General features: G+C 28.0%; 46 protein-coding genes (1 of these 46 running past the window's edge). 25 read left to right on the top strand and 21 right to left on the bottom strand.

Annotated features, from left to right (window positions below; genetic code table 11):
- Window positions 1-378 precede the first annotated feature (378 nt).
- Window positions 379-1,992, top strand: a complete 1,614-nt coding sequence (locus KJR01_RS04205) for a SulP family inorganic anion transporter (protein WP_214117407.1) — start codon at window positions 379-381, stop codon at window positions 1,990-1,992.
- 114 nt (window positions 1,993-2,106) lie between these two features.
- On the opposite strand, the gene flhB is transcribed toward KJR01_RS04205, so the two are convergent.
- The 12 genes from flhB to KJR01_RS04145 all read right to left on the bottom strand — a co-directional run bounded on the left by flhB (window position 2,107) and on the right by KJR01_RS04145 (window position 17,557).
- Window positions 2,107-3,162, bottom strand: coding sequence for a flagellar biosynthesis protein FlhB (flhB, locus tag KJR01_RS04200; RefSeq protein WP_214117411.1), 1,056 nt, complete (start codon window positions 3,160-3,162; stop codon window positions 2,107-2,109).
- A complete protein-coding gene (nadC, locus tag KJR01_RS04195) occupies window positions 3,162-3,992 on the bottom strand; it encodes a carboxylating nicotinate-nucleotide diphosphorylase (RefSeq protein ID WP_214117406.1) in 831 nt (276 codons plus the stop codon). Before nadC ends, flhB begins: the two co-directional genes overlap by 1 nt.
- Window positions 3,982-5,106, bottom strand: a complete 1,125-nt coding sequence (dapE, locus tag KJR01_RS04190) for a succinyl-diaminopimelate desuccinylase (RefSeq protein ID WP_214117405.1) — start codon at window positions 5,104-5,106, stop codon at window positions 3,982-3,984. Before dapE ends, nadC begins: the two co-directional genes overlap by 11 nt.
- Window positions 5,099-6,901 (bottom strand): EAL domain-containing protein, encoded by a 1,803-nt coding sequence (locus KJR01_RS04185; protein ID WP_214117404.1) that lies wholly within the window; start codon window positions 6,899-6,901, stop codon window positions 5,099-5,101. Before KJR01_RS04185 ends, dapE begins: the two co-directional genes overlap by 8 nt.
- An 8-nt stretch (window positions 6,902-6,909) precedes the next feature.
- Window positions 6,910-9,096 carry an endonuclease MutS2 gene (locus tag KJR01_RS04180; protein WP_214117403.1) on the bottom strand — a complete coding sequence of 729 codons (2,187 nt, stop codon included), beginning with the start codon at window positions 9,094-9,096 and terminating at the stop codon, window positions 6,910-6,912.
- Complete coding sequence (locus KJR01_RS04175) at window positions 9,080-10,015, bottom strand: tRNA dihydrouridine synthase (RefSeq protein WP_214117402.1); 936 nt, start codon at window positions 10,013-10,015, stop codon at window positions 9,080-9,082. Before KJR01_RS04175 ends, KJR01_RS04180 begins: the two co-directional genes overlap by 17 nt.
- Window positions 9,993-11,003, bottom strand: coding sequence for a hypothetical protein (locus KJR01_RS04170; protein ID WP_214117401.1), 1,011 nt, complete (start codon window positions 11,001-11,003; stop codon window positions 9,993-9,995). Before KJR01_RS04170 ends, KJR01_RS04175 begins: the two co-directional genes overlap by 23 nt.
- A 9-nt stretch (window positions 11,004-11,012) precedes the next feature.
- A complete protein-coding gene (locus tag KJR01_RS04165; protein WP_214117400.1) occupies window positions 11,013-11,465 on the bottom strand; it encodes a 23S rRNA (pseudouridine(1915)-N(3))-methyltransferase RlmH in 453 nt (150 codons plus the stop codon).
- The gene (gene accD, locus KJR01_RS04160) at window positions 11,462-12,295 is read right to left on the bottom strand and encodes an acetyl-CoA carboxylase, carboxyltransferase subunit beta (protein ID WP_214117399.1); all 834 of its coding nucleotides are present in this window, start codon (window positions 12,293-12,295) and stop codon (window positions 11,462-11,464) included. Before accD ends, KJR01_RS04165 begins: the two co-directional genes overlap by 4 nt.
- Window positions 12,296-12,304: 9 nt before the next feature.
- A complete protein-coding gene (gene bamA / locus KJR01_RS04155; RefSeq protein WP_214117398.1) occupies window positions 12,305-14,572 on the bottom strand; it encodes an outer membrane protein assembly factor BamA in 2,268 nt (755 codons plus the stop codon).
- A 96-nt stretch (window positions 14,573-14,668) separates the two neighbouring features.
- Window positions 14,669-16,030 carry an NADP-specific glutamate dehydrogenase gene (gene gdhA / locus KJR01_RS04150; protein WP_214117397.1) on the bottom strand — a complete coding sequence of 454 codons (1,362 nt, stop codon included), beginning with the start codon at window positions 16,028-16,030 and terminating at the stop codon, window positions 14,669-14,671.
- A gap of 147 nt (window positions 16,031-16,177) precedes the next feature.
- Window positions 16,178-17,557: a TrkA C-terminal domain-containing protein gene (locus KJR01_RS04145; protein WP_214117396.1), complete on the bottom strand. Its 1,380-nt coding sequence runs from the start codon at window positions 17,555-17,557 to the stop codon at window positions 16,178-16,180.
- Between the two features lie 30 nt (window positions 17,558-17,587).
- On the opposite strand from KJR01_RS04145, the gene KJR01_RS04140 reads away from it, so the two are divergent.
- Window positions 17,588-18,787 carry a tRNA guanosine(34) transglycosylase Tgt gene (locus KJR01_RS04140; RefSeq protein ID WP_214117395.1) on the top strand — a complete coding sequence of 400 codons (1,200 nt, stop codon included), beginning with the start codon at window positions 17,588-17,590 and terminating at the stop codon, window positions 18,785-18,787.
- A gap of 24 nt (window positions 18,788-18,811) precedes the next feature.
- Here the strand turns inward: KJR01_RS04140 and KJR01_RS04135 are convergent, their stop codons facing one another.
- Genes KJR01_RS04135 through sstT form a run of 3 tightly spaced genes read right to left on the bottom strand, consistent with a single transcriptional unit; the run spans window position 18,812 to window position 23,749 of the window.
- Window positions 18,812-20,824 carry an ATP-dependent helicase gene (locus tag KJR01_RS04135; RefSeq protein WP_214117394.1) on the bottom strand — a complete coding sequence of 671 codons (2,013 nt, stop codon included), beginning with the start codon at window positions 20,822-20,824 and terminating at the stop codon, window positions 18,812-18,814.
- Window positions 20,821-22,518: a M3 family oligoendopeptidase gene (locus tag KJR01_RS04130; RefSeq protein WP_214117393.1), complete on the bottom strand. Its 1,698-nt coding sequence runs from the start codon at window positions 22,516-22,518 to the stop codon at window positions 20,821-20,823. Before KJR01_RS04130 ends, KJR01_RS04135 begins: the two co-directional genes overlap by 4 nt.
- A gap of 1 nt (window position 22,519) precedes the next feature.
- On the bottom strand, window positions 22,520-23,749 hold the full coding sequence (gene sstT / locus KJR01_RS04125) for a serine/threonine transporter SstT (protein ID WP_214117392.1): 1,230 nt from the start codon (window positions 23,747-23,749) through the stop codon (window positions 22,520-22,522).
- Between the two features lie 100 nt (window positions 23,750-23,849).
- Between sstT and metK the strand changes: the two genes are divergently transcribed.
- On the top strand, window positions 23,850-25,049 hold the full coding sequence (metK, locus tag KJR01_RS04120) for a methionine adenosyltransferase (protein ID WP_214117391.1): 1,200 nt from the start codon (window positions 23,850-23,852) through the stop codon (window positions 25,047-25,049).
- Window positions 25,046-25,924 carry a lactate/malate family dehydrogenase gene (locus tag KJR01_RS04115; RefSeq protein ID WP_214117390.1) on the top strand — a complete coding sequence of 293 codons (879 nt, stop codon included), beginning with the start codon at window positions 25,046-25,048 and terminating at the stop codon, window positions 25,922-25,924. Before metK ends, KJR01_RS04115 begins: the two co-directional genes overlap by 4 nt.
- Window positions 25,925-25,935: 11 nt before the next feature.
- Here KJR01_RS04115 and KJR01_RS04110 read toward each other — a convergent pair whose 3' ends face one another.
- The 6 genes from KJR01_RS04110 to KJR01_RS04085 form a co-directional block, all read right to left on the bottom strand.
- Window positions 25,936-27,393 (bottom strand): Ppx/GppA phosphatase family protein, encoded by a 1,458-nt coding sequence (locus tag KJR01_RS04110; protein WP_214117389.1) that lies wholly within the window; start codon window positions 27,391-27,393, stop codon window positions 25,936-25,938.
- Window positions 27,394-27,403: 10 nt separating this feature from the next.
- On the bottom strand, window positions 27,404-28,597 hold the full coding sequence (locus tag KJR01_RS10445; protein WP_214117388.1) for a sensor histidine kinase: 1,194 nt from the start codon (window positions 28,595-28,597) through the stop codon (window positions 27,404-27,406).
- A gap of 38 nt (window positions 28,598-28,635) precedes the next feature.
- Entirely contained in the window at window positions 28,636-29,307 is a 672-nt protein-coding gene (gene hsrA, locus KJR01_RS04100) for a response regulator transcription factor (RefSeq protein WP_214117387.1), read from the bottom strand.
- A 74-nt stretch (window positions 29,308-29,381) separates the two neighbouring features.
- Window positions 29,382-29,699 carry a dihydroneopterin aldolase gene (locus KJR01_RS04095; protein WP_214117386.1) on the bottom strand — a complete coding sequence of 106 codons (318 nt, stop codon included), beginning with the start codon at window positions 29,697-29,699 and terminating at the stop codon, window positions 29,382-29,384.
- The gene (plsY, locus tag KJR01_RS04090) at window positions 29,684-30,328 is read right to left on the bottom strand and encodes a glycerol-3-phosphate 1-O-acyltransferase PlsY (RefSeq protein WP_214117385.1); all 645 of its coding nucleotides are present in this window, start codon (window positions 30,326-30,328) and stop codon (window positions 29,684-29,686) included. The genes KJR01_RS04095 and plsY overlap by 16 nt, the downstream gene beginning before the upstream one ends.
- Window positions 30,329-30,331: 3 nt before the next feature.
- Window positions 30,332-31,450 (bottom strand): PilZ domain-containing protein, encoded by a 1,119-nt coding sequence (locus KJR01_RS04085; RefSeq protein ID WP_214117384.1) that lies wholly within the window; start codon window positions 31,448-31,450, stop codon window positions 30,332-30,334.
- A 182-nt stretch (window positions 31,451-31,632) separates the two neighbouring features.
- Between KJR01_RS04085 and rplU the strand changes: the two genes are divergently transcribed.
- The 21 genes in view from rplU to KJR01_RS03980 are tightly spaced (at most 60 nt apart) and all read left to right on the top strand, a layout consistent with a single transcriptional unit that may run on beyond the window.
- Window positions 31,633-31,941 (top strand): 50S ribosomal protein L21, encoded by a 309-nt coding sequence (gene rplU / locus KJR01_RS04080; protein ID WP_214117383.1) that lies wholly within the window; start codon window positions 31,633-31,635, stop codon window positions 31,939-31,941.
- Between the two features lie 11 nt (window positions 31,942-31,952).
- Window positions 31,953-32,210, top strand: a complete 258-nt coding sequence (gene rpmA / locus KJR01_RS04075) for a 50S ribosomal protein L27 (RefSeq protein WP_214117382.1) — start codon at window positions 31,953-31,955, stop codon at window positions 32,208-32,210.
- A gap of 24 nt (window positions 32,211-32,234) precedes the next feature.
- Window positions 32,235-33,227 (top strand): GTPase ObgE, encoded by a 993-nt coding sequence (gene obgE / locus KJR01_RS04070; RefSeq protein WP_214117381.1) that lies wholly within the window; start codon window positions 32,235-32,237, stop codon window positions 33,225-33,227.
- Between the two features lie 24 nt (window positions 33,228-33,251).
- Complete coding sequence (gene fmt, locus KJR01_RS04065) at window positions 33,252-34,160, top strand: methionyl-tRNA formyltransferase (protein ID WP_214117380.1); 909 nt, start codon at window positions 33,252-33,254, stop codon at window positions 34,158-34,160.
- A complete protein-coding gene (locus KJR01_RS04060; protein ID WP_214117379.1) occupies window positions 34,153-34,890 on the top strand; it encodes a biotin--[acetyl-CoA-carboxylase] ligase in 738 nt (245 codons plus the stop codon). The genes fmt and KJR01_RS04060 overlap by 8 nt, the downstream gene beginning before the upstream one ends.
- Window positions 34,887-35,657 carry a ParA family protein gene (locus tag KJR01_RS04055; RefSeq protein WP_214117378.1) on the top strand — a complete coding sequence of 257 codons (771 nt, stop codon included), beginning with the start codon at window positions 34,887-34,889 and terminating at the stop codon, window positions 35,655-35,657. Before KJR01_RS04060 ends, KJR01_RS04055 begins: the two co-directional genes overlap by 4 nt.
- Window positions 35,658-35,660: 3 nt before the next feature.
- Complete coding sequence (locus KJR01_RS04050) at window positions 35,661-36,542, top strand: ParB/RepB/Spo0J family partition protein (protein WP_214117377.1); 882 nt, start codon at window positions 35,661-35,663, stop codon at window positions 36,540-36,542.
- Between the two features lie 60 nt (window positions 36,543-36,602).
- On the top strand, window positions 36,603-37,028 hold the full coding sequence (locus KJR01_RS04045) for a F0F1 ATP synthase subunit B family protein (protein ID WP_214117376.1): 426 nt from the start codon (window positions 36,603-36,605) through the stop codon (window positions 37,026-37,028).
- Between the two features lie 9 nt (window positions 37,029-37,037).
- On the top strand, window positions 37,038-37,526 hold the full coding sequence (locus KJR01_RS04040) for a F0F1 ATP synthase subunit B family protein (RefSeq protein ID WP_214117375.1): 489 nt from the start codon (window positions 37,038-37,040) through the stop codon (window positions 37,524-37,526).
- On the top strand, window positions 37,526-38,032 hold the full coding sequence (locus KJR01_RS04035) for a F0F1 ATP synthase subunit delta (protein WP_214117374.1): 507 nt from the start codon (window positions 37,526-37,528) through the stop codon (window positions 38,030-38,032). The genes KJR01_RS04040 and KJR01_RS04035 overlap by 1 nt, the downstream gene beginning before the upstream one ends.
- Before the next feature lie 11 nt (window positions 38,033-38,043).
- Window positions 38,044-39,549, top strand: a complete 1,506-nt coding sequence (atpA, locus tag KJR01_RS04030; RefSeq protein ID WP_214117373.1) for a F0F1 ATP synthase subunit alpha — start codon at window positions 38,044-38,046, stop codon at window positions 39,547-39,549.
- Window positions 39,550-39,557: 8 nt separating this feature from the next.
- Window positions 39,558-40,436 (top strand): ATP synthase F1 subunit gamma, encoded by an 879-nt coding sequence (atpG, locus tag KJR01_RS04025; protein WP_214117372.1) that lies wholly within the window; start codon window positions 39,558-39,560, stop codon window positions 40,434-40,436.
- An 8-nt stretch (window positions 40,437-40,444) separates the two neighbouring features.
- Window positions 40,445-41,842 (top strand): F0F1 ATP synthase subunit beta, encoded by a 1,398-nt coding sequence (gene atpD, locus KJR01_RS04020; RefSeq protein ID WP_214117371.1) that lies wholly within the window; start codon window positions 40,445-40,447, stop codon window positions 41,840-41,842.
- A gap of 1 nt (window position 41,843) precedes the next feature.
- Window positions 41,844-42,221, top strand: a complete 378-nt coding sequence (atpC, locus tag KJR01_RS04015; protein ID WP_214117370.1) for an ATP synthase F1 subunit epsilon — start codon at window positions 41,844-41,846, stop codon at window positions 42,219-42,221.
- Window positions 42,218-42,745: a MotA/TolQ/ExbB proton channel family protein gene (locus KJR01_RS04010; RefSeq protein ID WP_214117369.1), complete on the top strand. Its 528-nt coding sequence runs from the start codon at window positions 42,218-42,220 to the stop codon at window positions 42,743-42,745. The genes atpC and KJR01_RS04010 overlap by 4 nt, the downstream gene beginning before the upstream one ends.
- Window positions 42,735-43,127 (top strand): biopolymer transporter ExbD, encoded by a 393-nt coding sequence (locus KJR01_RS04005; RefSeq protein ID WP_214117368.1) that lies wholly within the window; start codon window positions 42,735-42,737, stop codon window positions 43,125-43,127. The genes KJR01_RS04010 and KJR01_RS04005 overlap by 11 nt, the downstream gene beginning before the upstream one ends.
- Window positions 43,124-43,951 carry a hypothetical protein gene (locus tag KJR01_RS04000; RefSeq protein ID WP_214117367.1) on the top strand — a complete coding sequence of 276 codons (828 nt, stop codon included), beginning with the start codon at window positions 43,124-43,126 and terminating at the stop codon, window positions 43,949-43,951. Before KJR01_RS04005 ends, KJR01_RS04000 begins: the two co-directional genes overlap by 4 nt.
- Entirely contained in the window at window positions 43,948-45,117 is a 1,170-nt protein-coding gene (locus tag KJR01_RS03995) for a PD40 domain-containing protein (protein ID WP_214117366.1), read from the top strand. The genes KJR01_RS04000 and KJR01_RS03995 overlap by 4 nt, the downstream gene beginning before the upstream one ends.
- Window positions 45,118-45,177: 60 nt before the next feature.
- Window positions 45,178-45,666 (top strand): OmpA family protein, encoded by a 489-nt coding sequence (locus KJR01_RS03990; protein ID WP_214117365.1) that lies wholly within the window; start codon window positions 45,178-45,180, stop codon window positions 45,664-45,666.
- Window positions 45,667-45,669: 3 nt separating this feature from the next.
- Window positions 45,670-46,512: a tetratricopeptide repeat protein gene (locus KJR01_RS03985; protein WP_214117364.1), complete on the top strand. Its 843-nt coding sequence runs from the start codon at window positions 45,670-45,672 to the stop codon at window positions 46,510-46,512.
- Window positions 46,513-46,527: 15 nt separating this feature from the next.
- Window positions 46,528-46,879, top strand: partial view of an FKBP-type peptidyl-prolyl cis-trans isomerase gene (locus tag KJR01_RS03980; RefSeq protein WP_214117363.1) — the 5' portion only. The gene runs 242 nt beyond the window's last position; only the first 352 of its 594 coding nucleotides appear in the window; it begins with the start codon at window positions 46,528-46,530; its stop codon lies beyond the right edge, outside the window.

The following is a 46,879-nucleotide window of genomic DNA, read 5'->3' as shown; positions in this document are numbered from 1 at the left end:
GTTTTTACTATTAAATAAAATATTAGTTGTATTTTTAAGAGTTAATATAATTAATGTTTTTATAAAGTATTTATAAGTTTTAAATTCTTTTAATAAAAATAGCTTTTTATGTTTAGTGATTATGTTTAAGATTGTTTTATTATGGTGTGTTTTTAATTGTTTTTTAGTAGTTAGTGAAGGTTGTTTTAGAATGAGATTTTAATTGCTTTTTAGTTTTTAATTTAAAGTATTGTTTGTGTTATTGAGTGGGGTTGGGGGGGGGTTATAGTATTTATACATAGTATTAATAGAATAATTAGAAATTACGATTTAGTATTAAAAGCTAGTTTTAAAACAATCATTGATATGATTAACAAAATATACCTAAGGAATGTTTTGATGAAAAGCTATTTTCAAGATTTAAGACTAGAATTTACCGAATATAACAAGATGAAATTATTACAAGATTTAATGGCTGGTGCTACGGTTGCTGCTGTTGCTCTGCCTTTAGCGCTTGCATTTGGTGTTAGTAGTGGGGCAAGTGCAGCTTCAGGACTCATTACTGCTATTTTAGCTGGGTTTGTAATATCGTTATTTGGTGGAGCTTATTATCAAATATCAGGTCCAACCGGTGCAATGGCTGCTATTTTAATTGCCATAACTACTCAATATGGACTAACAGGTGTTTTTGTGGCTACTTTGATGGCTGGATTATTATTAATTTTTGCAGGATTATTTCATTTTGGTAGAGTGATTGCATTTATTCCTATGCCTGTAATTACAGGTTTTACTTCAGGAATTGCTGTTATTATTGCTTTAGGTCAAATTGATAATTTATTAGGTGTTAAAGCTAGTGGAATTACAACATTGGAAAAAACAATAAACTATTTTAAAATGGATTTAGATATTAATTATATTTCAGTTTTTATATGTATTTTCGTAGTAGTTTTTATGTTAGCTTATCCTAAAAAATATCAAAAATACGCTCCTGCTTCATTAATTGCACTGATAGTCGCTACATTAATAAGTATAATTTTTTCATTAGATATTCAAAGAATAGGGGTAATTCCTACTAACATAATCTTAGATGATAGGTTTGCTTTTAGTGATTTTGATATTTTACACTTAAAAGAGTTGATAACTCCTGCAATAAGTATTGCTTTATTGGGTATGATAGAGAGCTTGTTATGTGGTGCAAGTGGTGGTAGAATGGTTGGTGTTAGACTTAAATGCGATAGAGAATTAATAGCTCAAGGCTTAGGCAATATTTTAGTTCCTTTTTGCGGTGGAGTTCCTGCGACAGCTGCTATTGCTAGAACTAGCGTGGCTATTAAGTCTGGTGCTGTTACTAGGCTTACTGGTATATTTCATTCTATAATTTTATTGGTATCTATGCTTGTTTTAGCACCGATTATGAGTTTAATTCCACTTAGTGCGTTAGCTGGAATTTTATTTGTAACTGCATTTAGAATGAATGAGTGGCATACTATTAAATATTTTTTTAAAAATAGATTTAAAGGTGCTTTAGTTCAGTTTTTTGCAACTATGTTAGCAACTATTATTTTTGATTTAACAATTGCAATTTTAATAGGCGTGATTTTATCTTTAATGCTTTTAATGGTTCAGATTTCAAACTTAAAAATTAAATTTGATTATTTTGATAGTGAGAAATTTACTGATTTAAATTCTCCTTTACCACAACATATAAAACAAGCTGAAGTAATTTATATAATGGGAGCTATTATATTTTCTAATACGGATAAAATTTTAGAATTAACTAGCAGAATAAATTATAAAACAGCGATTATATTTTCTATGCGTGGGACAACTTATATGGATATTTCAGGAGCAAGTGCCTTTCTTGAAGTAATAGAAGCTATTAAAAAGCGAAAAATTCCCGTATTTATTGCAGGAGTTTCTCCTGATATTAAAGAAATTATGAAAAGAAGCGGTATTGTTGAAGCTATTGGAGTAGATAATTTTTATTGGAGCGTTGAAATGACTATTAAATAGCTATTAAAACTATTTAAAAGTATTTTTCAAAATTATATTTGGCGATATTGTTTTTTTGATTTTATAAAGATTTTTGGTGCTTATATTTTGTATTGTGTTTAAAAAGAATTTAAATTATCTTCTACTCATTCTAGCAATTACGCCTAAGACTTCAGCCGTTGCTTTATATAATTCTACAGGGATTTCATCTCCTACTTCACAAATCTTATAAAGTGATCTTGCTAATTCTCTTTGCTCATATATTGGAATATCGTGTTTTTGTGCTATTTCACGGATTTTAAAGGCGATATTATCAACTCCTTTTGCTAATACCACAGGGGCTTTATGCTTTGTCCTATCATAAGCAATTGCGATTGAATAATGAGTTGGGTTGGTAATTACCACATCAGCATTAGGGACATCTTGCATCATACGATTTCTTGCTGCTTGCATTTGAATTTGTCTGATTTTTGCCTTTACTTGCGGGTCTCCTTCCATTTGCTTGTATTCATCTTTAATCTCTTGCTTACTCATTCTAAGTCCTTTAAAATACTGAAAACGAACTATAAAAATATCAAGTATTCCAAATACTAAAAATGAGCAAATAACGGCTGCAAAAAGGATTATGATTTTATCTCTTAACCACTCCATTTGTTTAATGAGTGGCAAAATTGCTAAATGGCTAAGTCCTGGCAAAAAGCTATATATAAAATACCCAACAATGCCGAAAATAACGCTAACTTTTAGAATGATTTTTACTAATTCTATTAGCTTTTTCATTGAAATTATATTTTTAATGCCCTTGATTGGATTGATTTTGCCAAAATTAGGCATTATGGGTTTGAGTGTAAAATTAAAGCCTATTTGCATAACATTTGCAATAATTCCAGCAATAGCAATTGCAATAGCAAGTGGTAATACCATTAATGTAAGCTCTAAAAGGGTTTTAATACCTATTTTATAAAGCAATTTATTATCAATTTCGCTACCTATTAAACTCTGATAATAAATGTATAAAGCCGTAATTCTTTCGTGCAGAAAATAAACCCAAAATAAAGCAAAGCCAAAACCAACGCAAAGAGTTATAAGTGCTGCTACGTCTTGACTTTTAGCGACATTTCCTTCTTTTCTGGCGTCTTCTATCTTTTTATCTGTGGGTTCTTCTGTCTTTTCTGCATCATCAGCCATAATTATTCACCAAGTCTTATAGAAAAATCAACCCAAGTAGCCTTATAAATATTTGAGCCTGAACTTACTACATCAACTCCGCTTTTAGCATATTCAACTATGGTGTTTTCGTTAATATCCCCACTAGCTTCTAAGATAACTTTAATGCCTAAACTATCTCTTAATTTTACTATATTAGCACACTCACTAGGGCTCATATTATCAAGTAAAATCGCATTTACATTAGCTTCTAAAGCAGCCTTTACTTGTTCAATTGTATCGCACTCAATTTCAATTGGAGTGTAATATGGGATTTTGCTTTTTAGCTCTTTTATAAAAGATTTTAAATCCTTTACTCCAAGCAAATGAGTATCTTTTAGCATTATACAATCATCTAAACCTAAACGATGATTTTGCCCACCACCACAACGAATTGCGTATTTTTCAAACACTCTTAATCCAGGTCTTGTCTTTCTAGTATCAAGCAAAGCTACATCATAATCTTTTATTAAAGCTTTCATTGAAGCAACTTTTGTAGCAATCCCTGATGCGTGTTGAATAAAATTAAGTATGGTTCGCTCACTTATTAATAAAGTAGTTTTTAAGGTTTTAAATTTTGCTAAAATATCGCCTTTTTTAAAGCTCTGTCCATCTTTTATAAATAATTCATATTTAATATTTTGCATTTTACAAATCTCTTTAAAATAAGGCTCTCCCGCAAAAACTCCATCACTTTTAGCCTTAAGATTTGCTTTTATTATTTCATTATTTTCAAGTTGTGAGAATAAATCTCCCCTACCTAAATCATCATTTAATTCTTTTTTAATAAGTTCAATTTCGCTATTAATTAACATTATTTGCCTCCATTAAGTTTAAAAACTCTAAAAATGTATTGCTTAAAGCTACAACTTCACTAAAAGGCACACTTTCATTTGCTGCGTGGATTTTATCATTTACCACGCCTAATTCACAGACTAAAACGCCGTATTTTGCAAATAATCTAGCATCACTAGTGCCGCCTTTTGCGTTTAAGCTAGTATTGAAAATACCTTGATTTTCTAAGGCTTTTTTAAGAGTTTTTACAAGTATTGAATTAGCGTCTGTATAAAACGGCTCTGAACTTTGTTTGATTTCTAATTCATAATCTAAATTCTTTAAATTTTCTCTTAAAAAATCTTCTAAATCTTGCTTACTTGTAAGTGGAGAATTTCTAACATTTAGCATAATTTTAAACTCACTAGGAGTTACATTTGATGCACCAATTCCTGCACTTAAATTAGTAATTACTATTTTACTTGGTTCAAAAAACTCATTGCCTTTATCTAAATCAAATCCTGAAATTTTAGCTAAAAATGAAGCCCCTAAATGAACGGGATTTTTGCATTTTGATGGATAGGCTGCATGACCTTGAGTTCCTAATATTTTTATGTTTGCGTGAATGCTACCCCTACGACCAACTTTTATGCTATCACCGAAGTTTTTTTCGCAAGTTGGCTCGGCAACTATGCACATATTAGGCAAATCATTTCTTTTGTCTAATTCTTCTAAAACCTTGATAACTCCATCTTTACCATCGCCTTCTTCATCGCTTGTTAAAACAATGCTGATTTTTCTTATATTTTTAATATTGTTTTTGCTAAATTCTTTAATTGCATATAAAAATGCTGCAACGCCACTTTTCATATCTTGAGTGCCACGCGCTATTATTAAATCATCTTTTATAGTTGGTAAAAATGGCTCACTTTCCCAGCCATTTCCACTAGGAACTACATCAATATGTCCGCAAAAACAAATATGCAAACCAACTTTGTTAAATTCTTTGCTTAAGATTTGATTTGTAGTATTATTTATAGCTAGGATTTCATTATCAAAATTAGATAAAAACTCACTTGTAATTTTATAACAATTCTTAGCATCAGGAGTAACACTAGCTTCTTTTAAAAGGTCTATAAATAATTTTTTAAGCATTTTTTTCCTTTAAATGATAAAAGTCTAAATCAATTTCTTCTTGAGTAAAAGTTGGACTTGGTTTGCCTAAATAAAATCCTTGAAACTCATCTACACCAACTTCGATACATTTTTTAAATATTTCTTCTGTACTTACAAATTCTGCAACGGTCTTAATACCTAGAGATTTTGAGAATAAAACTATAGTTTTGACTATTTTTTCACTTTTTTCATCTTTTGTAATTTTTTCTATAATACTTCCATCTATTTTAATATAATCAGGCATTAATTCTAATAAATATGAAAAATTACTAAATCCACTACCAAAATCATCTATTGCTATTTTGCAGCCTAATTCTTTTATTCTTTTTAAAAAGTCTTTTATTTTTTCATTTTGTGAAATATTTTCATCTTCTAATACTTCAATAATTAAGCGATTAGCAACCCCTGTTCTTCTTAAAAGATTTATGAATTTATTATTTTTAGCACTATCAATCATATCCCTTCCGCCAAGATTTACGCATAAAACAATGTCTTGGTTTTCAACTAAAGTTTGAACAACTTTTTCTATTATGAAATTTTCAATGATTTCGTATTGCTTCATTTTAATTGAAACTGCTAAAAAAGCACCTGGAGTGATTACATCGGTTCCTTCAGGAGTTTTTTTGACAATTCTTACTAAAGATTCAAATTTAGTAATGTTTTTATCTTTATCAAAAATAGGTTGGAAAAAAGGTAAGATTTCATCTTTTGCTATTGCACTTTGAATTGATTTTGCTGTGCTTAGTTGATGGAAATATTCTTTTTCTTCATCTATAAATTTAGAATAACAAACGAAATTCTTATTATCTCTTTTTGCTCTTTTTAGTGCAATAAATGCTTTTTTAAGTGTATTTTCATTTTCTAAACAAAGTCCCATTGTAAGTGTTAAAACTATGCTAGCTATTTGGTGATTATATTCTATTGTTAAATCTTTATTTTTAAGCTCTTGCATAAGCTCTGTTACTAATTCTTCATACCTTTGTTCATCTTCAATATTATCTTCTAAAAGCGCAAACAAATCTCCATCAAGCTTATAGACTTCCAAGTGGTTTTCATCAGCAAAATCGCTCATAATTAAGGCAATATGTTTTAATAAATCATCAGCAGTATTAGCGTCAAAATAATCATTAATTTTTTTAAACTCATCAATATCAACTAATAATAATTTTGGATTTTTCATAAGAACGATTGATTTTTCCAAGCTTCTTTTATTTTTTAGTTGAGTTAGTGGGTCTATACTTGCTTCAATTTCAAGTTTTTCTATTCTTTTAGTGTATGTGCTAATACTTCTTTGATATTGTGTTGAGATATGATTTTTTTGTTTATATAAGTTATAAATTAAAATAAAAAAACAAATATTTAAAAGCACAGGTATGTAAAATTGGTAAAATCTAGAATTTGTAAGATAAAATTGGTTATTAAAGCCATAATAAATTCCATTAATTAATTCGTAATATCTTATGTCAAATTGATTTTTATCTACTTTTATAGCTTCGTAAAAACTATTATTTTTTACTAATTCTTTAATTTCTAATTCACTTAATTTAGGACTATTATCATTTTTTGAGATAATTTTATTGTCTTGAACGATAAATTCGCTTAATATTTTAGAAGATTTAAATTCTTCTTTATTTACTAATGAATGTAAGTAGCTTTCTGTAAATAATCTAACATAATTTCTAGAATCCATAAAAAGATAAAAATTAAGTAGAACAAAAACACCAATTAATAAATATAAAATATTTTTTATTTTTTTAAAATCCTTGTTTTCCATTTTTCAACCTACAATCTTATAATTTTAGCCCCAAATCCACCAGCATTTGCAGGTGCATCACAAAAGCTTTTTATACTCCTATTAGTTTTTAAATATTCTTTTACAGCATAAGCTAAGCGACCTGTTCCAATGCCGTGATATACGATAATCTCATCAAATCCAATTATTAGTGCGTCTGAAATAAATTTATCTAATAATTCAATAGCTTCTTCGCTTCTTAATCCATGCAAATCTAATTTAGTGCTAGCATTACTTACACTTTTTTCATAAGTTACTTTGCTAGAATTTGATTTAGGAGTTTCGCCACTTCTTTTTAACATTGAAATATCAAGTTTTAATTGTAGCATATCAGTTTGCACGGTTGCTATATTTTTATTTAAAGCTATGATTTTGCCTTTAATTTTTTCGTATTTTACAAAATCTCCTATTTTAAATTCTTCTCTTTTAATGCTTTCTGGTTTTATTTGCTGCTTTAATACATTTGCTGCATTAATTTGTCTTTGTTTATCTTTTAAATCAGAAAAATCAAGAGTTTTTTTAGCTGCATTTATTGCTTTAAAATATTCATTTTCTAGTTCATTTTTGCGTTTTTTGTATTCTTCAATTAATTTATTTTCTTTATCTTTTAGGCTTTCTAAGAGATTGTTTAATTTATTTTCTTTTTTTTCGTTGTTTGCAATTAGCATTTTAAGTTTTGCATCAAGCTCTAAGTTTTTATTTAGCATTTCATTTATATTTTGCTCAGCTTCGCTAGAGCTTTTTCTAGCAAGTTCAACCAAACTAGCACTTATTCCATATCTTAAAGCTGTTTCGTATGCGTATGATTTGCCTACAATACCCGCTAAAAACTCATATTTAGGACGCTCATTTTTAATATCATATAAAGCTGCTAATAATTCTACTTTATCTTCTTTAGCAAGTAGCATTGCTAAGCGTTTGTGATGGGTTGTGATTATTAGTTTTCCGTGTTTTTTCAGCTCACAAATTAGGGTAAAAAATAATGAGCTCGCTTCTTCAAAATCAGTCCCTAGCTCAATCTCATCAACCCCTAATAAGAAATTTTTCTTACCATTCATTTTAGCAAATGCTAACATTCTTCCTGCAAAAGTAGAAATATCATTTTTAGCCATTTGCGGGTCTTCAATAATGCTTATATATTCTTTAAAAGTGCTTATGTGAGATTTGTTTGCATTAATTCTCATAGGAACTAGATATTTTGTCATAAAACTAGCAGCTAAAATGCTTTTAAGTAGCATTGATTTTCCACCCGCATTTACACCTGTTATTAATAAAACTTGCTCTTTAAACTCTACGCTAACAGGTTTTGGATTATTTAAAGCGGGGTGGCAAAACTCACTTAAGATAATTTTATCATCATTACTTGGAGTTATGAAGTTTAAATCCTTCTTTTTAGCAAAATTAACCCTTGCAATATAGCTATCTATTAAATCAAATTCTTTATTTATAAACTTTAAAAACAATAAATGCTTAGATAAAATTTCACTAAATTGTTTTGCGTATTCAAATCTTTTAGCATCGGCTTCATTTTCTAATCTTTTTATGCCTTGTTTGTAGTTTAAAATACTGCTAGGTTCTACATAAAATCCACCACCACTACTTCTTGCAACAATACTAGCATCAAGCACTTTAGCAAATCCGCCCCTAACCAATAAGCATTCAGTATTTGATATAAAATGTATTTGAGTATCTATTAAATAGCTTTCAAGTGATTTTGAGTTTAACAGGCTTCTTAGATTTTGATTTATGCTTTGGTTTAATTCTTTGATTTTGATTTTTATACTTTGTAAAAGCTCGTCTTTTTCTTCATCAAATACATCGTCTTTAAAATATTTTAATATATTTTCAATTTCATTAGGAATTATGATTTTTTCAAGGTATTTTTTAAAAGAATTTGAAAACGGAATTTGAAATAAGTATTTAAAATAATTTAAAATCTTTACAAATTCTTCTATCTCATCAAGGTGTAAAATGCCTTTTTTACTAAGATGATTTAATGCTTTGCTTAAATCTTTTACACTTTTTAATTCTTTTAATTCATATTCGCATAATTCATTAATTCTTGCTAGGTGTAAATTAGTATCCCCTTCAATAAATAAAGGTTTATTTCTAGCAAATAAAGCAAATAATTCATCTAAATATTCAACTAAATCAAGGTTTTTAATAATTTGTAGCATCAAAAAACTCTTTTATCGTATTTAGCATAATTTTAGGCTCATTAATTTTATTTACTTCATTTCTAAATTCACTCGCATTTGCTAAGCCTTTTGAATATTCGTGCAAGTGTTTTCTAAACAATGAACAAGCATAATCTTTGTATAAATCACACATAAATTCAAAATGCGTAAGTATGATTTCGCTTTTATTAATTTCATTAAATTTACCCTTAATTTGAGAAAAAATCCAAGGATTTCCAACAGCATTTCTTCCTATCATAAGCCCATCAGCATTGGTTTGCTCTAATACCATTTGATGATTTTCATAAGATATATCGCCGTTTGCAATTATTTTGGTTTTTGCTAAAGATTTTGCTAGTTTTATAGCGTTATAATCTACCTTAGCACTATACATTCCTGCTCTAGTTCTTCCGTGAATACTTATAAAATCTAGTTCTAATTCGTTTAAAGCATTTATTATTTTTTCTATTTCGCACTCATTAAAACCAAGTCTTATTTTAACACTTGTTGTGCCTACTTTATTATTGGTTTTTATAATATCTAGGAGTGATTTTAGATTATCTAAGTCTTTAAGTAGTGCTGAACCTGCATTTTGCTTAATAACTTTATTTACAGGACAGCCACAATTAAAATCAATCCCGTGAATGTTTTCTTCTTTATTTATAATCTCAACTGCTTTTTTTATAATTTCTTTATTTGAGCCTGCAATTTGAGCTATGAAAGGTCTTTCGCTTTTATCTTTTTCTAGCATAGTTAAAGATTTTTCACTCTCATAAACAAGAGCGTTTGAACTAATCATTTCGCTAATTGTTACATCACAATCAAATCTTTTAACAAGTCTTCTAAAGGCAAGATCACTAAGACCTGCCATTGGTGCTAGAAATAAGGGCTTAGAATTAGCAAATAAGTTTATCAACATCGTAAGTTTTACCTTGTTCTTTTAAAAATACAATTAATTTAAAATCTTCTAAATCAGCTTCGCTACCATAAATTTCTTCTATTAATTCATCAAATAATGCAAGTTTTGCAAGTATATATAAATACGCTCTAAATGCGTTATCTTTTTCATTTTTTAGTTTTAAAAAGATTGCTTTTAGGCTATTTGGCTCAATTTTTGCAAATAATTCTTTTGCAAAATCTAAATATTCTCCTTCTTCAAAAATATCATTAAAAATTAAAACTTCTAATTCAGCATTGCTAAGACTTAAATCATCATTAGCAAATCTATTTAAAAGGATTTTAATATCTTCTTTGCTTTTTTGAATTTTTAGTGTTTTAATATTTGCATAAATGCCGTTTAAAATTAGATTATTGTAAGCACTTAGGCTGATTTCATCTTGAATTTCTTCTTGATTTTTTAGTAAGTTATAAGCGTAATTTAAATCATTTTTAGCTTTATTTGCTTCGTTTTTTAAATAAATTGTATTGTCTTTAGATAGTTTAAATGGTTTTAAATCACAGATTTCTCCATTTTCAACCATTGCTTTTATAGCTATTGCATTATTTAATTTATCAGCACTTGTTCCTGCTTGATTGTAATAAAGTGATTTTACTAATTCACTAGCGTCTTGAAATTCTTTTGTTTTAAACTTGTAAATATTTTTTTTATCTAAAACTAAATCTTCTAAAAACATTTCAAATTTTTTACCATCTTTAATAAGTCTTTTTGTTGAAAAATGAAAAGAAATAAATGAAAAATAAAAATAAAGTAATGCAAATATAACATATATAACAAGTGGCATACAAACCCAAGTAAAGCTATCAAATTCAAATGTTTTTTGAAAATTGAAAATTCCTAAATTAATTACTCTTGTAGAGTTAAATAAATCATTAAAAAATATAACAATAATAAGTCCAATTAACATTAAATATAAAATAGAATAAATTAAAAAATTTCTAATTTTCATAACAATCCTTTACTTATGATAAGGGTGATTTGAATTTATACAAAAACCCCTATAAATTTGTTCTAACAATACAATCCTTGCAATTTCGTGTGAAAATGTAAGTTTTGAAAAACTCAATACATAATCACATTCATTTAAAAACTCATCATTAAATCCAAAAGCTCCACCTACAAAAAAATTAATCTCATTTTTATCTTGCAATAACTTAGCAAACTCAATACTATCAATGCTCTTGCCCCTTTCACTTAAAGCTATACTAAAAGTTTTTTTATAAGGCATATAAGCTTTTGCATATTCTATTCTAGCTTCATTTGAGCCCAAATCTTGTGCTTTTGCGATTTGTTTTGAAAATACATTATTTAGATTAAGTTTTGAAAATTGATTTATTAATTTTATAAATCTATTTTCAAATTCGCTTAATTTTTCTAATTTTTTTTGAATAAAATAAATATTTATATTCATTTAAAATATCGTAAAAAATCACTTAAAAATTCACGCTGATTAGCTCTTGGAACAATAGAATCAATAAGTCCATGCTCTAATAAAAACTCAGCACTTTGAAATCCTTCAGGTAAATCAGCTCCTATAGTTTGCTTAATAACTCTAGCACCAGCAAAGCCAATTTGTGCCATAGGTTCAGCAATTACAATATCTCCAAGCCAAGCAAAAGACGCTGATACTCCACCAAAAGTAGGGTTAGTTAAAATTGATATGTAAGGAAGTCTTTCTCTAGCAAGTAATTTTAATGCAGCTGATGTTTTAGCCATTTGCATAAGTGAATATGTGCTCTCTTGCATTCTAGCACCACCACTTGCGCTAATTATTATAAGTCCTTCTTTTTTTTGCATAGCGCGTTGAACTGCACGAACGATTTTTTCGCCTTCAACACTTCCTAGCGAACCACCCATAAAAGAAAAGTCAAACACACATAATTGAACGCCAATTCCACCGATTTTGCATTCTCCTGAAATTACCGCACTTGTTCTGCCTGTTTTTTCTTCGCTTTCGTTTAAGCGTTTTTTATAGCTTTTTGAATCTACGAATTTTAATGGGTCATTAGCTCTTAAAGTTTTATCATATTCAATAAAACTTCCTTCATCAACTAGCATTTCTATTCTTTCATTAGGGCTTATTTTCATATGTAAGCCACACTTAGGGCATACATTAAAGCAACTTGCAACTTCTTTATAATACATTAAAGCATGACAATTATCACATTTTACCCAGTGATTTGGTGCTTCATTTGGCTTTGATTGTGTTCTTCTAATTTTAAAAATATCTGCAAAACTCATTCTTATCTCCTAAAATTGACTTCCTATGCTAAATTCAAATGTATTTGTTTTATCCCCTGATTTTTTATCAATAGGTTTTGAGAATACAAACACTAATGGTCCCATTGGTGTGCTCCAATCAAGACTAATTCCTGCACTTTGTCTTTTAATCTCATTTAATTTTTTTTCGCCTATCATACCATAATCATAAAAAATTGAACCACGAAGTTTTAATTTATTAATTAATGGGAAATTGATTTCTACACTAGAATTAAGTGAAATCGCTCCACCTTTATCGTAAGGATAAGCAATTACTCCGTTTCCTAATTTATCTACTTTAGTGTGAGTATTTGTATCATAATATCCAATACCCCTTGGAGTTATGCTATCACTTTCATATCCTCTAACACTTCTTAAACCACCAAGATATAATCTTGAGTTAATTGGTGTATCTTTATAATTAAATAATTTATTAAATGATGTTCTAAATCTAAAAATTAAATCAGTGTCAAAATCTTCTTTTAAACCTTTATAATATTTAAAATCAAAGGCAAATTTTTTATATTTTTGGTCTCCCCCAAGCCCTGCATAAGTAAATGCTGCTCTACTATAAATACCACTTCTTGGTAAGTAAAAATCATCAGTATTATCAAAATATAAATATGGAGTTATAGCTGATTTTCTTGATTTGCCTAATTTTTCACCACTTGCAATCATTTCAATAGTTGCTTTTCTTAAATCACTTTGCTCGTAATTATAAATAGCTCCAATTCCCCAAAATCTAGCTAATTCTCTACCAATGCTAAGTTCTAAACCATTATTGTATTCTTCATAAGTATCCCAATCTCTTTTGTAGCTATATATATCAAAGCCTGTTGAGTATTTAGAATCAAATATCCTAGGATTATTTAAAAAGATTTTACCAGTTACATCTTTATCTGATTTTTCTAAATTAATCCCACCATACATTCCGCTACCTAAGATATTCCTATCGCTAACAGATGCGTTAATTAAGAATCCATCAGATGTGCTATAACCAACACCACCAGTAATTGAGCCTGTTGATTTTTCTTTTACATCTACTAATAAATCAATATCTCCCGTAAAGCTTGGTTTTGGAGTGATATTTACTTCTTCAAAATAACCGGTTTTTCTAAGTGCTATAATGCTATCATTTAAATCTGTTTTGTTAAATTGCATTCCTTCGGTTAAGAATAATTCTCTTCTTACTACTTTATCTAAAGATTTATCATTGCCTTTAATTATTACTTTACCAATATTGTATTTATTGCCTAGATTAACTCTAAAATAAATTTTTACAACTCCATCAGCATCATTTTTAGCAATATCAGGATAAACCTCTGCTAAAGCATATCCTTTATCTTGGAATTTGGTTTTAATTAATTCTATATCAGAACGAATTTTTTCTGAATTAATATATTTTCCTTTTTTACTTCTTAAATCACTTAAGTTAAATTTCACTTCATTTTCTAGTGGGTTTTCTATTGTGATTTCTTCTATTTTATAGCGTTTGCCTTCGCTTATATAATAGGTTAATTCTGCTTTGTAAGTTTGCATATTAGCTTCTAAATAAGGATTTGATACATTAGCATCAAGATAGCCTTTTTTCATATATTCATCTTTAATTCTAGCAGGGTCGTTTGGTAGTTCGGTTGAGTATAATTTACCATCATTAAATCCCCAAAACCAACCTAATAGTTCTTTTTCTTTATTTGCTATTACAGGGTCAAAATCACTATAGTCTAATTTTTTAGCACCTATTAAATTAACTTTTTTAATTGTTATGATTTCGCCTCTATTTATGTTGAAATTTAATACAACAGCATTATTCTCAAGCTCTTGAGTATCAACTTCAACTACACTATCATAAAATCCACGAGATTGGTAGTATAGAATTATTTTTTCTTTTGCTTCTTCTATTTTTCTATCATTATAAGCTTCGCCTTTTTTAATACTTAAAAACGATTCTATTTGCTTTTTATCATTACTTGAAGTTCCTTTGATATTTACTTTTGCAATGAATTGTTTTTCTACAACATTAAATATTAGCTTTCCATTATTTTCATCAACATAAATATCATCAAAATATCCATAAGAAAAAAGGTTTTTAACCGCATCATTTATCTTATATATATTAACTTCATCATTAATTTTTAAATCCACAGCCTTTAAGGCTTGTTCTTTTGACAAGTGATATAAGCCTTTAAATTCAATATCACTTATTGTATTTGCATAAATCAAAGAACTAATAGCACTTACATATATAATTTTTTTCATATTTAACCTGATTTTTTGATTTTGAAGAAAGAATAATAATAAAAGAAAGTTAATATTAAGTTTGTAAAAAAAGCCCTAAAAATAGGGCTTTTCGGCTTAAATATAGCCTTGGTCTATCATAGCATCTGCAACTTTTTTAAAGCCTGCAATATTTGCTCCTGCTAATAAATTGTGTTCAAATCCAAATTCTTTAGCAGTATTTGCAGTTCTAGCGTAAATATCTTTCATAATCTTATGTAATTTTTCATCAACTTCGTTAAATGTCCAAGAAGTCATATTTGCATTTTGTTGCATTTCAAGCGCACTTGTAGCTACACCACCAGCATTTGCTGCTTTTGCTGGTGCATAATATATTTTGTTTTCTAAAATAAATTTTTGTGCATCAAGTGTGCAAGGCATATTAGCACCTTCAGCGATTAATTTACAGCCATTTTTATATAAGTTTTTCGCATCTATTAAGCTAAGTTCGTTTTGTGTTGCACAAGGGAAAGCATAATCACAAGGAATACTCCAAATTCCGTTTGTTCCTTTTTCATAATTTACTTTAGATACAAAAACTGCACCTTTTTTGCGGTTAGCATAATCACTTACACGAAGTCTTAAGTTTTCTTTAATTTCTTTTAAAAGGTCTAAGTCAATTCCATCTTTATCATAAACATAGCCATCGCTATCGCTTACTGCAACAACTTTTGCTCCGTATTCATAAAGTTTTTCAATAGTATAAATAGCCACATTTCCACTACCTGAAACTACGCAAGTTTTTCCTTCAAAGCCTTCGCCTTTTTCTTTTAGTAATTCTTTTGAGAAATAAACCGTTCCATATCCTGTAGCTTCTTTTCTAACCAATGAACCACCCCAGCTAATTTTTTTACCTGTTAAAGTTCCATCAAATTTAGAAGTAATTTTTTTATAAGCTCCAAACATATATCCAAGCTCTCTAGCACCAACACCAATATCTCCAGCAGGAACATCGGTTGAATAGCCTATGTGTTTGCTAAGTTCGCTCATAAATGCTTGGCAAAATCTCATTATTTCAGCATCGCTTTTGCCTTTAGGGTCAAAATTAGCCCCACCTTTACCGCCACCTATATAAAGTCCTGTTAAAGAGTTTTTAAAGATTTGCTCAAATGCTAAGAATTTTAAAATGTCAAGATTTACCGTAGGGTGAAATCTTAAACCACCTTTATAAGGTCCAAGAGCACTAGAAAATTGAACTCTGTAGCCAAAATGTGTTTGAGCTTTACCGCTATCATCAATATATACAACTCTAAAAATAATTGTTCTTTCTGGCATTACTAGTCTTTGTAATACTGCGTGTTGTTCGTATTGCTTGTTGCTTTCTAGTAATGGTGTAACTGATTTTAAAACTTCAGTTGCACATTGTAAGAATATAGGTTGTCTAGATGAATAAGTTTTGATTAATTCAAGTGTTTCATTTACATAAGATTTTGCACTCATTTTTTCTCCTTTAAAAAAATAAAAAAATATTATACAAAAAAAATTAAATTTATGATAAAAATTTTTGAAGAAAAATATATGAAAAAAATTAATAAAAATTTGTGATTAATTTTTAGGAATTTAAAATGATTTAAATTCCTAGAAGTTTTAAACTATTGGTATGAATAATTGATAATTATCATCTAGTATTTCGTAAAGTTTTGAAAAATCATTAGATAAATATTTTAAAGTATTCGTTTTGATTATATGCTTTTCAAATCCTAAACAATGTATTATGTATGGATTAAATTTTAGCTCTAATAATGGGTTTTTGCTTTTGTATTCTACTAATTCTAAATTCTTATTAAAAAATTGTGATTGCATATTTATATGCTCTATTAAATCATCACTTACAGGATTTGCATTATCAAAATACATCATTTTTGCATTTAAATTAAGTATTAAAGAAATATCTAATAAAGTAGATGTTAAATTCTCCACTCTAAGAGAGCCTGAACCTATGCAAGCTATAGTATTTAGCTTTGCAAAATCTATTGTTCCTATTTTTAAAACAGGCATAGAACTATCATAAAAAGTTGCTATATTTTTTTTAAAAATTTCTTTACTTGTAATAAATAGTCCAGAATACATATTACAAAACTCTAAAACTACATTATTTACCGATATATCTTCATATTTAATATGGACTATTATTGTCTTTCTTTTTAATTTCTTTAATTTTTCTAGGTCTTTATTTATTGTAGGATTTACTACATAAAAAATTAGTCTTGAACTATTAGATTTAGCGTGTAATAAAAGTGCTGTATTGATTAAATTGTCTATATTTTCATCAATTTTCATATCAATTACAACACAAATACTATCTCCATAAGGGCTAGGAAATTGTCCTACCTGACCTTTAATCCTTGAAAACATTAGATTTAAAATATTTGGATCACCTACTAAAACTAGCTCATCATTTGCTAGAATTTGAGTGTCAGGTTTTGGTAAAATTATTTCATTATCTCTATAAATTAATGCGATTTTATAAAATTCTTGCGCAATTGCATTTATATGTTTGTTTGCATAAATTGAGCCAACAGGAACAAATACTTGCATAATCTCGCCAATTCCAAGCCCAATATCTCTTGCTATCATTGGCATATTTGGCAAAATATCTATCAAATGATTTGTAGTCATTTCTTCTTGATTAATAAGGGTGCAAAAGCTATCATTTTCGTATTCTTTATTGTTTGATAATACTACAATTCTTACTCTTTTATCAATAAATCTTATAGCATCATAAGCAAGCCTTGTATCTAAATCATTATCAAATAATAAATATACAAGTTCAAGATTATTATTTACATAATTTTTAAGTCTTGCAGCATTTGTAGGGTCAATTTTAATATGAGTAAAACTATGCTTAAAATTAATATCATCTTGGCAAACGATTATATATTCTTTTGTGCTATCCTTAAACTTTGCAAGTTCTTTTAAGAAGTGATTTGCAACACAAACCTTAGCTAAAACTAATATTTTTTTCATAACAACTCCATTTTATAAAGGAAAATTATAATGAAATTTGATTTATATTCAACAGATAATAATGCTAGGCTTGGTAAAGTAAGCACAGCTCACGGGGAATTTAATACTCCTTGTTTTATGCCAGTAGGAACTCAAGGCTGCGTAAAAGCCCTAGATGCAACTGATATGCAAGGACTAGGAGCAAAAATAATTCTAGCAAATACTTATCATACTTATTTAAGACCAGGTGCTGATTTGATAGCTAGACACGGCGGGCTACATAATTTTACTAAATTTAATGGAAGCTTTCTAACTGATAGTGGTGGATTTCAAGCTTTTTCACTAAGTAAAAATACAAAACATAGCGATGATGGAATTACCTTTAAAAGCCACATTGATGGGAGCTTACATCATTTTACACCTGCAAGTGTTTTAAAAACGGAGTATTTATTAAATAGTGATATTTGTATGGTTTTAGATGATTTATGTGCTTTACCTGCTAGTGAAGAAAGAATTAAAGCAAGTCTTAAACGCACTATTTATTGGGCTAAACTCTCGCTTGAGATGAAAAAAGAATTTCAAAATACAGATGAAATTACCTTGCTTCAAAAATATTCAAAAGAGCTTTATAAAAGCGAGTTTAAAAAGCTTTATACAAATGAATTAAAAAGAGAGCAAAATATCTTTGCTATCGTTCAAGGTGGGACTAATCATACGCTAAGAAGTGAGTGTTTAAAAGGTATTTTAGATGCTGAAAATGAATATTATTTTGATGGACTTGCAATTGGTGGGTTAAGCGTTGGAGAGCCAAATGAATTAATGTATGAAACGGTAGAAAAACTAGCCCCACAAATGCCGCAAAATCGTCCAAGATATTTAATGGGAGTTGGAACTCCGCTTGATTTGGTAGAAAATGTTGCTCGTGGGGTTGATATGTTTGATTGCGTTATGCCTACTAGAAATGCTAGAAATGGCACATTATTTACAAGTTTTGGCAAAATAAATATAAAGGCTAGTTTTATGAAAGATGATAATGAGCCAATTGATAAAAACTGCTCTTGTTATACTTGTAGAAACTATAGTCGTGCTTATGTTCATCATTTGTTTAAAGCTGGAGAGATTACATTTTTTCGCTTAGCAAGTCTTCATAATTTGCATTATTATTTAAATTTAATGAGTGAGATTAGAGAAAATATAGCTAATAAAACTTTTGCTAATTTTTATAAGAATTTTAAAGAGATTTATAAATAATATTAGTTTAAATACTAATATTATTTAAGCTAAACTTAGAAAGTCTTTATTGAGCTTTCTAATTTTTCCTTGAAAATTTACGCTAATTAAATTACCTTCAATGGCAATTATTTTTCCACTACCAAATAATTTATGATTTACTGCATTTCCTACTTTAAATTCATTAGTAGAATTATTTATAGTAGTATTGCTAGTATTTTTATACATAATTTCATTTACAAAAATACTTGGATTTGTATAATCATATTGTAAATAGAATTTATGTTTTGCTCTTGTCATCGCTACATAAGCTAATCTTCGCTCTTCTTCAATATCAAAAATACCCATAAAAGTGCAAGGCATTTTGCCACCATCACAATCAATTAAAAATACATATTCAAATTCTAATCCTTTACTAGCGTGAATAGTCATAAGATTAATTGCGTTATTATTTTCTTTTATTATTTGTTCTTGTAAGATGATTTTATTTAAAAAATTAGTAAGCTTAGCAATATCAGCATTAAAGCCGCATTCTCTTTTGATAATATCAAAAAATACCGAGCAGTTTTCAGCTCTTGATTTTGGATTATCAAATAAATTATGAACTTCAAGAGAAGCTAATTTATTTAAAAATAAAGCGAATTTATCTTGAGTTGTAGTATAAAGCTCTATAAATTCTTTAATTTCAATATTTTTAAAACTATCTAAATTATCTTTTAAACTTTCAAATAAAGATGGTTTTTTAGATAAATTCTCTAATTTTTCTAAGGCTTTTTCACCAAATTTTCTTTTAGGCATATTGATGATTTTTTTAAAGGCCAAGTTATCATTAAAATCCACATAAAGTCTTAGATAATTTATGAGTAATTTAATTTCCGCTCTTTCAAAAAACGGAACAGAACCAATAACTTTATAAGGTATATTCTCACTAATTAATCTAGGCTCAATGAAATTTCCGCTCATATTCATTCTATATAAAACACAGATTTCATTGTGTTTGACACCTTTTTCTATAAGACTTTTAATCTCGTAAATTACTTCATAATAATTTTCTAATTTAGTAATATCTATATCAAATTCATTATTTGTAAATAGCTCTTTTCCATATCTTGTTTTATTGTTTGCTATTAAGCTATTTGCGTGATTTAATATGGTTTTTGTGCTTCTATAATTTTCTTCTAATTTAATGATTTTTGCGTCTTGAAAATCATCAGAAAATCCTAATATATTTTGTATTCTTGCGTGGCGAAATGAGTAAATACTTTGATCATCATCTCCAACTACAACGATATTTTGATGAGCTTTACATAATAATTTTAATAATTTTAATTGAGCTAAATTAGTATCTTGATACTCATCTACCATTATGTATGAATATTGATTGCTAATTTTTGTAGCTGTTGTTGGATTGTTTTTTAAAATATCGTGTGGCAGAATTATTAAATCATCAAAATCTATTAAATTATTGTATTCTAAAGCTTTTTCATAATCTAAATATATTTCGTGATTTTCATTTTCTAATTCAAATTCTAAGGTATTTTTAACCCTATCTATATAAGCCATAGCTTCGTTGGTTTTATTTCTTAAAAACTCTTTTTCATCTTTTAAGATTTCTTTATCTTTTTTATCCTTACTTAAAAAATTTATATCAGTTTTTCTAATTTTTTCTAAAACAAATTCTTTAATCATAGCCTTTTTATCATCAGTATCAATTAGTCTATAATTTTTCCTTCTTCTTCCATCTAATAATTCTATATATTCACTTAAAAACTCCATTCCAAAGCTATGAAATGTGCTTAAAATTGGTAAATTATTACTATAGCCTATTTCATTTAGCATTTTTATAGCTCTTTCTTTCATTGAAGCTGCGGCTTTATTTGTAAATGTAAGGCTTAAAATTGATTCAGGGCTAATTCCAACTTCACTTATTAAATAGACTAATCTGCTAATCATTGTTTGGGTTTTGCCAGTTCCAGCACCAGCTAAGATTAACAAACTTCCATCTACAAATGTAGCGGCTTGTTTTTGAGCAGGATTTAGTCTATCTAAATAATTCATTCGCAAAATTCCTTAACCATTTTAGCAATTTCATTAATTCCTAATTGCCAAAACTCATCACTATTTAAATCAAGTCCAAAAAGTCCTACCAATTCAGCCGGAGAGCGACTTCCGCCACTTGCTAAAAATTCTGTATAAAGCTCTACGAAATTAGCACATTTTCCACTCTTATAAAGCCCAAATAATGCTAAAACTAATAATTGTGCGTAAGAATACGCGTAGCAGTAAAACGGCGAATGGATAAAATGTGGGATATAGCTAAACCAATATTTGTATTTTTTGCGTAATTTTACGCTACTACCAAACATTTTTTGCCCTTCAGCTAACCATAAGTCGCAAAACTCATCAACACTTAATTCACCTTCGTGATTATGTAGAGCGATTTCGTAATTTGTAAAATTAATTTGTCTAAAAAATGTTGCGAATATATCTTCAATTTTACTTGCTAAAAGTGCTTTTTTATCTTTAGGGCTAAGTGTATCTTTAATAGCGTCATAAACTAGCATTTCAGCAAAAACACTAGCAGTTTCAGCTGTAGTTAGCGGAGTATTTGCATTAAAATACCCTAGATTTTCTCCTGCTAGACTTTGATGGATTAAATGCCCTAATTCGTGTGCTAAAGTGAATAAATCTCTTCTATTATTTGTATGATTTAGCATTACAAAAGGTTGAGGATTTATGCCATAGCTAAATGCTCCACTACGCTTATTTTTAGCTGGATATACATCAAGAGCTTTATTATCAAGTGCTTTTTGCATAAGTTCAGCAAATTTTGGGCTAAATTTATTAAAAGTATCTTTTACAACTTTACAAGATTTCTCAAAATCCCAATCATTGCTAATATCATCATAAAGTGGAGCGTATCTATCATAGTCTTTTAATTCTTTAAGACCTAGAATTTCACGCTTTTTATTGTAATAATTTTCTACTAAATGATAATTATTTTCGGCTGCTTTTATTAGGCTTTTTACACTTTCATCTTCAATTTGATTACTCAAATTCCTTGCTTGCATAGGATTTTCATAGCCCCTTAGCTCACATTCACTTAAGTGATTATTCTTAATCATATTAAAAATAAAGCATAGAGTTTTTATATTTTTCTTAAGTCCTTTTGTAAGTGCATCGGCTGCTCTTTTTCTTAAAGCTCTATCAGGGCTATAAAGCTTGCTTAATAGTTCTTCTTCGCTGATTTTTTTTAAATCAAGTTTAAAGGTAATATTACTTAAGTATTCATCAAATAATCTTGAAAATGCTTCTTTACCATTTATATTCATTTTCATAAATACTTGCTCGTTGCTTTTGCTTAATTGATATTTTTTAGCTTTTAGCCAATTATTTAGCATATATGAATATTTTTTACAATTATTTGCAATTTCTTGTGCGTTTTCTAATTCGCAAAACTCAATTTCAAAAAACACCAATTTACTTTCAATATTAGTGCAAATTGTGCTTATTTCTTGTAAAAACGCTCCATTTGCACTATCTTTTGCAAAATGTAAATACGCATAAGCTCCGGCACGGCTTAACTCATTATAAATGCTTTCTAATTTTAAAATTATATTTTCAAATTCTTTTTCATTTTTTAAATTATTTTCGTATTTTAAAGCAAAATCGTTTGCTTGATTTTCTAAATCTTTTAAAATTTTATATAATTCTTCTTTGTTTTTATAAATTATGCTTAAATCCCATTCCATTTTATACCCTACTTAAATCTATTTTAGTATCAGAACAAATTGCAGAAAATAGCACATCAGTAGAGCTATTTAAAGCGGTTTCAACACTATCTTGAATAACTCCAATTATAAAGCCAACCCCAACTACTTGCATAGCAATATCATCATTTATTCCAAATAATGAACACGCTAAAGGAACAAGTAAAAGTGAGCCACCAGCAACCCCACTAGCTCCACAAGCAGCAAATGCAGCTAAAAAGCTAAGTAGTATAGCGTTTGTAAAAGTAATATTAAGTCCTAATGTATGAACTGCAGCAAGTGCTAAAACAGAAATAGTAACAGCAGCTCCAGCCATATTAATTGTAGCACCTAGTGGAATTGATACTCCATATAATTCTTTATCAACATTAATTTTTGAACATAGTGCCATATTTACAGGAATATTTGCAGCTGAACTTCTTGTAAAAAACGCATAAATTGCAGAGTGTTTTATACAAACCCAAACTAATGGATAAGGATTTTTCTTAGTAACTACAAATACTATTAATGGATTGATTACAAATGTTACAAATAGCATAGTCCCAACTAATACTAATAGTAATAAAACATAATCAGCTAAAGTTTCTACACCAGTTTTAGCAACACTTGTGCTTACTAGACCAAAAATACCAATAGGAGCTAGACGAACTATGAAAGCAACAATTTTAATAGTACCTTCATTAATATCTATAAATACTTTTTTTACTTCTTTTGAGCAAGTTTTAAGTGCAATTCCAGCAGCTATAGCCCAAGTCAAAATTCCAATATAATTTCCATTAGCTAATGCACTTACTGGATTTTCTATCATTTTAAATAATAAATCTTTAAATACCATAGCAACACTACTTGGCGGGGTTAAATCAATATTATTTGGTATTTCTAATATAAGTTTTGTAGGAAATAAAAAGCTAGCAACAACACCACAAACAGAAGCTAAGAAAGTTCCTATTAAATATAAAATTATTACTTGTTTTATTTTTTTAGTTCCATTTCCATATTCTCTAGTAGAGATTGCACTAAGAACTAAAATAAATACTAATATCGGAGCAATTGCTTTTAGAGCACCTATAAAAAAATCTCCTAATAAAGAAGTATAATCAGTAAAACTAGGAATACAAATTCCAACAAAAACACCTACAACAATACCAATCATAATTTTTATAATTAAATTAGTACTTTTATATCTTTTAATCATTGAACTTAAGACGCTCATAATATCTCCTTAAAAAGGCAAAAATATAGCAAATCTCTCTTACAAAACATTAACTATAAAGGCTAAAATTAGGCAAAATTTAATTATTAAAGGATAATAAATGTATTTATTTACAAGTGAAGTAGTAAGTGCAGGACACCCTGATAAATGTGCTGATATCATTGCTGATAGCATTGTTGATTTGCATATAAATTATGATAAAAATGCTCGCGTTGCTAGTGAGGTTTTTGTCGCTGGAAAGAATGTAATAATTGGTGGAGAGATTAAATCTAATTTAAAGGTTAGTGAAAGTGAATATGAAGAAGTAGTTAAAAACGCTTTAATTAAAATAGGTTATAAAGAAAATTCTCATTTTAGCAAGGCTGAATGCTTACACCCAAGTGATGTTAAAGTGCAAGTGTTATTAAACGAGCAAAGTAATGATATTAATCAAGGCGTTGATAAAAGTGATGGAGAAATGGGAGCGGGTGATCAAGGTATGATGTTTGGCTTTGCAAGTAGCGAAGCACCTGAATTTATGCCTGCTGCGATTTTTTATGCGAGAATGATTTGTAATAAAGTATATGAATATGCTCTAAATAATCCACATGAATTTGGAGTAGATATTAAAACTCAAGTTACAATTGACTATGAGAGCAAGGAAAATTATGAAAATTGTAAGCCTAAAAAAATCCATACAATAGTAGTTTCAGCTCCTAGCGTAAGTAGTCTAAGTCTTGATGAAGTTCGCTCAAAAATTATGAATTTAATTTGTAATTCAGGCTTACCAAAAGAGCTATTTAATAAAGATGATTGCATTATTTATATTAATCCAACAGGAAGATATGTAAATCACTCAAGCCTTCACGATAGTGGCTTAACGGGAAGGAAATTAATAGTAGATAGTTTTGGTGGATATAGCCCAATAGGAGGAGGTGCACAAAGCTCAAAAGATTACACAAAAGTTGATAGAAGTGGGCTTTATGCAGCTAGATATGTAGCAAAAAATATAGTTGCAAGTGGCTTAGCTAAAAAATGTATAGTGCAAATTAGCTATGCAATAGGAATTGCAAAACCAATTAGCGTAAATGTTGATTGTATGGGGACAAATGCAAGTGTTGATGATAATATTTTAAGTGCATTTGTTGAAAGAAATTTCGCATTAACTCCTAGATGGATTAAAGAAAAATTTAGATTAGATGAGCCTAGTAAAGCTGGATTTTCTTATGCTGATGTTGCGACTTACGGGCAAGTTGGAGTTGCAAGTTATCCTTGGGAGCAGCTTGATAGCGTTGAATTATTTAAGAGTTTATTAAAATGAAAATAGGAATTATTGGACTTGGAGCCGTTGGTTCGGCTGCAAGTTTTATGTTAAGTAGTCAAAATATAGCAAACGAGCTTTATTTATACGATATTAAAGATGGCTTAGCAAACGCAAGTAAGATTGATTTAGAAGATAGTCTTGAAAATACCAATTCAAATTCTAAAATTTTTGCTGTTAGCAAGGTAGAAGAATTAGTAAAATGTGACCTTATTGTCTTAGCATATACAACTTGTATCGAGCCTGATAGAACGCTTGAACTTAAGGCTAATTATGAACCTTTAAAAGAAATTATTAATGCCTTAAATGGCTTTAATGGTATATATTTAATAGCTACAAATCCAAATGATAGCATTGTTTATTACGCTCAAAAATTAAGCGGCTTAGATACCTTTAAAGTAATTGGCACAGGCACAACGCTTGATAGTGCAAGGCTTAAGATTGAAATTGCTAATAAATTAGGAATTTCTTATAAAAATATAAATGCTTTTATGCTAGCAGAGCATGGAGATACGCAGTTTTTTTATAAGAGCAATGCCTTTGTGGGCGGTAAAAATATTAATGAGTTTAACCTTAATTTAGATGAGATTGAAAACAGAGTTCGCTTTAAGGGTGGAGAGATTTTTAAAGTAAAAGGTAAAACAGAATTTGGAATAGGAAGTGTAATTGCAAGAATTATTAAAGCTATTAAAGATGATGAGAATTTAATCACACCTATTAGTTTTACTCAAGATAATTTAGCTTATTCAAGATTGGTTGTAGTAGGTAAGGGTGGTATTAAAAAAGTTCTTGAATTAGACTTAAATAAAGATGAAAAAGAAAAACTTGAAATCTCAAAAAATTATATTTTAAAGACTATTAATTCTATTAAATAATTAGTGAAGAGTTAAATCTCTTCATTATTTATATATACATTAAAACTTTTTGGCTTGCTAATCTTTTTAATAGCTTCTTGCATAATGAAATTATTTGTATTTTTTGTTATATATAAAGTTTTATTTTTATAAGAAAAATCACAAATTTCGTTTTCTTTAGCCTTATTTAAAGAATTACAAAATGCTAGAATAAAATTAAGCCAAGATATAGTATTTTCATCTGGCAATAATTTTTTTAATTTTAAATTCTCATAATTTATTTTTTTGCCGTGTTGTTCTATTATAGTTGCTATTAGTGCTTTATCTTCGTGTTTTATACAAAAATTTAGACCACTTAAAACACAATAAGCACTATGTTTATGGTTTGAATAATAACTAAGCAATAAACCTGTTTCAATGAGTTTTGCTGCATATGTTAAGTGTTTTAGATATTTTTTATCAACATAATGAATTTCATTTAAAGTATTAAATAATCTTGTAACATTACTAACTAGTGAGCCTGATTTGTATTTAATTAGTCTATCTTCAAGACTTTTTAAGCTCGGATTAAAATTGGCTGGAAACCCTTTGTGGTGTTTAAATAAGTCTTTTAAAAATATTCCTTCTCTAACTCCAGCACCACTTGTAATTATTTGCTTAATTTTTAATTTTTTAATTATTTTATAAAAGACTAAAGCACCCATTTTAATGGTATCGTGTCTTTCTTTTTTAATTCCTAGCGAGCTAAGTTCTGAATTTTTGCAATTGATAATTTTTTCTATAAATTCACTTTCTTCATCTACTTGATAAGAAAAGGCATGAACCTGACTTAAAGGATAATTATTTTTTTCCATAATAGCATTGCTAATAGCTCTTAATGAGCCACCTATTGTAATTAAGATAGAAGCTTTAAAATCATCAGGGATTTGCTCTAAATAATTATCTATATATTTTTCTAATTTATTAAATTTGTCTTTAAATAAGTCTTTTAATCTCACCGTTCCAAGGTCAAGCGAGAAAGTTTTAACTACTTTTGTATTTTCACACAAACACAATTCAGCACTACCACCACCAATATCTAAACAAATTGATTTTTCATCTAATTTAGGTAGTAAATTAATAGCTCCAAAACCACTTAAATATGCTTCTTCCATTCCACTTAAAGTTTTGATATTGAGTTTTAAATCTTTTTTTAATAGGTTAATTAAATCAGCTTTATTTTTTGCATCTCTTAGAGCTGATGTTCCTATGCAAAATATTTTATTACACTTAAAATTAAGCGCTTGAGTTTTAAAATATTTTATTATTTCGTAAGCTTTTTTGATTTGTTTTTCTACCAATACATTATCTTGTTCATAAGCACCTTGTGCCAAACGAAATTTAACTTTTTGTTCGTTTAATATATAAAAACCATATCTTGAAGTTTTTTCATATATTGCCATCCTAATTCCGTTTGAGCCTAAATCAATAATTGCAGTTTTTTTTGCCATATTTCTTCTCTTAATTTTTTTTGATTTTCATAGAAAAAATAGCCCTTGTTCCTTGCATATCTTTTCTATTTTCTAATGATACTTCAGCTTTTAGTGCGGTTGCAGCTGATTTTGATAAATAAAGTCCTAATCCAACGCCTTCTTTATCTCCAAATCTTTTAAATGGTGCAAAATAATCTTTATCTTCACTAATTCCACAACCCATATCATCTACATATAGATAAAAAGTCATATTATTGATGAAAGTTGTAATTGTTATTGTTGTATTTGGTTGAGAAAATTTAAATGCGTTTTGAATAAAATTTTGTAAAATTTGTGAGAATAAGGTTTTTTGTATTTTTATTTTTAATTCATTTGGGTTTAGATTAAGTTCTATTTTTTGTCCTGTTTTTGAGCCTAATAGGCTGAAATTTTTGCTTTCTTGTCTAATAAAATCAATTAAGTCTATTTCATTTGGCTCTTCAAATTGCGCACCTTCTAATCTGCCAATTTTAAGAATTTCATTTATGATTTTATTGATATTATCTATGCTATCATTAGAGTTTTTAATGGTTTGAATATAATATTCACTATCTCTTGATTTAATTAGCGTTACATCGTTTTTAGCTTTTATAACTGCTAAAGGAGTTTTTAATTCGTGAGCAATTCCTATAAATAGTTCTTTTTGAGACATATTATAGTTTTGAATTCTAGTAATTAAGTGATTAATACTACTTATGATTTCTTTAAACTCTAATGGATAGTTTTTATAATCTAATCTATTTGTAAAGTTATCATCAAACCTACTAACTTTAACGCTTAATTCTTTTAGGTGCATTGATAATATTCTTGATAAGAATAATGAATAAAAAATAATCAAGCTAATAGCAATAATAATTATTAAAAATAAAGATATAAAAATAGTATCAAGAATTTTAATTGATTGACTTATATCTTTTTTTAATATTATATAATCCCCAAATTCATTGTAAGGATATGTTAAAATCAAGACTTTTTTATCATTTTCATTGATTATTTGAAAGTTTGGTTTCATAGTTTTTTTATCTAAATGAATTATTTTATAGTCTTTAAAAATAATAAAGTTTGAACTATTATTCACTTCAATAATACTAATAGCATTTTTGATTAAATTATCAAATTCATTTTGCATTATATTAATTTTTAGAATTTGATACGACAGAACTGAAAAAATAACAACTAGCACCGTAATAGTAGATGCTAGTTGCAAGAAAAATTTATTTCTTATGCTTTTTTGGGAAAGCAAAATCTATAGCCTCTTCTTCTTATTGTTTCAATAGTTGAGATACCTAAAGGCTTATCCATTTTTTGCCTAATTTGATTGATTGCAACTTCAATTACATTAGGAGTTACAAGTTCAGGTTCTTCCCAAATTGCATCTAATAATTGTTCTTTTGATACTATTTGATCAGAGTGTCTTGCAAGATGGGTTAATACTTCAAAAGGTTTACCTTTTAATTCAATTTCTTTACCTTTATAAGTAATTTTTTCTTCATCTGGGTCTATTTCTAAATTATCAATTTTAATTGTATTTGACCCACCAAATCTAAGTCTTGCTTCAATTCTAGCTAATAATACATTAAAATCAAAAGGTTTTTTAATGTAATCATCAGCACCTGCTTTTAAAGCGCTTATTTCACTTTCTTTATCATCTTTTGCAGATAAAATTATGATTGAAGTTCTTGAAGATTTATGTTTTACAACATGTATTAAGTCAGTGCCATCACCATCAGGAAGCATCCAATCTGTCAATACTAAATCGTAGTTTCTAATACCGATATAATATTCAGCATCTTTACAATTTTCGCACGCATCTATTTGATAGCCATATTCAGTTAAACCTTCGGCTAGTGTCTTGTTTAAAGATATTTCATCTTCCACTACTAAAATACGCATTTTTTTTCCTTAAAGTAAAATTAAGGTTATGCTAACACAATTTAAGCAAATATTCAAGTTTTTTTAAAGTTATTTTAATATTTTTTTTTGTATTTAGCACTAAGTTTTGTATTTTTCATAATCTCTAATTTAATAATCTCAATTTTTATTTTTTTTAGTTGTGGAAATTTGATTTTTATTTTTTTTGCTAGTTTTTTATTAGCTTTTTCTAAGGTAAAGAATTTTTTTGATTTTAAATATTTTTTTGATAATTTAGTTACTTTAGCATAGTCTAAAAAACTATCAGCTTTTGCATTTATTTTTAGGCTTATTGTTTGCTTTTCTAATCTTTCAAATTCCAATAAGCCTATTATGCATTTAAATTTTGTTTTTATTTTTATATGACTTTGCATTCGTCTTTAAAAATCAATCTAATAATATTTGGTATATGTTTATAGAACACAAAAAATAATATTAAATATATTGGTGCGTGAGAATTAATACTAATATTAGGGTATAAAAATTCTGCACTAATTACTCCAATACTAAATCCTATTAATGATGCTAAGCTAGATATTTTAAATACTTTTCCGATTATTAGCCAAAAAATAAGACCTATAATTACAGAATAAGGAACTAATAGTATTAAAGCTCCAGCCCCACTAGCTACGCCTTTACCGCCATTAAAGCTTAAAAATATGCTATAGCAATGTCCTATAACACTAAGAACTGCCATAGCCCAAATTGTTGCTTCATTTATATCTAAAAACATAGCAATACAAATTGGAAGCATAGCTTTTAAAAAATCACTTAACATAGTAGCTATTGCTAATTTTTTAGCCAATTTTGGATTAACTTGTTTTACAACTCTTAATACATTTGTAGCTCCTATGCTTTTTGAACCTTGAGATTTAATATCAACATTCGCAAATTTTTTAGCATATATTAATCCAAAAGGAATTGAGCCTATTAAATAGGCTATTAGCATACAAATTAAATTATTATTTGTAAACAAGTCAATTATGAATGTAATAAAATTCATATCTTAATCTCTTTTATATAGGCTTAATTGATTTTTAAGCTCTACTAAAGTTTCTTCTACTCTTCTGCTTGCAAATTCTTGGATTTTTTTAGCATCTTCTTGGTCTGGTAAAATCTCTAAACAATATCTGTAAGCATTTTGATATACAATTAAAACAACTAATTTAAATTTTAAATTAAACTCAACTGCTTCATTTGAATGAGGCATATGTAAACAAATATAAGATGATAAAATATCACCTCTTTTAAATCCTACATCTTCATTAGAAACAACACCAATTCCACCTTCTGAAATATCAAATAATTTTCCATTAGCAACCCTTCCATCTTCATGAGTTAGTGCTATTTTAGTAAATTCATTAGGATGCACTCTAGGATATGCTCTTTTTAATGCGTACATATATGGTTGGCTTTCAAAATTATTTAAAGTTACCGTGCAATTTACAATATTAACAGATAAAATATTCGCTTTAATATTTTTTTGCAAATATTGATTTTGAACTATATAAGCACAATCTTCTTCTTTCATAGCTAAAATTTGCATTAAATCAACTTTTACAACTATACTCGCATCTTCAACTTGTAAAATTTCTCCGTAAGTTCTCACAGGAACACCATTATAAAGATTTAAAAATTCTAATTTTTCTCCTACAGAATACATTTTTTTAAATGTATCTATAAAATTCTCGTGTATAAAAAATCCACCAGAACTACTTGCCGAAAATACATTAATTGAACTTTGTGCAGTCGTAGAATCGTGACAAATTGTGCAAAAAATTGAACCATATCTTTCCAATGCAAAGGCAAGATTAACAACTAATTTATTGTTTAAGCCATTATTCATTATATGTTTAGAATAATCAATATATGTTTTTAATAAAAATTCAAAAAAGCAAGCTCTATCAAAATCTTTTGTCTTGGCTAATTCCTTACCTCTTTCTATACTAAAATCTTTTGTTAGTAACATAGAAAATAATTCTTCGTAAGCATCTTCACAATTTTTTGATAAAATTTTGCCTTCGCTTCTATAATAAGCTTGTATGTTATTAATAAATTTGTGTGTATATTTTTCAAAATAATTAATACTAGAATTAACTAGTTCGTCTCTTCCTTCAAAACTCATGTTTTTGTTTCCTTTTAAACTAAAAATAGCATTAGTGTAGCAAAAAAAATAAATTTTTAAATAAAAATTAATGATTTTTTGATAGTATTCGCTTTTTACAACTCATTTAAGCTTATTTAAATCTTTAAATTTCTAATATTTAAAGTGCTTGATGGGACTTACTAAATTACAAAGGATGAATTATGTATGCTATTTTTAAACATAGCGGTAAGCAGTACAAAGTAAGTGTTGGCGACGAATTAAAGTTAGATCGCTTTGAAGCAGAGAAAAAGTCTATCGTAGAAGTTACAGATGTTTTAGCTGTTAACGATAAAGAATTAAAAATCGGTACCCCTTTTGTTAGTGGAGCGAAAGTTGTTCTTGAAGTTATCAACGAAGGAAAAGATAAAAAAGTTGTAATTTTTAAGAAAAGAAGAAGAAAAGACTCTAAATTAAAAAGAGGTTTTAGAAGACAATTTACTCGCGTAGTAGTAAAAGAAATTAAAGCGTAAGGAGAAATACAATGGCACACAAGAAAGGTCAAGGTTCAACTCAAAATAATAGAGATTCTATAGGTAGACGTTTAGGTGTTAAAAAATTTGGTGGAGAATTTGTAAGAGCTGGAAATATTATTATTCGCCAAAGAGGAACAGCAACTCACGCAGGAGCAAATGTTGGTATGGGAAGAGATCATACTATTTTTGCTTTAGTTGATGGTTTTGTTAAATTTGAAAGAAAAGACAAAAACCGCAAAAAAGTTTCTGTATATCCTGCAGTATAATTTAAATTAAAAGGAGCTTAGGTAATGTTTGTTGATAGTATAAAAATTAGGCTGAGCTCTGGTAACGGCGGAGCGGGTGCTAGCTCATTTCGCCGTGAAAAACATGTACCACTAGGTGGTCCTGATGGCGGCGATGGCGGTCGTGGTGGCGATGTAGTGGTTGTTTGTGATAATAATCTTCATACTTTAGCGCATTTTAAAGGCAAAACACATTTAAAAGCTAGTAATGGTGATTGTGGATTACCTAGAAATAAAAGTGGTAAAAAAGGCGAGAATTTAGAAATAAAAGTTCCAATAGGTACTCAAATTATTGATATTAATACCAATGAAATCTTACATGACTTTACGAGTTTAGGAGAGCAAATAGTCTTACTAAATGGTGGTTTAGGTGGCCTTGGAAATAGACATTTTAAAAGTTCTGTTAATCAAAGACCTACATACGCTCAACCTGGCAAAAAAGGAGAAAGTCTAGAAGTAAGACTTGAATTAAAATTAATTGCTGATGTTGGATTAGTTGGATATCCTAATGTTGGAAAATCTACTTTAATTAGCATAGTAAGTAATGCTAAGCCAGAAATTGCTGATTATGAATTTACAACTCTTACTCCAAAATTAGGTGTTGTAGATATTAATGATTACTCGTTTGTAATGGCTGATATACCAGGAATTATAGAAGGTGCTAGTGAAGGAAAAGGTTTAGGATATGAGTTCTTAAAACACATATCAAGGTCAAAATGCTTATTATTTATGCTAGATAGTTTTAAAGAAATGAGTATTAAAGAACAATTTATTAATTTATACAAAGAACTTGAAGCTTATGGCTTGAATGATTTTAAATTTGCAGTTGCAATCACAAGATGTGATGTGGCTAAAGAGAATTTAATTCAAGAATTAGAACTTTTAAATGAGTATTTAAAAAGATATGATAATTTAGTTTTTGTTACAAAAATATCTTCAGTTACTAATGATGGTATTAAAGAGTTAAAATTATCTTTATCAAAAATGTTATTTGAATAACATATCTTAATTTTTAGGTATATCATGAAAAAAAATATAGTATTTATGGGCACGCCCGAATTTTCGGCATTTATTTTAGAAGAGCTTAGTAAATTTCATAATGTAAGTCTAGTTTTAACCCAAACAGATAAAGAAGTTGGAAGAAAAAAAATATTAACTCCAAGTCCGGTAAAAGAGATTGCGTTAAAACTAAACTTAGAATTAGCACAACCAAAAAGCTTAAGAAATAATGAAGAGATTAGAAATTTAATTAGCAATAAAAAACCAGATTTTATAATAGTTGCAGCTTATGGAAAAATACTGCCAAAAGAGATTTTAGACATAGCACCTTGTATTAATACTCACGCTAGTTTACTTCCTTATTATAGAGGAGCTTCACCTATACAAAGTGCTATTTTAAATGGTGATATTGTAAGTGGAGTTACACTTATGAATATGGATATAGGTCTTGATACTGGAGATATTTTATATCAACAAGAATTAAATATTAAGGATTTAAATTCTCCACAAGTATTTGACAAAATGTCTAAATTATCAGCAAAAATGCTTTTGGAATTTTTAGAAAATCCAAATTATTTTCAACCTATTAAACAAGATGATTCAAAGGCAACTCATACAAAAATTATCAAAAAACAAGATGGTTTAATTGAGCTAAATAATGCTAAAGAAATATATCAAAAATATTTAGCATTTTATGATTGGCCTAATATATTTTTAGAAAATGGTTTAAAGTTAAATGAACTTGAATTGAATGAATGTGAAAGTGATAATAAAGAAGGGCTTATAAAAGAAATAGGTAAAAATTATTTAATTTTAACTTGTAAAAAAGGCAGCTTAAAAGTTTATAAATTGCAAGATGCAGGTAAAAAGTCTTTAGATGCTAATGTATATGTAAATGGTAAAAGGTTAAAACAAGGAGATAGCATTGTATAATCTAGCTTTTTGTAATTGTATAAGTTCAACTCAAGTTGAGCTTATAAATGCTATTAGAAATGGTTTTAAAGAACACGCATTTGCATTGGCTACGCTTAAACAAACTAACGGAATTGGCTCTTGTAATAGAAATTGGATTAGCGATAATACTGATTCACTTGGCAATATAAATTCTAAGATTCATAATCAGTATTTTAAAGATATAGATTTTATATTTTTTGATGAATATAATAAATTTAATTTAGATATAAAAAATAATTTATATTTATCTTTTTTTAATGATAATTTACCAGATGATTTACCTATTCAATCAGCTAGTATATATTATTCTATGATAATGAAAATAGTCTTAAAAGAATTTGGTTCAAAAGTTTTTATCAAATGGCCTAATGATTTTTATTTAGATAATAAAAAAATTGGAGGGCTAATTACTGCAAAAATAAAAAATAAATTAGTTTGTGGTATTGGTATAAACATAACTACAGCACCAGTAGATGCTAATATTTTAGATATAGATATTTCATATTCAACATTACTTAAAACTTTTTTTGATAGAATAAATCTTAATATTTCTTGGAAAGAAATTTTTGATTATTATAAGAGTGATTTTGAATTAAGTAGATCGTTTTATTTTAAAAATGATGATAATACTTATTCATTAAATGATGTAAAATTATATGAAGATGGTTCTATTTTAGTAGATAACAAAAGGATATATAGTTTAAGATGAGTGAAATTATAACAATAGCTAATCAAAAGGGTGGGGTAGGTAAAACAACAACGGCAGTGAATTTAGCAGCTTCTCTTGCGGTAGCTGAAAAAAGTGTTTTACTAATAGATATGGATCCACAAGGTAATGCTACCACAGGATACGGATTTAAAAGAAGTGATTTTGAATTTAATATATATCATGTATTAAGTGGTAAAAAAACATTAGATGAGATTATTTTAAAGACAAGTTTGAATAAACTAGACCTTGCTCCATCAAATATTGTTCTTACTAATTTTGAGCAAGAATTAGGAACAGGTGTAAATAATAAACAAATTTTAAGAAAAGCTTTAAAAGATGTTGTAAATAGATATGATTATATAATAATAGATTCGCCACCTGCATTAGGAAATATCACAATTAATGCACTTGCAGCAAGCACTGATGTAATAATCCCGATTCAATGTGAATATTTAGCATTAGAAGGTTTGGCACATATTTTAAGGACAATTCATAATATAAGAGAAGCAATAAATCCTAAGTTAAGAATAAGGGGAATTTTACCTACTATGTATAGCCCACAGAATAATCTTTCAAAGGATACGGTTGCCGAACTTAAAAAGCATTTAAGTGGCAAGTTATTTAGAAAAGATGGAGAGATAGTAATAATTCCAAGAAATGTAAAACTAGCAGAAAGTCCAAGTTTTGGAAAACCTATAATATTGTATGATATAAAATCTCCAGGTTGTGTTGCTTATCAAAGCTTAGCACATTCTTTAATAGGATAGAAAATGGCAAAAAAATCTTTAGGTTCAGATTTTAGTAGTATTTTAGATGATATATCTTTAGCTTATGATGATGAGTTAAGTGGAGTTTTTAGAAGTGATTTAGATACTATAAGAGATATTAGTATAGATGATATAACTCCAAATCCATATCAGCCAAGAAAAAGTTTTAATGAAGATAGTATAAATGAACTTGCTAATTCCATTAAAAATCATGGATTATTACAACCAATTGTTGTAATAGATGCTGATGAGCTTTGTGAAAAGGCAATGGAAAATGGAGAAAATTTAGAAAAAGTAACTAAATATTTTTTAATTGCTGGTGAGAGAAGATTGAGGGCTATTAAAGCTTTAGGTGAAACAAAAATTAAAGCAATTATTGCAAATATAGATTCAAGTAAAACAAGAGAATTAGCTTTACTTGAAAATATTCAAAGAGAAGATTTAAATCCTATTGAACTTGCTTTAGCTTATAAAGAGTTAATGAGAGTTAGAAAAATTACTCAAGAAGAATTAGCGCATAGTATTCAAAAAAGTAGAGCAAATATAGCAAATACTTTAAGATTACTTACTCTTAGTGAAGATACTCAAAAATTAATTATTGATGGCAAATTAAGTGCAGGTCATGCTAAGGTAATAGCAGGTCAAAAAGAAGATGAAAAGATTTTAGTGAATACAATTATTGGTCAAAAATTAAATGTTAGAGATTGTGAAAAACTAGCAAATAAACTCAAGGGTAAAAATACAAATAACATAATTGATGATAGTTTGTTAAAAAAATTAAAAGAATTTAAAATAGATTTTAAAATACAAAATGGCAAACTTATATTTAATTTAAATCAAGAAAATACTAAAAATTTTGTTGAAAATGCTATAAAAAACTTATAATTTAAATATTATTTGATTTTTTTATGTTAATATAAAGTTTTATCAAAATAAGGAGAATGTATGTTTGATGACTTAGATCTTAAAATGATGTTATTAACAGCTATGTTGTTTTTAATATTGCTTTGGATTTTAGATTACATCTTATACAAACCATTGCTAACCTTTATGAAAAATAGAGATGATGGTATAAAAGAAGATGAAGCTAGAATTCAGCAAAATAACACAGACGCTAGTAATAATGAAACATTAATTGCTAAGATTTATGCTGATGCAAGAGCTAAAGCTCAAGCCATCAAAAGCGAGCAAGTTGCCGTAGCAAAAGAGCAAGCAAGCAAAGCTATAGCAGAAAAAAAGGCTAGTCTTGATTTAGACTATCAGAAATTTTTAACTGAACTTGAAGCAAAAAAAATTCAGTTTAAAAATGAGTTGAAAGCTGATTTGTTTCAGTGTGAAAATGCTTTAAGAGCAAGTATAGAAAAAATTTAAGGTTGCTTTATGAACAGATTAATATGGATTTTATTACCTACTTATTTGTTAGCTAGTGATACAGATATTTTCTATAGAACTATAAATTTTGTAATTTTTGCTGTTATGATGTATTTATTACTTGCTAAAACAATTAAAAAGATATATTGTGATAGAATTGATAATATTAAAAATAGATTAGTATCAATAGAAAAAAGCTTAGATGAGGCTAAAAAAAATAAAGAAGAAGCAATTAAAAAAATAGAGATAGCTAATAACGAGGCTGATAAGCTAATAGAATTAGCTAAAGAACAAGCTATAAAATTAAATGAAAATATTTTAAAAGATGCTAATAATGAGATAGAAAATATGAAAAAATCTTATGAAGAGCAAAAAATATTTGAAGAGAAAAAGGCTAAAGAAGAAGTTGTTAATGAACTTATAGAAGAGCTTTTAAATACTAATGTTAATTTAAAACAATCTGATTTATTAGATATTGTTTCAAGGAAAGTTAGCTAATGGAAAAGTATGTAAATATAATAATGCAAAGAAAAGATAGGGAAGAATTTATATCTTGTTTTGAGATTTTAAAAGAAGCCTTTAAAGATAAAAAAACATTAGTGATAATAAATGCAGTTGGCATTAGCTTAGATAAAAAGATAGAGTTTTTAGTGAGTTTATCTAATACAAACAAAAAAGAAATTATTAATTTTTTAAAGGTATTAGGAGTAAATAATAAACTTGATAAAGTTCCAGTTGTTTATGATGGATTAGTTAAAAAATTAGCTTTAGAAAATAATATTTATTATGCTGATATTTATTCTAAAGAAAAAATTAGTGATAATGATATATTAAAGCACGAAAAAGAATTATCAAATTATTTTAAAAAAGAAATAAAACTAAAAAATATAATTCATGATAAAAATGAAATAAAGATTTATATTGAAGACTTAGGATATGAAATAATAGTATCAGAAACTTCATTAAAAGATAAAATCAAACAGCATATAATGAAAGCAATTTAAGAGGAGTAACAGTGAGTTTTAACGCAAATGAAATTAGCTCAATTATTAAAGAAAGAATTGAGAATTTTAATTTAAATTTAGAAATTGAAGAAACTGGTAAAGTTATTTCAATAGCTGATGGTGTTGCTAATGTTTTTGGATTAAAAAATGTTATGGCAGGAGAAATGGTTGAATTTGAAAATGGCGAAAAAGGTATGGCATTAAACCTTGAAGAAAATAGTGTTGGTGTTGTAGTTTTAGGAAGTTTTTCAAATATTAAAGAAGGTAGCTCTGTTAAAAGATTAAAACAATTATTAAAAGTTCCAGTTGGTGAAGAATTAATTGGTCGCGTTGTTAATGCTTTAGGAGAGCCAATCGACGCAAAAGGTGTTATAAATACTACAAAAACTGCATTCGTTGAAGAAAAAGCTAAAGGTATTATGGCTAGAAAAAGCGTTCATGAACCATTACAAACAGGTATTAAAGCAATTGATGCCCTTGTTCCAATTGGTCGCGGTCAAAGAGAATTAATCATTGGAGATAGACAAACAGGTAAAACAACCGTAGCAGTAGATACCATAATTAATCAAAAAGGTCAAAATGTTGTATGTATTTATGTAGCTATTGGACAAAAACAAAGCACTGTTGCGCAAGTTGTTAAAAAACTTGAAGAACATGGAGCTATGGATTATACAATAGTAGTAAGTGCAACTGCGAGTGATTCAGCGGCTCTTCAATACCTTGCTCCTTATACAGGCGTTACAATGGGTGAGTATTTTAGAGACAATAGCAAACATGCTTTAATAGTATATGATGATTTAAGTAAGCACGCAGTAGCTTATCGTGAAATGAGCTTGATTTTACGCCGTCCTCCAGGTCGTGAAGCTTATCCAGGCGATGTATTTTATCTACATTCAAGATTATTAGAAAGAGCTTCAAAGTTAAGTGATGCTTTAGGTGCAGGTTCGTTAACAGCTTTACCTATTATTGAAACTCAAGCAGGAGATGTTTCAGCATATATTCCAACTAATGTTATTTCAATTACAGATGGACAAATATTCTTAGAAACAGATTTATTTAACTCAGGTATTCGTCCTGCTATTAACGTAGGTTTATCAGTATCTAGGGTAGGTGGTTCTGCTCAAATTAAAGCTACAAAACAAGTATCAGGAACATTAAGATTAGACCTTGCGCAATATCGTGAATTACAAGCATTTGCACAATTTGCAAGTGATTTAGATGAGAGTTCAAGAAAACAATTAGAGCGTGGTCAAAGAATGGTTGAAGTATTAAAACAACCTCCATATAGCCCATTAGCTATTGAAAAGCAAATAGTTCTAATTTATGCTGGTACTAGAGGATTTTTAGATGATATTGCTGTAGATAAGATTACTAAATTTGAAAATGATTTATATGCTTATATTGAAACAAAGTCTCCTGAGATTTTTGAGCAAATTAGAGTTAAAAAAGCTTTAGATAGTGATTTAGAAGATAAAATTAAAAATTTATTAAATGAGTTTAAAGCAACACAAGCGTAGGTTTTGTAATGGCGAATTTAAAAGAGATAAAAAGAAAAATAAAGAGCGTTCATAATACTCAAAAGACTACTAATGCTATGAAATTAGTGTCTACTGCTAAATTAAAAAAAGCAGAAGAGCTTGCTAAGAAGTCTAAAGTATATGCAAGTAAATTGCAAGAGGTTATGCAAGAAATTTCATTTAAGCTAAATCAATTTGATATGGCTAAAGATAGTAGATTTTTTGGTAAGCATGAGATTAAGATTGTGGATGTTGTATTTATTACTTCGGACAAAGGTTTGTGCGGTGGTTTTAATATAAAAACTTTAAAAGAAGTTAGTAAAATTATTAAAGAAAATAAAGAAAAAGGTATTAAAACTAGATTAAGAGCTATAGGAAAAGTTGGTATTGAGTTTTTTAATTTTCAAAAAATTGAAATACTAGATAAATATACAGGCGTTAGTTCTTCACCTGATTATGAAAAAGCTAGAGAAATTATTAATTTAGCTATTAGTGATTATGAAAAAGCATTAACTGATAAGATAATATTAGTTCATAATGGCTATAAAAATATGATTTCTCAAGAATTATCAGTGTGTAATTTATTACCTGTAGATTCAAGTAATTCTGAAATTACTAATTCAAATTCTTTATTAGAAATTGAACCTGAAGAAAAGGAAGTTTTAGAAGAATTACTAAAAAGATATATAGAATATAGTATGTTTTATTCATTGATAGATAGTTTAGCAGCTGAACATAGTGCTAGAATGCAAGCAATGGATAACGCAACTAATAATGCTAAAGCAAGGGTTAAAGAACTTAATTTAGCTTATAATAAAGCAAGACAAGAAAGCATAACTACTGAATTAATTGAAATTATCAGTGGTGTTGAATCAATGAAAGAATAGGAGAATATATGCAAGGATTTATATCTCAGGTATTAGGACCTGTTGTAGATGTTGAATTTAGCGATTATTTACCACAAATCAATGAAGCTATTGAAGTAAATTATGAGGTTGAAGGTAAGCAAATTCGTTTAATATTAGAAGTAGCAGCACATTTAGGTGATGGCCGTGTAAGAACTATTGCTATGGATATGACTGATGGTTTAGTAAGAGGAACTAAAGCTGTTAGCTTAGGTGCTCCAATTAGTGTTCCTGTTGGGGAAAAAGTTTTAGGAAGAATTTTCAATGTGGTTGGAGATTTAATTGATGAAGGTGCTCCAGAAAATTATGAAACAAAATGGGCTATTCATAGAGAACCACCTAAATTTGAAGACCAAAGCACAAAAAGTGAAATATTTGAAACTGGTATTAAAGTAGTTGATTTACTTGCTCCTTATGCAAAAGGTGGTAAAGTAGGATTATTTGGTGGTGCTGGTGTTGGTAAAACAGTTATTATTATGGAATTAATTCACAATGTTGCGTTTAAACATAGTGGTTATTCAGTATTTGCTGGTGTTGGTGAGAGAACTCGTGAAGGAAATGACCTTTATAATGAAATGAAAGAAAGCAATGTTTTAGATAAAGTTGCTTTATGCTATGGTCAAATGAATGAACCACCAGGGGCAAGAAATCGTATTGCTTTAACAGGTCTTACAATGGCTGAATATTTTAGAGATGAAATGGGACTTGATGTTTTAATGTTTATTGATAATATCTTTAGATTTTCTCAATCAGGTTCAGAAATGTCAGCTTTACTTGGTCGTATTCCTTCAGCTGTTGGTTATCAGCCAACTTTAGCAAGTGAAATGGGTAAATTCCAAGAAAGAATTACATCAACTAAAAAAGGTTCAATTACTTCAGTTCAAGCTGTTTATGTTCCTGCTGATGACTTAACAGACCCAGCGCCTGCAACCGTTTTTGCTCACCTAGATGCTACAACGGTTTTAAATAGAAGTATTGCTGAAAAAGGAATTTATCCTGCAGTTGACCCACTTGATTCAACTTCAAGAATGCTTGACCCACAAATTATTGGTGAAGAGCATTATAAGGTAGCTCGTGGAGTTCAAAGTGTGCTTCAAAAATATAAAGATTTACAAGATATCATAGCTATTTTAGGTATGGATGAACTTAGCGAAGAAGATAAATTAGTTGTTGAAAGAGCTAGAAAAATTGAGAAATTCCTATCACAACCATTCTTCGTAGCTGAAGTTTTCACAGGTAGTCCTGGAAAATATATAAGCCTTGAAGAAACTATAGCTGGATTTAAAGGTATATTAGAAGGTAAATATGATGACTTACCTGAAAACGCATTTTATATGGTAGGAAATATTGAAGAGGCTATTAAGAAAGCAGAAAAATTAAAGGCTTAATATGGATAAATTAACTTTAGAAATAGTTACTCCACACGGAGAAATCTTTAATTCAGAAGTTAAATCAGTGTTAGTGCCAGGAAGTGAAGGTGAGTTTGGTGTTTTGCCAAACCACGCTTCTGTAATTTCTTTGCTTCAAGCTGGTGTAATTAGTGTGGAAAATTATGATGGTTCAAAGGAGCTTATAGCTATTGATTCAGGCCATGTAAAAGTTGATGAAAATAGTGTTGTTATTTTAGCTCAAGGTGCTGTTTATCTAGGTGGTAATGATAATTCAATAAGCAAAAAAAAGTTAGAAGAAGCTAAAGAATTATTAAAATCAGCAGGTGCAAATTCAGCAACCCTTGCCGCAACTTTAGGAAGACTGGATTCTAAATGAATTTGATTTCGGATTTTGACTTAGCTACTTTATTAGCAGTTGGGATTTTAGGTTTTTATTCTATTATTGCTTTAGCGATTTTTTTATATCGCTTAAGCAATATTTCTAAATTTTATCAAGAAGAGTTAAGAACTTTAGATAGGTTATTAAAAAATCAAGATTTATCTTTTGAGGCCTATTTTAAACCTTGTGAAGGTTCTATGAAAAAATTAGAGATTTATTATAATGAGGCTTCTAAAAATCTTAGTGAAGGCCTTACTTGGCTTAGTATTATTGCTACTACTTCGCCTTTTATAGGATTGTTTGGAACCGTTGTTTCAATATACTTTACTTTAATATCTTTAAATGGAAATGGTGATATTACTCAAATCGCTTCTCCAATTGGTCATGCTTTAATAGCTACTGCTAGTGGGATTATTTCTGCTATTTTAGCTTATACATTTCATTTAATTGTGAAACGAAAAGTATTTGAATGTTTAAATATTTTAGAGAGTCAAATAAAGATTATTAGCGATGAAAAATGATTTTTTACACGAAGACCCAGAGTTAAACATAACTCCTTTAGTTGATGTTATGTTAGTATTATTGGTAATTTTAATGTTAGTAATTCCTAATTTAAAATATGATGAAAATATTAATTTACCAAATGGCTCAAAATCAAGTGTTAGCAAAGCAAAAAAAGATGATATTTTCGTAAGTATTACAAAAGATGAAGTAGTTTTAAATAAGAAAAAATATCCTTATATTGCTTTTTTTGATAATTTTAGTTTAATTAAAAATCAATTTGATAAAGATAAAATAGTTTATATATCTGGAGATAAAGATATAAGTTACGATAAGCTAATGCAAGTATTGTCAACTTTTTCAAAAGCAGGATTTGTAAAAATTTCACTTCAAACAAAATGAGTAAATCAAAAGCTTTTTTATTATCTTGTTTAATATATGTGCTTACTATATTAATATTTATTTTGCTAATAAATATTTTTGCTAAAAATGAAGAAGTTATTAAATATGGCAATAGTGAAGTGGATATATTGTTCGTAGAAGATAATGTTGAAACTCCAGCCGAGGTTAAACAAGACTATACTAAAGAAGTAGCAAAAAAAATAAATAAAAGTCCAGAAAATACAAGCAATGATAATGCTACAAAAGATAATCAAAATAAAGTAATTGAACAAAATGAAAAAGTAGAACAACAAACTGATAGTAAAGATAGTGATAGTGATTTAAGTAGTTTGTTTGGGGATTTAAAAGTTAGCAAAAGTGAAAGAAAAAATCCAAAAAAGGAAACTAAGCAAGAAGAAAATAAATTAAATCAATCACAATTAGATGCTTTAAAAAAAATACAATCACAATTAGCTAATACAACAATTAAGTCAAATAATAATTCAGAGACTACACAAACATCTGCTAAGGTTTCTGGAATTTATGATGAATATTTTGGTAGAGTGAATGCGTATTTGAAAAATGTTTGGAGTTTAGTAACTGCTAATAGTTCAGATATTAATGATAAGGAAATTTTTGAAGTAGCTTTTACAATATCAAAAAATGGTATAATAAAAATCAAAGATAATGGTTTTAATGAAAGCTCTGCTTTAAGACAAAAGGCAAGAATTTTTATACAAACTATTAATCAACAAAACAAAAATTTAGGAATTCCACCAAATCAACAAGATTATAGTGGTAGTTTAAGGCTTTCGGTTATATTAAGTATCAAGGAGATAAAATGAAAAAGATATTTTTATTATGTTTTAGTTTAGTATGCTTAACTGCTGATATTATTATGGATGTGGTTAGCGAGCAAGAGGTGTTGCCTAAGATTAGAATAACTACAAGTAGTTTGGTTAATTTTGATTTTGATAAGGTAATTAAAAATGATGTTTTAGTAAGTTCTAAATTTGAAATTACTAATGAAAATAATGCAAATTATGAATTAAATTATAATTTAAATCCTGTAGGAAATAATTATGAGTTAAGCATAACTCTTAAGGGTATGAATAACGAAATTAAGTATAACAATACTTTTACTTATCCAAAAAGTGCTTATGTGTTTTTATCTCACAAAGCAATTTCACAAATGTTTAAGGACTTAAAATTAGCAGATTTAGATTGGATGAATAAAAAGATTTTAATTACTAGAAAAATAGCTGCTAAGCAAAGTCAAATTCTTATTGCAGATTACACTTTAAATTATCAAAAAATTATTATGCAAGGTGGGTTAAATTTATTTGCAAAATGGGCAAATAGCAATCAAAATGAATTTTATTATACAGATTATAATAAAGATATTTTGAGTATATATAAATATAATTTATTGAATAATCAAAAAACTTTAATTACTCAAGGTTCTGGTATGTTAGCACTTAGTGATATTAGCAAAGATGGAACTAAAGCATTAATTACTAAAACAACGGAAGATCAACCAGAAATATTTTTATTAGATTTAAATACTAAAAATACAAAAAGACTTACTATGTATAAAGGAATAGATGTTAGTGCAAGATTTGTAGGTAGTGATAGTTTTGCTTTTGTTAGCGATAGAAGTTCTTATCCTAATTTATATTTACAAGGTCTTGATAAAACTAATGCAACTCAATTAGTTTATCATGGTAAAAACAATTCTGCCTTTAGTGTTTATAATAATTATATAGTTTATTCAAGTCGTGAAAAATCAGGAGATTTTAACTTATATGTTATGGCAACTGATTCGCAATATGTAAGACAATTGACATTAAATGGTAGAAATATTTTCCCTAATTTTAGTAGCGATGGTAAGACAATTATGTTTATAAAATTATTAGGAATGCAAAGTTCTTTAGGAATTTTAAGACTTGATGAGAATAAAGTGTATCATTTCCCACTAAAAGTTGGTAAAATTTCAACTTTGGATTGGTAATTAAATAAATTTTTAGTTTTGGAAATTATAATTTCAATTACTTTTTATGAAAGGAAAAAAATGAAAAAATTAGCTTATGCAGTTGCTTTAGCAGCTTTAGTTGTTGGTTGTAGTCAAAAGGCTACAGTTGAGGCTCCAAAAAAAGTGGAGGTTGCTCCAGATATGAATGTAGATGTTAAGGAAGATATTAATACTAAACTAGAAAGAATTAATAATTCTTTAGGTAAAGTATATTTTGACTTTGACAAATATGATATTCGTTCAGATATGTATGGCGTAGTATCAAATAACGCAAGTTTATTAAATCAAGATGGTAAAGATTTAAATATTGTTGTTGAAGGTAACTGCGACGAGTGGGGTAGTGAAGAATATAACCAAGCTTTAGGTTTAAAAAGAGCTAAAGCTGTTAAAGATGGTTTAGAATCTCAAGGAGTTAGCAGCTCAAGAATTACAATTAAAAGCTATGGCGAAAACAACCCAGTATGTAATGATAAAACAAAAGAATGCGATGCTCAAAATCGTAGAGCAGAAACAAAAGTTCAGTTTTAATTTATGCTAAAACAAATACTTTTTATAGGGGCTTTAGCCCCTATTATTTACGCAGAAACTTCAGCCTTTAATGCAGGTAATATAAATATTAAAGAGCCTTATGGGCTAACAGAAAATGAAAAAGTTTTATTAGAGAACAAAAAAAAGGTTGAAACTCTTAGTAAAGATTATACTGGTGTTGATTTTAAAACAAATAAGGCTTTAGAAAGAATTGAAGGTATTCAAAGTGTAGTTGATGATTTGAATAACAAAACTTATAATTTTGAAGGTAAATTATTAGAAGTAGAAAAGTTTTCAAAAGAAAAACTTGATATTTATGATAAAGATATTTCTGAAATAAAACAAGAATTAAAAAATCAAAAAAACAGCATTAATCAGTTAAAAAAGGCTTTAAGTGAATTAACAAATTTAGTTAGTAGCTTGGGCGAGAATAAAGCTGTAAAATCTACAACTCAGCAAGTAGTAGCAAATGAGGTTGCAGCTAAAAATGAAACTCCAGCTCAAAAAATGGCAAATGCTATAAGTTTATATAATAGTAAAGATTATGAAAATTCCGCAAAAATTTTTGAAGAATTAGCAAATGCAAAACATAAACCTGCACAATGTAATTTTTATTTAGGACAAATTGCATACGCACAAAAAGACTATAAAAATGCTATATATTATTACAAAACAAGTTCAGATTTATATAATAATCAAGGGGTAAAAGCTCCTAATATGCCTTTAATTTTATTAAATACCGCAAATTCGTTGAAGGCAATTAATGAAACAGAAAAAGCAAATAATTTTTATGCAGCACTTAAAAAACAATTTCCAGATTCAAGTGAAGCTAAAAGTATAAATTAATAGAAAGGATTAAAAATGGCTATAAAAAAAGACAGCGTAGTATCACTTAATTTTATATTGCGTGATGCAAAAACTAATGAAGTGTTAGAAAATAATACTGATTTTCATCCTATTTCATTTTTATTAGGTAGAAATCAAGTATTAGAGGCTTTAGAAGATGAAATTGCTAAACTAAATGAGGGTGATGAAAGTGATATTTTAATCACTAAAGATAAAGCTTGGCAAGAATATGATGAGAATTTGGTTCAAGAATTACCAAAAGAACAATTCGCAGGCATTGATTTAAATGTTGGCTTAGAATTATTCGGAGAAAACGAAGATGGCTCAACAGTTAGAGTTGTTGTTAAAGAAATCAAAGATAGTAGCG

This window comes from Campylobacter sp. 2018MI10, assembly GCF_018501175.1.
Classification (GTDB): domain Bacteria; phylum Campylobacterota; class Campylobacteria; order Campylobacterales; family Campylobacteraceae; genus Campylobacter_E.
This window is presented reverse-complemented; position numbering and strand designations above follow the sequence as displayed.

Coding starts and splice junctions, on each gene's coding strand:
- fmt (WP_214117380.1), top strand. CDS start 33,252: ATGAAAAAAAATATAGTATTTATGGGCACGCCCGAATTTTCGGCATTT.
- KJR01_RS04175 (WP_214117402.1), bottom strand. CDS start 10,015: ATGTTGATAAACTTATTTGCTAATTCTAAGCCCTTATTTCTAGCACCA.
- bamA (WP_214117398.1), bottom strand. CDS start 14,572: ATGAAAAAAATTATATATGTAAGTGCTATTAGTTCTTTGATTTATGCA.
- KJR01_RS04000 (WP_214117367.1), top strand. CDS start 43,124: ATGAGTAAATCAAAAGCTTTTTTATTATCTTGTTTAATATATGTGCTT.
- KJR01_RS04050 (WP_214117377.1), top strand. CDS start 35,661: ATGGCAAAAAAATCTTTAGGTTCAGATTTTAGTAGTATTTTAGATGAT.
- KJR01_RS04035 (WP_214117374.1), top strand. CDS start 37,526: ATGGAAAAGTATGTAAATATAATAATGCAAAGAAAAGATAGGGAAGAA.
- rplU (WP_214117383.1), top strand. CDS start 31,633: ATGTATGCTATTTTTAAACATAGCGGTAAGCAGTACAAAGTAAGTGTT.
- sstT (WP_214117392.1), bottom strand. CDS start 23,749: ATGAGCGTCTTAAGTTCAATGATTAAAAGATATAAAAGTACTAATTTA.
- KJR01_RS04145 (WP_214117396.1), bottom strand. CDS start 17,557: ATGAAAAAAATATTAGTTTTAGCTAAGGTTTGTGTTGCAAATCACTTC.
- KJR01_RS04135 (WP_214117394.1), bottom strand. CDS start 20,824: ATGAATTATTTAGATAGACTAAATCCTGCTCAAAAACAAGCCGCTACA.
- atpC (WP_214117370.1), top strand. CDS start 41,844: ATGGATAAATTAACTTTAGAAATAGTTACTCCACACGGAGAAATCTTT.
- KJR01_RS04130 (WP_214117393.1), bottom strand. CDS start 22,518: ATGGAATGGGATTTAAGCATAATTTATAAAAACAAAGAAGAATTATAT.
- KJR01_RS04170 (WP_214117401.1), bottom strand. CDS start 11,003: ATGAAAATTAGAAATTTTTTAATTTATTCTATTTTATATTTAATGTTA.
- KJR01_RS03985 (WP_214117364.1), top strand. CDS start 45,670: ATGCTAAAACAAATACTTTTTATAGGGGCTTTAGCCCCTATTATTTAC.
- obgE (WP_214117381.1), top strand. CDS start 32,235: ATGTTTGTTGATAGTATAAAAATTAGGCTGAGCTCTGGTAACGGCGGA.
- accD (WP_214117399.1), bottom strand. CDS start 12,295: ATGAGTTTTGCAGATATTTTTAAAATTAGAAGAACACAATCAAAGCCA.
- nadC (WP_214117406.1), bottom strand. CDS start 3,992: ATGTTAATTAATAGCGAAATTGAACTTATTAAAAAAGAATTAAATGAT.
- KJR01_RS04055 (WP_214117378.1), top strand. CDS start 34,887: ATGAGTGAAATTATAACAATAGCTAATCAAAAGGGTGGGGTAGGTAAA.
- KJR01_RS04045 (WP_214117376.1), top strand. CDS start 36,603: ATGTTTGATGACTTAGATCTTAAAATGATGTTATTAACAGCTATGTTG.
- KJR01_RS04005 (WP_214117368.1), top strand. CDS start 42,735: ATGAAAAATGATTTTTTACACGAAGACCCAGAGTTAAACATAACTCCT.
- KJR01_RS03995 (WP_214117366.1), top strand. CDS start 43,948: ATGAAAAAGATATTTTTATTATGTTTTAGTTTAGTATGCTTAACTGCT.
- KJR01_RS04040 (WP_214117375.1), top strand. CDS start 37,038: ATGAACAGATTAATATGGATTTTATTACCTACTTATTTGTTAGCTAGT.
- KJR01_RS04205 (WP_214117407.1), top strand. CDS start 379: ATGAAAAGCTATTTTCAAGATTTAAGACTAGAATTTACCGAATATAAC.
- hsrA (WP_214117387.1), bottom strand. CDS start 29,307: ATGCGTATTTTAGTAGTGGAAGATGAAATATCTTTAAACAAGACACTA.
- KJR01_RS04185 (WP_214117404.1), bottom strand. CDS start 6,901: ATGGAAAACAAGGATTTTAAAAAAATAAAAAATATTTTATATTTATTA.
- rpmA (WP_214117382.1), top strand. CDS start 31,953: ATGGCACACAAGAAAGGTCAAGGTTCAACTCAAAATAATAGAGATTCT.
- KJR01_RS04095 (WP_214117386.1), bottom strand. CDS start 29,699: ATGCAAAGTCATATAAAAATAAAAACAAAATTTAAATGCATAATAGGC.
- plsY (WP_214117385.1), bottom strand. CDS start 30,328: ATGAATTTTATTACATTCATAATTGACTTGTTTACAAATAATAATTTA.
- KJR01_RS04110 (WP_214117389.1), bottom strand. CDS start 27,393: ATGGCAAAAAAAACTGCAATTATTGATTTAGGCTCAAACGGAATTAGG.
- dapE (WP_214117405.1), bottom strand. CDS start 5,106: ATGCTTAAAAAATTATTTATAGACCTTTTAAAAGAAGCTAGTGTTACT.
- KJR01_RS04165 (WP_214117400.1), bottom strand. CDS start 11,465: ATGAATATAAATATTTATTTTATTCAAAAAAAATTAGAAAAATTAAGC.
- KJR01_RS04010 (WP_214117369.1), top strand. CDS start 42,218: ATGAATTTGATTTCGGATTTTGACTTAGCTACTTTATTAGCAGTTGGG.
- KJR01_RS03990 (WP_214117365.1), top strand. CDS start 45,178: ATGAAAAAATTAGCTTATGCAGTTGCTTTAGCAGCTTTAGTTGTTGGT.
- KJR01_RS04180 (WP_214117403.1), bottom strand. CDS start 9,096: ATGCTACAAATTATTAAAAACCTTGATTTAGTTGAATATTTAGATGAA.
- KJR01_RS04115 (WP_214117390.1), top strand. CDS start 25,046: ATGAAAATAGGAATTATTGGACTTGGAGCCGTTGGTTCGGCTGCAAGT.
- atpD (WP_214117371.1), top strand. CDS start 40,445: ATGCAAGGATTTATATCTCAGGTATTAGGACCTGTTGTAGATGTTGAA.
- metK (WP_214117391.1), top strand. CDS start 23,850: ATGTATTTATTTACAAGTGAAGTAGTAAGTGCAGGACACCCTGATAAA.
- KJR01_RS04140 (WP_214117395.1), top strand. CDS start 17,588: ATGAAATTTGATTTATATTCAACAGATAATAATGCTAGGCTTGGTAAA.
- atpG (WP_214117372.1), top strand. CDS start 39,558: ATGGCGAATTTAAAAGAGATAAAAAGAAAAATAAAGAGCGTTCATAAT.
- KJR01_RS04085 (WP_214117384.1), bottom strand. CDS start 31,450: ATGAGTTTTGAAGGAAGAGACGAACTAGTTAATTCTAGTATTAATTAT.
- gdhA (WP_214117397.1), bottom strand. CDS start 16,030: ATGAGTGCAAAATCTTATGTAAATGAAACACTTGAATTAATCAAAACT.